Source organism: Levilactobacillus parabrevis ATCC 53295 (assembly GCF_001434055.1).
Taxonomy (GTDB): Bacteria; Bacillota; Bacilli; order Lactobacillales; family Lactobacillaceae; genus Levilactobacillus; species Levilactobacillus parabrevis.
Genome location: NZ_AZCZ01000006.1, coordinates 1 through 57,671, shown reverse-complemented (window position 1 = coordinate 57,671; position 57,671 = coordinate 1). Strand labels below are relative to the sequence as shown.

At 50.9% G+C, this 57,671-nt stretch carries 48 protein-coding genes and 1 riboswitch (1 of these 49 running past the window's edge); of the genes, 4 read left to right on the top strand and 44 right to left on the bottom strand.

What is annotated here, in order from left to right; all coding sequences use genetic code 11:
• On the bottom strand, window positions 1-240 hold the 5' end (the start) of the coding sequence (gene xerC, locus FD07_RS02765; RefSeq protein WP_033388602.1) for a tyrosine recombinase XerC. Its footprint begins 669 nt before the window's first position; only the first 240 of its 909 coding nucleotides appear in the window; it begins with the start codon at window positions 238-240; its stop codon lies off the left edge, out of view.
• Between the two features lie 330 nt (window positions 241-570).
• On the opposite strand from xerC, the gene FD07_RS02760 reads away from it, so the two are divergent.
• Window positions 571-1,665, top strand: coding sequence for a DUF2087 domain-containing protein (locus tag FD07_RS02760; protein ID WP_020088641.1), 1,095 nt, complete (start codon window positions 571-573; stop codon window positions 1,663-1,665).
• A 1-nt stretch (window position 1,666) separates the two neighbouring features.
• Entirely contained in the window at window positions 1,667-2,338 is a 672-nt protein-coding gene (locus FD07_RS02755; RefSeq protein WP_020088642.1) for a chloramphenicol acetyltransferase, read from the top strand.
• A gap of 273 nt (window positions 2,339-2,611) precedes the next feature.
• Here the strand turns inward: FD07_RS02755 and topA are convergent, their stop codons facing one another.
• From topA to FD07_RS02715, 8 genes are all read right to left on the bottom strand, one after another.
• Entirely contained in the window at window positions 2,612-4,723 is a 2,112-nt protein-coding gene (gene topA / locus FD07_RS02750) for a type I DNA topoisomerase (RefSeq protein WP_020088643.1), read from the bottom strand.
• A 132-nt stretch (window positions 4,724-4,855) separates the two neighbouring features.
• Window positions 4,856-5,749, bottom strand: a complete 894-nt coding sequence (gene dprA, locus FD07_RS02745; protein ID WP_020088644.1) for a DNA-processing protein DprA — start codon at window positions 5,747-5,749, stop codon at window positions 4,856-4,858.
• A 27-nt stretch (window positions 5,750-5,776) separates the two neighbouring features.
• Window positions 5,777-6,562 carry a ribonuclease HII gene (locus tag FD07_RS02740; RefSeq protein ID WP_020088645.1) on the bottom strand — a complete coding sequence of 262 codons (786 nt, stop codon included), beginning with the start codon at window positions 6,560-6,562 and terminating at the stop codon, window positions 5,777-5,779.
• Window positions 6,555-7,418: a ribosome biogenesis GTPase YlqF gene (ylqF, locus tag FD07_RS02735; RefSeq protein WP_020088646.1), complete on the bottom strand. Its 864-nt coding sequence runs from the start codon at window positions 7,416-7,418 to the stop codon at window positions 6,555-6,557. Before ylqF ends, FD07_RS02740 begins: the two co-directional genes overlap by 8 nt.
• A 155-nt stretch (window positions 7,419-7,573) precedes the next feature.
• The gene (locus FD07_RS02730) at window positions 7,574-7,795 is read right to left on the bottom strand and encodes a YozE family protein (RefSeq protein ID WP_020088647.1); all 222 of its coding nucleotides are present in this window, start codon (window positions 7,793-7,795) and stop codon (window positions 7,574-7,576) included.
• 15 nt (window positions 7,796-7,810) lie between these two features.
• Window positions 7,811-8,413: a YpmS family protein gene (locus tag FD07_RS02725; protein ID WP_020088648.1), complete on the bottom strand. Its 603-nt coding sequence runs from the start codon at window positions 8,411-8,413 to the stop codon at window positions 7,811-7,813.
• A gap of 34 nt (window positions 8,414-8,447) precedes the next feature.
• The gene (locus FD07_RS02720; RefSeq protein WP_020088649.1) at window positions 8,448-9,377 is read right to left on the bottom strand and encodes a GDSL-type esterase/lipase family protein; all 930 of its coding nucleotides are present in this window, start codon (window positions 9,375-9,377) and stop codon (window positions 8,448-8,450) included.
• A gap of 68 nt (window positions 9,378-9,445) precedes the next feature.
• Window positions 9,446-10,297 (bottom strand): DegV family protein, encoded by an 852-nt coding sequence (locus FD07_RS02715; RefSeq protein WP_020088650.1) that lies wholly within the window; start codon window positions 10,295-10,297, stop codon window positions 9,446-9,448.
• 166 nt (window positions 10,298-10,463) lie between these two features.
• Here FD07_RS02715 and trhA point away from each other — a divergent pair, with 166 nt between their 5' ends.
• On the top strand, window positions 10,464-11,105 hold the full coding sequence (trhA, locus tag FD07_RS02710) for a PAQR family membrane homeostasis protein TrhA (protein WP_020088651.1): 642 nt from the start codon (window positions 10,464-10,466) through the stop codon (window positions 11,103-11,105).
• A gap of 190 nt (window positions 11,106-11,295) precedes the next feature.
• Here trhA and FD07_RS02705 read toward each other — a convergent pair whose 3' ends face one another.
• From FD07_RS02705 to FD07_RS02690, 4 genes are read right to left on the bottom strand one after another with little or no spacing between them, the layout of a single operon-like run.
• Window positions 11,296-11,787: a dihydrofolate reductase gene (locus tag FD07_RS02705; protein WP_020088652.1), complete on the bottom strand. Its 492-nt coding sequence runs from the start codon at window positions 11,785-11,787 to the stop codon at window positions 11,296-11,298.
• A 19-nt stretch (window positions 11,788-11,806) separates the two neighbouring features.
• Window positions 11,807-12,757: a thymidylate synthase gene (locus tag FD07_RS02700; protein WP_020088653.1), complete on the bottom strand. Its 951-nt coding sequence runs from the start codon at window positions 12,755-12,757 to the stop codon at window positions 11,807-11,809.
• Window positions 12,758-12,769: 12 nt separating this feature from the next.
• Window positions 12,770-14,665 carry an ABC-F family ATP-binding cassette domain-containing protein gene (locus FD07_RS02695; RefSeq protein WP_020088654.1) on the bottom strand — a complete coding sequence of 632 codons (1,896 nt, stop codon included), beginning with the start codon at window positions 14,663-14,665 and terminating at the stop codon, window positions 12,770-12,772.
• Between the two features lie 28 nt (window positions 14,666-14,693).
• Window positions 14,694-15,887: a CCA tRNA nucleotidyltransferase gene (locus FD07_RS02690; RefSeq protein WP_020088655.1), complete on the bottom strand. Its 1,194-nt coding sequence runs from the start codon at window positions 15,885-15,887 to the stop codon at window positions 14,694-14,696.
• A gap of 244 nt (window positions 15,888-16,131) precedes the next feature.
• Between FD07_RS02690 and FD07_RS02685 the strand changes: the two genes are divergently transcribed.
• Window positions 16,132-17,025, top strand: a complete 894-nt coding sequence (locus tag FD07_RS02685) for a YitT family protein (RefSeq protein WP_020088656.1) — start codon at window positions 16,132-16,134, stop codon at window positions 17,023-17,025.
• 125 nt (window positions 17,026-17,150) lie between these two features.
• Here FD07_RS02685 and FD07_RS02680 read toward each other — a convergent pair whose 3' ends face one another.
• From FD07_RS02680 to FD07_RS12305, 31 genes are all read right to left on the bottom strand, one after another.
• Complete coding sequence (locus FD07_RS02680; RefSeq protein ID WP_020088657.1) at window positions 17,151-18,413, bottom strand: tetratricopeptide repeat protein; 1,263 nt, start codon at window positions 18,411-18,413, stop codon at window positions 17,151-17,153.
• 234 nt (window positions 18,414-18,647) lie between these two features.
• The gene (locus tag FD07_RS02675; protein WP_011667553.1) at window positions 18,648-18,923 is read right to left on the bottom strand and encodes an HU family DNA-binding protein; all 276 of its coding nucleotides are present in this window, start codon (window positions 18,921-18,923) and stop codon (window positions 18,648-18,650) included.
• A 241-nt stretch (window positions 18,924-19,164) separates the two neighbouring features.
• Window positions 19,165-20,472 carry a ribosome biogenesis GTPase Der gene (gene der / locus FD07_RS02670; protein ID WP_020088658.1) on the bottom strand — a complete coding sequence of 436 codons (1,308 nt, stop codon included), beginning with the start codon at window positions 20,470-20,472 and terminating at the stop codon, window positions 19,165-19,167.
• Window positions 20,473-20,810: 338 nt separating this feature from the next.
• Window positions 20,811-22,118 (bottom strand): 30S ribosomal protein S1, encoded by a 1,308-nt coding sequence (gene rpsA / locus FD07_RS02665; RefSeq protein ID WP_020088659.1) that lies wholly within the window; start codon window positions 22,116-22,118, stop codon window positions 20,811-20,813.
• Between the two features lie 78 nt (window positions 22,119-22,196).
• Complete coding sequence (gene cmk, locus FD07_RS02660; protein WP_020088660.1) at window positions 22,197-22,877, bottom strand: (d)CMP kinase; 681 nt, start codon at window positions 22,875-22,877, stop codon at window positions 22,197-22,199.
• A 33-nt stretch (window positions 22,878-22,910) separates the two neighbouring features.
• Window positions 22,911-23,540 (bottom strand): LysM peptidoglycan-binding domain-containing protein, encoded by a 630-nt coding sequence (locus tag FD07_RS02655; protein WP_020088661.1) that lies wholly within the window; start codon window positions 23,538-23,540, stop codon window positions 22,911-22,913.
• A gap of 176 nt (window positions 23,541-23,716) precedes the next feature.
• Window positions 23,717-25,138 carry a RecQ family ATP-dependent DNA helicase gene (locus FD07_RS02650; RefSeq protein ID WP_020088662.1) on the bottom strand — a complete coding sequence of 474 codons (1,422 nt, stop codon included), beginning with the start codon at window positions 25,136-25,138 and terminating at the stop codon, window positions 23,717-23,719.
• A complete protein-coding gene (locus tag FD07_RS02645; protein WP_020088663.1) occupies window positions 25,131-26,171 on the bottom strand; it encodes a helix-turn-helix domain-containing protein in 1,041 nt (346 codons plus the stop codon). The genes FD07_RS02650 and FD07_RS02645 overlap by 8 nt, the downstream gene beginning before the upstream one ends.
• Before the next feature lie 103 nt (window positions 26,172-26,274).
• On the bottom strand, window positions 26,275-26,856 hold the full coding sequence (locus tag FD07_RS02640; protein WP_020088664.1) for an ECF transporter S component: 582 nt from the start codon (window positions 26,854-26,856) through the stop codon (window positions 26,275-26,277).
• Window positions 26,857-26,971: 115 nt separating this feature from the next.
• A riboswitch (FMN riboswitch) is annotated at window positions 26,972-27,089 on the bottom strand.
• A gap of 61 nt (window positions 27,090-27,150) precedes the next feature.
• Entirely contained in the window at window positions 27,151-27,873 is a 723-nt protein-coding gene (locus FD07_RS02635; RefSeq protein WP_020088665.1) for a pseudouridine synthase, read from the bottom strand.
• Window positions 27,874-28,482: an SMC-Scp complex subunit ScpB gene (gene scpB / locus FD07_RS02630; protein ID WP_020088666.1), complete on the bottom strand. Its 609-nt coding sequence runs from the start codon at window positions 28,480-28,482 to the stop codon at window positions 27,874-27,876.
• Window positions 28,460-29,248 (bottom strand): segregation and condensation protein A, encoded by a 789-nt coding sequence (locus tag FD07_RS02625; RefSeq protein WP_020088667.1) that lies wholly within the window; start codon window positions 29,246-29,248, stop codon window positions 28,460-28,462. The genes scpB and FD07_RS02625 overlap by 23 nt, the downstream gene beginning before the upstream one ends.
• Window positions 29,202-29,597, bottom strand: a complete 396-nt coding sequence (locus FD07_RS02620; protein ID WP_020088668.1) for a hypothetical protein — start codon at window positions 29,595-29,597, stop codon at window positions 29,202-29,204. Before FD07_RS02620 ends, FD07_RS02625 begins: the two co-directional genes overlap by 47 nt.
• A 54-nt stretch (window positions 29,598-29,651) precedes the next feature.
• Window positions 29,652-30,548, bottom strand: coding sequence for a site-specific tyrosine recombinase XerD (gene xerD / locus FD07_RS02615; RefSeq protein WP_020088669.1), 897 nt, complete (start codon window positions 30,546-30,548; stop codon window positions 29,652-29,654).
• 11 nt (window positions 30,549-30,559) lie between these two features.
• The gene (locus FD07_RS02610) at window positions 30,560-31,456 is read right to left on the bottom strand and encodes a CvfB family protein (RefSeq protein ID WP_020088670.1); all 897 of its coding nucleotides are present in this window, start codon (window positions 31,454-31,456) and stop codon (window positions 30,560-30,562) included.
• Between the two features lie 255 nt (window positions 31,457-31,711).
• Window positions 31,712-33,469 carry a pyruvate kinase gene (pyk, locus tag FD07_RS02605; RefSeq protein WP_020088671.1) on the bottom strand — a complete coding sequence of 586 codons (1,758 nt, stop codon included), beginning with the start codon at window positions 33,467-33,469 and terminating at the stop codon, window positions 31,712-31,714.
• A gap of 440 nt (window positions 33,470-33,909) precedes the next feature.
• On the bottom strand, window positions 33,910-34,629 hold the full coding sequence (locus tag FD07_RS02600) for a transaldolase (protein ID WP_020088672.1): 720 nt from the start codon (window positions 34,627-34,629) through the stop codon (window positions 33,910-33,912).
• Between the two features lie 95 nt (window positions 34,630-34,724).
• Window positions 34,725-38,072: a DNA polymerase III subunit alpha gene (dnaE, locus tag FD07_RS02595; protein ID WP_020088673.1), complete on the bottom strand. Its 3,348-nt coding sequence runs from the start codon at window positions 38,070-38,072 to the stop codon at window positions 34,725-34,727.
• 250 nt (window positions 38,073-38,322) lie between these two features.
• Window positions 38,323-40,941 carry an ATP-dependent chaperone ClpB gene (gene clpB, locus FD07_RS02590; protein WP_020088674.1) on the bottom strand — a complete coding sequence of 873 codons (2,619 nt, stop codon included), beginning with the start codon at window positions 40,939-40,941 and terminating at the stop codon, window positions 38,323-38,325.
• A gap of 674 nt (window positions 40,942-41,615) precedes the next feature.
• Window positions 41,616-42,857 carry a peptidase T gene (pepT, locus tag FD07_RS02585; protein ID WP_020088675.1) on the bottom strand — a complete coding sequence of 414 codons (1,242 nt, stop codon included), beginning with the start codon at window positions 42,855-42,857 and terminating at the stop codon, window positions 41,616-41,618.
• Between the two features lie 55 nt (window positions 42,858-42,912).
• On the bottom strand, window positions 42,913-43,719 hold the full coding sequence (locus FD07_RS02580) for a Nif3-like dinuclear metal center hexameric protein (RefSeq protein WP_020088676.1): 807 nt from the start codon (window positions 43,717-43,719) through the stop codon (window positions 42,913-42,915).
• Window positions 43,706-44,413, bottom strand: a complete 708-nt coding sequence (locus tag FD07_RS02575; protein WP_020088677.1) for a tRNA (adenine(22)-N(1))-methyltransferase — start codon at window positions 44,411-44,413, stop codon at window positions 43,706-43,708. The genes FD07_RS02580 and FD07_RS02575 overlap by 14 nt, the downstream gene beginning before the upstream one ends.
• A 318-nt stretch (window positions 44,414-44,731) precedes the next feature.
• A complete protein-coding gene (locus FD07_RS02570) occupies window positions 44,732-45,202 on the bottom strand; it encodes a hypothetical protein (RefSeq protein WP_020088678.1) in 471 nt (156 codons plus the stop codon).
• 161 nt (window positions 45,203-45,363) lie between these two features.
• The gene (locus tag FD07_RS02565; protein WP_235804779.1) at window positions 45,364-48,642 is read right to left on the bottom strand and encodes an MMPL family transporter; all 3,279 of its coding nucleotides are present in this window, start codon (window positions 48,640-48,642) and stop codon (window positions 45,364-45,366) included.
• Between the two features lie 141 nt (window positions 48,643-48,783).
• Window positions 48,784-49,290 (bottom strand): RrF2 family transcriptional regulator, encoded by a 507-nt coding sequence (locus tag FD07_RS02560; protein WP_020088680.1) that lies wholly within the window; start codon window positions 49,288-49,290, stop codon window positions 48,784-48,786.
• Window positions 49,291-49,819: 529 nt separating this feature from the next.
• The gene (gene rpoD, locus FD07_RS02555) at window positions 49,820-50,950 is read right to left on the bottom strand and encodes an RNA polymerase sigma factor RpoD (RefSeq protein WP_373879000.1); all 1,131 of its coding nucleotides are present in this window, start codon (window positions 50,948-50,950) and stop codon (window positions 49,820-49,822) included.
• Window positions 50,951-50,960: 10 nt separating this feature from the next.
• Complete coding sequence (gene dnaG, locus FD07_RS02550) at window positions 50,961-52,808, bottom strand: DNA primase (RefSeq protein WP_020088682.1); 1,848 nt, start codon at window positions 52,806-52,808, stop codon at window positions 50,961-50,963.
• A 263-nt stretch (window positions 52,809-53,071) separates the two neighbouring features.
• Complete coding sequence (locus FD07_RS02545; protein ID WP_020088683.1) at window positions 53,072-53,578, bottom strand: hypothetical protein; 507 nt, start codon at window positions 53,576-53,578, stop codon at window positions 53,072-53,074.
• 162 nt (window positions 53,579-53,740) lie between these two features.
• Window positions 53,741-55,816, bottom strand: coding sequence for a glycine--tRNA ligase subunit beta (glyS, locus tag FD07_RS02540; RefSeq protein ID WP_020088684.1), 2,076 nt, complete (start codon window positions 55,814-55,816; stop codon window positions 53,741-53,743).
• The gene (glyQ, locus tag FD07_RS02535) at window positions 55,816-56,739 is read right to left on the bottom strand and encodes a glycine--tRNA ligase subunit alpha (protein ID WP_020088685.1); all 924 of its coding nucleotides are present in this window, start codon (window positions 56,737-56,739) and stop codon (window positions 55,816-55,818) included. The genes glyS and glyQ overlap by 1 nt, the downstream gene beginning before the upstream one ends.
• A 410-nt stretch (window positions 56,740-57,149) precedes the next feature.
• Window positions 57,150-57,308 carry a hypothetical protein gene (locus tag FD07_RS12305; RefSeq protein ID WP_020088686.1) on the bottom strand — a complete coding sequence of 53 codons (159 nt, stop codon included), beginning with the start codon at window positions 57,306-57,308 and terminating at the stop codon, window positions 57,150-57,152.
• Window positions 57,309-57,671 lie beyond the last annotated feature (363 nt).

Here is a 57,671-nt window from a genome sequence, read left to right as displayed (position 1 = left end):
ATTGCTCATCAGGAAGTTGTAGAACGACCGCAGCGTTGAGAGCTTGCGGGCAATCGTTGTCCGCGCGTAGTGATGATCATACAAGTCGCTGAGGTAGACCTCCACGTCAAGTTGGTCGATCTGCGTCCAGGGCTTCTCACCACCGTTGTCCTGTAGGAAGTGACTGAACTCAGCTAAGTCTTCCTGGTAGGCCTTCACGGTTTCGGGTGAATACTGACGCTCACCACTCAGGTAAGTCATGAATTGTGCGACTGCTGAAGCCACGGCTGACACCTCCTGTACGTGTTAATGCTAGCAAACGCGCCCTAAAAACTCAACTAACTCATCAGAAATGTTGTGAGCGGGCGGGATAAGCTCGCGTGTTAAGGCTGATGCTGAGCGGTAATTGGTGTGATTCTGGAAGTTCTAGCATTTTTGTTTATCATTTCTATAAACATAACATGATGAATTGAAAGCTGGAAAAAGCCGTAGATCGCGGTTGGATTTACTCAAGTCGAATAAATAGATTAAATTAGTTGTTGACATATTCTGTAAACATTTGTAAAGTAGATGCCATTGGAGGGATGAGGCATGAACCTAGTTGATCTGACACTGACTGAAATTGAACAGGGATGGCATGAAACGGCTGCAGCATACGTTTGCAATGCTTGTGGGGCAACGTTTGCCAAGGACCAAGTCTTCCCGGAAGACGACAAATTTTATCCGGCGGCAACCATGATTCGGCGGCATCTCGCGACCGAACACCCCCATGCCGTAGCTGACCTGATTCAAACCGACAACAAATACAATACGTTAACGACCAAGCAACGAGACCTATTGCTGGCGTTTGCTCAAGGCCAGAAAGATGCGGCCATTGCCGAACAGATGGGCATTGCGGCGGCAACCGTACGCCATCAGAAATTTACCTTCCGTGAAAAGGCTAAGCAGGCTAAGCTCTACCTCGCCATTTACGAACAGGTCTTCAATCAGCCAACGACTGCCGATCAACTGGTGACGTTACCCGACCAGAAAGTGCAAATGAATGACCGTTTTGCCATTACCACTGACGAATACGAGCAACTGGTGGCGAAGTACTTCACCTCGACCGTACCTTTGAAGTTAGCTCGGTGGCCCAAACATCAGAAAGCAATCTTGGCTATCCTGAAGCGCATTAGCCAGACGATTCCCGCGGCCCAGCATTTCACGGAACAGGAGCTGACGGCCAAACTCAAGCTAATTTATGCCGATTATCCCCTGTTACGCCGCTACCTGGTCGACTATGGTTTCCTTAACCGCACGGCAAGTGGCAGTGACTATTGGCGGCAACCTGACGATAAGGAGTTACACATGAATCGTAAAGAACTCATTCAAAATTACAAGGCGGCACCGACCTTCTACGGTGTGATTCAGATTAAAAACAACCAGAACGGTAAGGCCTTCATCGACGTCGCGCGCAACATTCACAATCGCTGGGGCTATTACCAAACCAACTTAAACGGAAACTTCTACCACGACACCGAGCTCCAAAAAGATTGGAATACTTTAGGAGTGGACGCTTTTACATACAGTGTCCTCTGGAAGGCAGATGTCGCCGAAGTCGATAACCTCCGACAGACGCTCAAGGACCTCAAAGCCGAGTGGCTGGAGAAATGCCAACCGGCTTACAACCAGTCAGAAAGGAATTAACATGCACCCCTTAAATACACACAGCACCCCCATCGACATGGCCACGTGGCCGCGTCGCGAATACTTTTATTACTTCACCAAGATGATGCCAACGGGATTCACCCTGACCGTGGACCTGGACGTCACGGCGACCAAGGAGTGGTTAGCGGCCCGCGATTTGAAATTTAATGCGGCCTACCTCTACTTGGTCTCAAAGGTTATCGCCCAGACACCGGAGTTCAGAGTGTACCGCGATAACACGGGGCAGTTGCAACGCTTCGACGTCATCCACCCAGCCTATTCCGTCATGCACGCGGATGATCACAGCATTTCCAGCCTGTGGACGGCCTACGATCCGGACTTCACGCAATTCTATCAGAACTATCTAGCCGACCTGGCTGAATATGGCGATCAACGAACACCAATGCCCAAGGCCCCGCAGAGCGAGAACACCTACATGATTGGCAGCATTCCTTGGACGCACTTTACCAGCTACACGCCACTGCCCTTCACGCCGCTGAATACCTTCTTTCCAGTTATTCAGGCCGGCAAGTTCGAGCAGGAAGCGAAGCGGTGGCAAATGCCTTTATCGCTGACGATTCATCATGCGGTAGCGGACGGCTACCACGTGAGCCAGTTTTTCGAACAGCTCCAACTAGCCTTTGATCATCCTGAGGCGTGGTTAGCCAGTTAAGATTTAATGACCATTTTACAAAACGACAGATCTACTCAGTTAGTGAGTGGATCTGTCGTTTTTTTCGTAGCGCAAAACGCTAAATGCCCGTCGACAATATTGCTACCGTTGGGGGGGCATGATTGTCTGGTTAAAACGATTGTTCAAAAAAAGTGAGACAAACTCGGCACTTTTTACATTAGTAATAAGTGTAAGATCAAAAAAGGCGCTGACCCCGAGAGGTCAACGCCAGTGAAACAGGTTTGAATTTTAGCAACGATTCCGCGCAGCCCCCTACTTCTGCGGGGCTTCTTCGTAGTCGCCGTTTGGACAAACAATCTGAATACCGCCACGAATCTTCTTGGCGACCAGATAGTGACCATCTTTCGGGCAATCACGGCCGACTGGCTTGTCCCATGAGACAAAGTCACAGTCGGGGTAACGGGAACAACCGTAGAAGATTCGGTTCTTCTTGGACTTGCGTTCGATGACTTGGCCCTTATGACAAACGGGACAAACGACACCGATTTCCTTAACGATTGGCTTGGTATTGCGGCAATCTGGGAACCGGGAGCAAGCGTAGAACTTCCCATAGCGGCCCATCTTGATGACCATTGGAGCACCACAGATATCACAGTCAAAGCCGGCTGGTTCGTCACGAATCTGGATCTTTTCGATGGCATCCTCGGCATGGGCAACTTCGGTCGAGAATGGTTTGTAGAAGTCATCAATAATCTTGACCCAGTCCTGCTTGCCTTCTTCAACGCTATCCAGTTCGCCTTCCAAGTCGGCCGTAAAGCCAACGTCGACGATATCTGGGAAGTAGTCGTTGATGATGTTATCCACGATTTCACCCAGTTCAGTGGGTTCAAATCGCCGACCGACCAACTTGACGTAGTACCGGCGTTGGATAGTATCCAGCGTTGGCGCATAGGTTGATGGCCGACCTACACCGTTTTCTTCCAGCGCCTTGATCAGGTTGGCTTCGGAATAACGTGCAGGTGGCTGCGTGAAATGTTGGGCCGGATCGGTCTTGGCCAGTTTAACCTGGTCACCGATTTCGAGGTCGGGCAGGAGATTGTCCTTTTCCTTACCATCCTTGTAGATCTTTAAGAACCCTTCAAACTTCATCTTGGATCCGTTGGCCCGGAACGTCACGCCGTTTTGGTTCAGCGTTACCGCCATGGTATCCATGATAGCGTTGGTCATTTGACTGGCCACAAAGCGATTCCAGATCAATTGGTATAACCGGAATTGATCCTTGTTCAGACGTTCCTTCAGGCTAGCTGGTGTCCGGAATACGGAGGTTGGCCGGATGGCTTCATGGGCATCCTGCGCCCCTTCTGGCAACTTACCCTTGATGGGCTTGGTTGCGGCGTATTCGGCACCGTATTTCTCATGAATGAAGGTTGAGGCCTCGTGCTTAGCGATACTGGAAATCCGCGTCGAGTCGGTCCGCATATAGGTGATGAGCCCCTGTGTACCTTCCTTACCCAAGTTGATTCCTTCGTAAAGCTGTTGGGCGGCCATCATGGTCTTCCGCGTTCGGAAGTTCAACTTCCGGTTAGCGTCCTGTTGCATGGAGCTGGTGGTAAATGGTGGTTGCGGCGAACGTTTCCGTTCCTTCCGAACCACGTTGGTGATGTCAAAGTCACCCTTTTTATCCAGTTTAGCCAGCACATCTTGAACGGCGGCGTTATCTTTCAAGCCGGCCCTTTTCCCATTGAGACCATAGAAACTGGCACCAAAGGTACTCCGGGACTTCTTGAAGTCGGCATCGATCGTCCAGTATTCTTCGGGTTGGAACGCTTTGATTTCCTTTTCCCGTTCGATGATTAGTGACAAGGCGATGGATTGCACCCGACCGGCACTCAGACCCTTCTTAACCTTTTTCCAGAGCAGTGGTGAGATTGAGTATCCCACTAACCGGTCCAGAATCCGGCGGGCCTGTTGCGCATTGACCAGGTTCATGTCGATTGTTCGGGGCGTCTTAAAGGCTTCCTTGACGGCGTCTTTGGTAATTTCGTTAAAAGTGACCCGGTTTTTGTCGTTGACGTCCAAGTTCAGGATGTGCGCCAAGTGCCAGGCAATTGATTCTCCTTCACGGTCAGGGTCAGATGCGAGGTAGACGGCTTTGGCCTTCTTGGCTTCAGCCCGCAACCCCTTGATCACATCGCCCTTACCCCGAATGGAAATGTAATGCGGGTCGTAGTTGTTATCGAAGTCGATTCCCATCGAACTCTTAGGTAAATCTCTGACGTGGCCGAGACTAGGAACGACCTTGTAGGTCCGCCCTAAATATTTTTCAATCGTCTTGGCTTTAGCCGGTGATTCCACGATAACTAATTTTTTTTGCGGTTTCCGCCGCTTCTTTGTACTAGCTTTCGCTTTTGACTTAGTCGGCAAATCACATTACTCCCTCGGTTGGTAGGTGATAAAGCCCCGCTGAACGCGCTTCCTTACCCCTACTTACTTGTTTTTACGACGAACGTGGTGTTCGTAATTTTTTCACTATAATCCCACTCATGGTATTTCAAGTCAGGGTACCTTGTCAACTAAAAGTTCTTCTATTATATGTTCAGAATTCAAGATTGGCTTTGCCCCAGCGAGAATTAATTCGTTGGTACCAACGGAATTTTTGCCATCAATCGTCCCCGGAACGGCCAGTACATTTCGATTTTCCTGCAGGGCAATATTGGCTGTGATCAGACTGCCAGAGTGATGGGCCGCCTCGACAACCAGTACACTCTGCGCCAGACCGGCAATGATTCGATTCCGTTCGGGAAAGTGGTGTCGGGCACCGTTCGTCCCCCACGGATATTCCGACAGAACTAACTGCTGATGAGCTAGTGTCGCCATGAGGTCGCGATTGGCGGCTGGATAACATTTATCCAAACCGGTACCGATCACTGCAATCGTCGTTCCTCTGTGTGCTAATGCCACCTGATGAGCCAGGGTGTCAACGCCCTGGGCTAGACCCGAGACCAGGCACACCCGTTGCTCCACCACGGCCGGCAAGAGCAACCGCATGGCCCGAACGGCGTAATCGGTCGGCTGGCGTGACCCCACCACCGCTAGCTGAGAGGCTTGCAGGCGCCGGAGGTCTCCTAGAAAGTACAGGGCGAGCGGTGGCGCATACGTTTCCCTTAACTGTATCGGATACGCGGCGTCGACAATCGTCAGACAACCGCTGTGCGTTAGGTTCTCCGTCACGGTGTCGTTCATGTCCCGACTGAATAATTCGAGATGCAGAGCATTTGTCACCGCGGTGGTCAGGGTCAATTCATCGGCAAATTGGGAAATAACGGTTGGGTCGACATGGTGAATTTCGGGGTGACGGTCTAGCCACCGCCAACAACGATTAGCGGTCCGCTGGCCGACCCCGGTCACCAAATTTAAGCGCATGAAAAAATCACGAAGTGTCAGTTGCAAGTTAACAACCTCCTAGTCTCTTTAAGACTAACTCCGTGATTGAGCGGCAATTATTTTTTGAACAGGCGAAAAAGTTTTCCGGTGAATTGGGGTCACACCCCGATCCGTTAGTCCCGCAAGGTGTTCATCCGTTCCGTAACCGGCATTTTTTTTGAAGCCATAGCCCGGATACAGCCGATCATACGTGTCCATCAGATGATCTCGGTAGACTTTGGCGACGATACTGGCCGCGGCCACGCTGGCGCTCTTGGCGTCCCCCTTGATCAGTCGCGTTTGCGGCAAATCAACCGGGATCTGCATGGCGTCAACAATCAAGTGCTGTGGCGCAACGCCGAGGCCCAGAACGGCACGCTGCATGGCGACCCGCGTAGCCTGATAAATATTGATCTGGTCAATTAGTTCACTACTGCCAATACCGATGCTAACGGCAGTGGCCTGCGCGAGAATCAACGGATACAAGCGTTCGCGCTCCTTAGGCGTCAACTGTTTGGAGTCGTTCACCAATGGAATGTCGAAGCTTTGCGGCAGAATAACCGCACTCGTGACGACGGGGCCCGCCAATGGCCCCCGGCCGACTTCATCGATACCGGCGACCAGCTTGCCCATCGCCCATAGATCACGCTCGTAGTGTAAGCGTTCTTGAAAGGCTGCCTCAGCCTCTGCCTGCTTGTTTAAGCGCCGTTTGATCTGTGTCAGGAGTAACTGGGCCCCTTTACGTGAATCGGTCGCCAGCACGTCGAGACGGGGGTCTGCGAGACTGGTAACATCCGCCAGTTCTTGCTTGAGACTGGCGAGACTGGGTTGCTTAGCCATTATGTGCGTCGCCTGCCTGTGGTGCGCGGTCTAACGTGAAGCCACCGAGCTTCTTGTGCCGCGCATCCAGAATCAATCGGTCGCTGGCTCGCAGGTAGTCGTCACGCATACCGACCTTTTCCGTGATCTTCAAGAGCAAGTCCACGTCACTCAGGTCGAGATCAGCTTCGACTAAATGGTAACGGTCAATCAAGGCTGCCCGGTGATAGGTGCGGAAGAAGTTGAGTGCAAAGAGAGCAACGTCGTCCTTGGCGTAGAGCTTTTCTTTAATCGCACCAGTCAACGCTAATTTCTGTGCTGTCTCTTGGTTCTTGAACTTGGGCCAGAGAATACCGGGAGTGTCGAGCAATTCCAGATGTTTACTGGAGCGCAACCACTGTTGGCCTTTGGTGACACCAGGAGTATCGCCAACTTGAGCGGCCTTCCGATTAACTAGGTGATTCAGTAACGTTGATTTCCCCACGTTGGGCACACCAACCGTCATGGCGCGCATTGGCCGTTCTTTGAGGCCCTTTTCCTGTTCGGCCACCAGCTTATCGGACAAGATGCCCATGGCAATCTTGGTGATTTGCTTAGGGGTCACGTTGGCCCGTGAGTCGATGGCAATGGCTGGTTGTCCCTGTGCCCGGTAGTAATTTAACCAAGCCGCCGTCTGTTGAGAATCGGCCAGGTCCTTTTTCGTTAAAATAATCAAATGTGGCTTGTTCTTCGCAATCCGAGTCACTTCGGGATTACGTGAAGAAGCAGGAATCCGGGCATCAACAAGCTCAAAGACGATGTCGACTAGGTGGACGTTTTCTTCCATCTGCCGAATCGCTTTCGCCATATGACCTGGAAACCATTGAATGACTGCCATAGTTTATAACTCCTTTGATACCAAGGGCTTGACGCCTCGGTGTTCTTGAATTTGTTAGAATTTGCCCAAAATTTGCCATATGTTGATTCCATATTGGGCAAAATTATACTGACCTCTTTAAAGAGTTTACTTGGAGTGTCACGTACATAATTAGCCTAAGCCAATGCTGCCAAATACATCTGCCAGGCGTCATCGAAGATCGTCATTGATGGTAGATAAGGCGCGTTCTCTTCAAGATACTTGGACAAAGAATCAAACTCCGTATCCTGCTTGGGAAACGAGCTGTCGAGAAAGGCATTGTTGGCAAAAGTTGCGATGGGATCGTAGCTTTCAGGATTACGTTGGGTCATTAAATATTGGTAAAACGTCTTGGGCATGAAGTGCCTCCTTAGTTAGTCTGGAATCCGAGCTTGGAAAACAAACTTACCGGCACCAGACATATCAATCTTTTTAGCGGCATACGAGAGCTTCTTCCCGTTGCCAATGGCCGTCAGGTGAAGCGTGGCGGTCTGCGCTCTACTGTTCATCGCGACCCATTTAGGCAGCGGGTAGTTCTTCGCAATGTAGCTCATCACGAAGCTCACAGGCACGGGAAGCGATCCAATGGAGAGCTTCTCAGCCTTCAATTGCACGTCTCCTGAGGATAACACGGTCGGCTTCAGGAGTAAAACAAAATTAACATTGGCGCCTAAAACCTTCGTTGATCCCGTCAAGATGGCGTGATCGGTCACTTGAAAGCTGTACTTCACGTCCTGACCCTTCAACGACTTATTGACATAGTAGTCGGCGAGCGCATTGACCTGCTTCTTATTCAGAGTGACATCGATGTTAGTGGTCTTCGTCGCTGGCGTAGCCGTTGAAGCGACTTTAGTCGTTCCCATGGCCTTGACGCCGACCGTGATCATCGCAATGACCAGCACGGCGACCAGAGCCAGGAAGCCCCACTTCCACCAGTTTCGTTGGGATTTAACTTTTGGAGCTGAATGACGCTGCATAACTAATTCCTCCTTGTTTCAACCTGAGCATAGCCTACTTCAACAGCCATTGCTCATGAGCCTGCATTTCCTTGAAGACGTAGCGCGTCATCAGGCGGTATCCTTTAGCATTCGGATGAAAATGGTCCGCTGGTGACAGGTAATTATTCAATTCATCACTCGCGTCACTCGCCAGAATGGTTTCCTGGAAAGTCTTCGTTGAGATCTTGCCATTATTGACATCCTGTGACGTGCGCTTCAGTTTGGCCTGTTGGGTGGCAGACTTGAATTGGCCCACTGATAATGCCCGACTGATGTCGACCATATAGAGGTTCTTGTAGGACTTGGCCGTTTTAGTCGTTGTCGCGTTCCAGTCGTCAACGGCATTCGTGACTTGATCAATATTGGCAAAATACACGTAGACTGGATTATAAATGGTATACAGGAAGATTGGCGCAGTCGGATTATACTTGCGGACGGTGTTCAGCAGACTCTTGAGCTTCTGCTGATACGTGGCCTGCGCGCCGTCTAGTTGTGTGTTGAGCTTTGATTGTTGATTGATCGTAACGTTCTTGGTCAGCGTCTGCAGAAGGTCGTTACCCCCAACTGTCATCACAATGGCCTGTGATTTTTCAACCTGTCGTTGCATCGTTTTACTATCGACCAAGCGTTTTTCAATCTGATCACTGCGATCGCCGGACTTGCCGTAGTTGTGCATGATGACCTTGACCTTATCGTGGTGGTGAATCTTGGTCTTGAGACGCTGCGTGTAACCGCCCTTGTCCTGTTGATCACCAACCCCTTGCGTTAGCGAGTCACCGAGTGCCACGACCCGGACAACCTTCCGGCGGTTAACGGCATTGGGATGTGTGCCATTGAGTGTGGTCCGTGCGCCCGGATGCCAGTAAGTTAAGACAGCCAGCGTGACAAGCACAATCAGTAGGGCAATTCCCACGATTTTACTGAGTCCTTTTGCATTTTTCACTAAGAATCCCCCCTCGGGATAAAGAAAAAGCGGTGGCCGTGCCACCCCTTTTCTCGATTAACACTTATTTATTTAGTAGGATCGGTGTAATACATCAATGCGAAGGCACCAGGGCCCCCATGGGTGGCAATGATGGGTACCGTTTCCCGCACAAGTACGTTCTTATCGGGTAAAATCTCGTGCAGATGGCCCTGAATCTTATCAATTGATTCGAAGGCTTCCACGTGCGAAATGCCGATAGACACGATGTCCGGCGTCTGCTTGATTTGTTCGTAAACTTTGTCAAAGTACCGGTCGATAGTCTTCATACCACGACCCTTAGCCCGAATCTTCAGCTCACCGCCAGTTACCTGTAAAACGATCTTGATGTTTAACAGTGACGTCAGCATGCCGGCAGCCCGACTGAGGCGACCACCCTTTAAAATGTTTTCCAGGGTAACCACGCCCATGAACAGCTTGGTATGGTCACGAACGGCAACGGCACGGTCTAAAATGGCCTGTTTGTCGGCACCTTCAGCGGCCAACTTGGCTGCCTCAATCACTTGAAAGGCCATTGCTTGGTCGGTATACTGCGTATCAACGACCGTGACATCGGTCTTAGACAGCTGCGCAGCCTGTTCGGCGGTATGCACCGTGCCACTGATAGCCGCCAACATATTGAAGCAGATGACGGAGCTACCGTCCTCGCCCAACTTATCGAAGGTCTCCACGAACTTACCTAATGGTGGTTGACTCGTCTTTGGCAACGTCTTGGACGTCTTCATCTTGTCAATAAATTCTTGATTGGTGATTGATTCCCGTTCAACGTAAATGGTGTCATCGATCATGACCGTCAACGGGATAATGGTAATATTGTAATCCTGGATTTGCTGGTCGGTTAGACCGGCAGAAGAATCCGCAACAATTTTAATTTTAGCCATGGGTATCCCACTCTTTCTGACCAGAGATTTTGGTTTATGCTACAATATGCGTAATGGAACATACGGTAATAGTATAGCAGAATTGTTGAATTTTTTCAGTAATTCTACTAACTCGCCGTCTGATTATCAGAATTTTCTGATAACAGTCAACGAAGGAGGAATTTGTTTGGAAAAGGAACGGAGTCGCACGTATCAGATTGTCAATGAAGTTCTTAATGCGGTAACTCACGGAATCGGTGCCGCGTTGAGCATTGCCGGTCTGGTCATTCTGATCCTACGAGCACACAGCGAAGGCGGCAGTCTCCGAATGACCACATTTCTGGTCTACGGCATCATTTTAGTCTTATTCTATCTGGCCTCAACGCTGTTTCATAGTTTGTACTTTACCCGTGCTAGCCACGTCTTTCAAATATTCGATCATTGTGCGATTTATCTGTTGATCGCGGGAACCTATACGCCCTTTAGTTTGTTAGTCGTTGGCGGTAAACTCGGCTGGTGGATGTTCGGCATTATCTGGGCCATGGCCGTCGCCGGCATCGTCTATAAGGCTATCTGGCTGGGAAAGTTTCAAGTCCTTTCCACCGTCATCTACGTGGTGATGGGCTGGATGTGTCTGATGGGCATCGGCCCGCTGTACCGCGGTCTGGGACCCGTCGGCTTCATGCTACTGCTCCTCGGTGGGGTTGCCTTCACTGCGGGCGCCGTGCTTTATAGCTTCAAGGGTGTCCCGTTCGGTCACGTTATCTGGCACCTCTTTGTCATGCTGGGCACAGGCCTGATGTATTTCTCGATTTTGTTCTACGCCTAGATCAACATAAAAAACGATTTAAAAAGACGTTGTCCACACCCTCAATCGTAACTGAGGCGCTGGCACAACGTCTTTTTGTTTGTAATTTTTAACTAAAGTCAGGGTCTGAATGTTAGTCACACCTATAGCACAAGCACCTTAGTAGCTGTTACAGTCAGATCTATGGCGTAGCTAATGACACTGTCTAGGACTAACGCCGTTGATACTGTTCAAAGTGATAGTCGTAAGGATTTTTATCGTTGCGAATGCCCGGTTGGGTCGCAATCAACTGGAATTTTTCATAGTTCATGACTGGCATCCAGGTGTCGCCGGTGAAGTTGGCATCAATCACGGTGCGGTACAGGAAGTCCACGTCGTCTTGCAAGCCCACAAACAGCTGAGCGCCACCGACGACGAATATTTTATCGTCTGAATGCGCCGCTGCGTAGGTCCGTACAGCATCCAGTGAATCTAGTACGATGACCGTATCAGGAAAATTACTAGCCGGTTGATGGGTCACCACAATATTCTGACGATTCGGTAACGATCGGCCAAATGATCTGTACGTCCGTGCCCCCGCCACGATGGTGTTTCCTGTCGTGACCGTTTTGAAAAAGTGCATGTCGGCTGGTAGGTGCCACGGTAATTGCCCGTTTTGGCCAATCACACCGTTGTGTCCTTCCGCCCAGAGAAAGATTAACATCACTGTGCCTCCAATCTAGCTAGACGGCGACCGGCGCCTTGATGGCCGGTGCCGGATCGTAGCCCGTGACCTTAATGTCCGCCATTTCATAATCAAAGATGCTCGATTTATCCGGATTTAACCATAACTGTGGCGCTGCCTTCGGTGTCCGAACCAGCTGCGTTGTGATCTGCTCAATATGGTTACGATAAATGTGCGCGTCACCCAGAGTATGCACGAAGTCGCCCACTTCCAGGCCAACTTCCTTAGCAATCAGGGAGGTCAACAAGGCATAGCTCGCAATGTTAAACGGCACGCCCAGGAAGATATCTCCACTCCGTTGGTAGAGCTGACAGCTCAGCTTGCCATCGTTCACGTAGAATTGGAATAACGTGTGGCACGGTGGCAATGCCATGGATGGCACGTCGGCCGGGTTCCACGCTGAGACGATCATTCGCCGAGAATCAGGGTGTGTCCGTAGCGTTTCGATAACGTTCGCAATTTGATCGATCGTTTCACCATTCTTACCCTGCCAGGCCCGCCACTGACTGCCGTAGACCAGACCTAGATCACCGTAGTGGTCACCAAAAGCCTGATCATTGAGAATCCGGTCGTCAAAGGCCTTCTTTTCCGCCTGGTATTGCTGATTAAAGTCCGCATCAACCAACGAACGACGACCAAAGTCGGTCATGTCTGGACCGTGATAGTCGGCGCTCTCAATGAAGCGTTGGAAGGCCCATTCGTCCCAGATGTGGTTGTGGTGTTGTAGAAGAAACCGAATGTTCGTATCGCCCTTCAGAAACCACAGTAATTCCGACTTAATCAAACCGAAGGGAACCTTCTTCGTGGTCAACAGTGGAAAGCCTTCCTGCAAATTGAAGCGCATTTGGTAACCAAATAGACTCAGTGTCCCGGTTCCCGTGCGGTCAGACTTGCGATGGCCCTCGTTTAAAACTTTCTTGGCCAAATCTAAATAAGCATCTTCTAGCATTTTGGTCGTCTCCTATTCCGCGTACTCGCTAAGATATTCCCAACGTTCCATCTTTTCATCAAGTTGCTTGTCGAGATCGTCGAGTTGGGCCTGTAAGTCAGCTAGCTTATCGTAGTTCGCCCCGTTAGCGTTCATCGCCGTTTGAACCTCGGATTTCTGACTTTCAAGACCATCGATCACGGCTTCAATACCTTCCCACTCCTTCTGTTCGGCGTAGGTCAACTTAACCTTCTTCTTTGGTTTAGCGGGTGCGTCATCAGCAGGCTGGTCTGCCTTTTCCTTGGCCGGCTTGCTCTTCGCCTTGCTGGCCTTCTGAGCGTCGTCCAAGTAGGCACTGAACTGCCCAGAGTACCGATCGATTTGACCGTTGCCGTCAAAAATCAATAACCGATCAGCCACCTTATCCAGGAAGTACCGGTCATGAGAAACCGTAATGACGGTCCCGGCAAACTGGGAAATATAATCTTCCAGGACGGTCAAGGTGCTGATATCCAGAGCGTTGGTCGGTTCGTCCAAGAGCAAGACGTTCGGTTGTTCCATCAGGAGCTTCAGCAGGTACAGCCGACGTTTTTCCCCACCAGAAAGCTTACGGATCAACGTTCCATGCATAAACCGTGGAAATAGGAATTGTTCCAAAAGTTCGGTTACACTGACGGAATTTCCCGCCTTGTCGGTCACGTTTTGACCCACTTCGGAGAGGTAATTGATCATCCGTTTGTCGTCCGGGATAGGTTCAATCTGCTGGGTGTAGTAGGCCATCTTGACCGTTTCCCCAATCGTAACGATTCCAGAATCTAACGGCAACCGCTGAGCAATCACGTTGAGCAGACTGGATTTACCAGCGCCATTCTCCCCACTGATCCCGATACGTTCGCCACCCTGAATCAGGTCGCTAAAGTCTTTGAGAATCGTGTGGCCGCCCAAGGATAGGTTAGCCTCCTTGAGTTCAATAACCTTCTTACCCAAGCGTTGTTGGCCTAACGAGATAGACACGTTACTCTGAACCTGCCGTGTGCCCACGTTGCTGGCAATATCATTGAACCGGTTGATGCGGGCCTGCTGTTTGGTTGAACGGGCCTTGGCGCCAGCTTTCATCCAAGCTAATTCTTTTTTGTATAGTTGTTGCTGTTTCTGGTCGGCTTCGGCTTCTTGGCTGACGCGTTCCGCCTTTTCCTGCACGTAAGCTTGGTAGTTGCCAGGATATTGGTAAAGTTTCCCGAAATCAAGTTCCCAAATCTGATTGGCAATCTGATCCAAGAAGTACCGGTCATGGGTGACGACCAGTAAGGCCCCTTTGTAGCTGGCCAAATATTGCTGTAACCAGGCAATGGAGTCGAAATCCAAGTGGTTGGTCGGTTCGTCTAATAAGAGGAGATCAGGCGACTGAATCAACACTTGGGCCAGGCCAACCCGCTTGATCTGGCCACCAGACATGGTCTTAATCGACTGGGACAGGTCGGTGATCTTCAGCTGAGTCAGGATCGTCTTCACGTCGCTCTCGGCGGTCCAGGCTTCCTCCTCGTTCATCTGGGCTTCAGCGTCCAGGTATCGTTGCTGGGCCTTGGCATCTTCAGGATGAGCCCCATAGGTCGCCAGCGCCGCCTCATAACGGCGAATCGTCGCAAAGACGGGCTGATCACCGGAGAATACGGCGTCCATGACCGTCAGATTTTCATCAAGATTGGGTTTCTGCGTCAGGTAGCCAATGGAATAGTCCTTGGGCGTTGACAGCTCGCCAGATTGTTCGTTGCTGATGCCAGCTAAGGTGTCCAGCAGTGAGGTTTTACCGCTCCCATTGACCCCAATGAGGCCGATGCGATCGTGTTCGTTAATAATGAAATTTAAATTATCAAATAAGATTTTTTCACCGTAAGTTCGGTGTAAATTTTCTGCGCGTAAGGTTTGCATAGTCTCTTCACTCTCTTAATTAAGATTCTTAAGCAGTTGCTTGGGCCACCAATGCATCGTGGGTATTTGCCACGGCACCAGTTACGACCCCGTACTCTAAGTCGCCCAGAATAGCTCCCAACTGCGGTCCCGGTTGAATGCCGGCCTGCATAAGGTCCTTTCCAGTGACGGCTAATTCCTTTTTATGTTGAATGGGTAGCGCCGCCAATTGCGTTGTCAGCGATGCTAAGCGGTCCGGCGCCCCTAAAATAACGGCGACCTCATTAGCGATTGGCATCAAGTCGGCACCACATTGATAGAGTTGCCAAGCGTTCAGGCCTCCCTGCAGGAGCAGTGTCGCCGTTTTGCTAGTCGTTTGCACCGCATTGATGGTTTGATTAGCCGTCTTCCAATGTTTCATGAAGGGCGTGATTGCCGCGGTCTCTAGGCCAAATTTGGTGACCAGCAGTGTCCAAGCGGCCGTTTCGGATGACACACCATGAACGAGTTGCGTTGTGAGTTCCTTTAAAGCCACCTCATGAGGCGCAAAGTGCGGGCAATATTGCCACAAGCCGGTCGCCATGAGATCGGTCAGACCGCGTTGCGGCGTCTTTCCCTGAAGTAGCTTCAGCAGTTCCACTTGCGTCCGCTCCACAGCAATCTTGGTCAAAAGCTGGGCGTGGGCCGTGATAGCATCTAAAGTATCCGGTACGATCGTGAAGTCCAGTTGACTAGCGAAACGGACCGCCCGCATCATCCGCAGCGCATCCTCATGAAAGCGTTCCTGGGCATCACCCACGGCACGAATCTGATTATTCTGCAAGTCGGTCAGACCGTCAAATAAGTCGATGACTTCCCCGTTCTCACGCATAGCCAGCGCATTAATTGTGAAGTCACGGCGCTTAAGGTCTTCTGCCAACGAACGGACGAAGGTGACTTGATCGGGCCGGCGAAAGTCGGTATAGGTCGACTCCGAGCGGAACGTCGTCGTTTCATAGCCGGTTCCATGGTCCAGAATCATAACGGTACCGTGTTCGATCCCGGTGTCGACCGTTCGTTTGAAGAGGTGCTTGATCTCATCGGGGTAGGCACTGGTGGCGATGTCGACATCGTGGATAGCCTTTCCCAGGATGGTGTCCCGCACGCTACCGCCGACAAAGTAAGCCTCATAGCCCGCCTGCTCAATCGTCTGTAAGACTGGCCGCGCGTGTTCAAATTCTTCTGGTAACTGTTCCAACTTCATGTCAAATTCACCTTTCGCCGGCTGAAATCGCCGATTGTTCTACGCGCTTAACCTGACCGACAGCTCGGCCGTTCGCAGCCAGTTACGACCGGTCAGATCAGTGTGCTCTATATGCCAGTCTAACAGATTCCAGGGGAGAATTGAATTCAAAGTCACCGCTTCTCCACGAGTTTGTCGCCTGTTAGCGCTTGCGCTGTGCTATGATGGAAAAGGAAAAATTTTATTTTGGTTAGGAGAGAACGTCATGACACAAGTTAAGGACGAATCTATCCGGCTGATTGACCTACTAATGATTGGGATTGGGTGTGCCACCATGGCCTTCAGCCTGGTGTTCTTCAACATCGCAAATAATTTAGCGGACGGTGGAATCTCCGGGATCACGCTGATTATCCGGGCGCTGTTCCACCTGGACCCAGCCTATTCAACGATTTTGATCAACGCTCCCTTACTGTTGATCGGGTATCGGTTCTTAGGCCGACAGTCCCTGATTTATACCATCTATGGAACGGCCATGTTGGCGCTATTCCTGTGGATCTGGCAACGGGTACCCTTCGCAATCGACCTGCACCACGACCTCCTACTCGCGTCTCTAGCAGCTGGGTTGACTGGTGGCCTAGGTTCCGGTCTTCTCTACCGGTATGGTGGCACCACGGGGGGAACCGACATCGTTGCCCGAATCATGGAGCGGTTCTACGGGGTCCCCATGGGTCAAACATTGCTGTGGCTGGACGTCGTGATCCTACTGATTTCATTGGTCTACATCGATATTCAACACATGGCCTACACGTTGATTTACTCCTACGTCTTTGCCCGACTCGTGAATTTCACGCAGGAAGGTGCCTATGCCGCGCGGGGAATCATCATCGTTTCCGACCAATATCAGGAAATTACGAATAGCATCATGGATGAGCTGCAGCGTGGCGTGAGCCTGGTCAGCGGTGAAGGTGGCTTTTCCCACAAGCCCCGTCAAATGATTTACGTGGTCGTTGCCCCTAGCGAGCTCCATCGGCTGCGTCAAATCATTGCTCGGCACGATTCGAAGGCTTTCGTCTCGGTCATCAATGTAAACGAGGCTCTGGGTGAAGGATTTTCATTTGCTCGGCCGAAAAAGAACTTTCTCAGTAAGTTTAAGCCTTAGTGCTGGTTGGCAACCGCGGGGTTTGCGGTTGCTTTTTTTGGTAGGTATAAGTTAAAGTAATTATTGTGTGCTCACTCCAGTAAAAAAGAATGATCCATCGGAACCATTCTTTTTCGTATTTTCGCTTAAATATCTTGATAGCCTTCCAGCATCAACGCCATTTCGCCATCATCCGGCACGACCTTCAGATAAGCCTGTAACAGCTTGATCACCTGATCGGTAGCCCCTTCTTCGCGGTAGAAGTAGATGGCTGGCTTCAAGAAGTCTGGCTGATCCATGAAGAATGGTGCTGCCGCATCGTAGTACTTGCGAGCACCGGCAAAGTCCTCTTGATGGTTGGCCGTAATCGCCAAATTCCAGTATAACTGGGGATCAGCATCTTCGGCCTTCACGTATGGCTTAGCTAAAGCTTCGTTTTCGTCCCAACGTTCCTGCTTGACGTAGAGGTTACTCAATTGAATTACCGCAGCAATGTCGTCGCTATCAAGCTCGTGGCCCTTCTTTAGATACTTCTCAGCCAAGGCCTCATCATCCAATTTGGTAGCCACATGCGCCGCCTGGAGCCAGAGCTTCTCGTTATACTGATCAACACCCAAGCCCTCTTGCAAGGCAGTCAGTGCCTCTGGTAAGCGGTTCTCCTGCTCCAGCGCCTGACCCAAGTAAGGGTAAAGTGAGGTGTAGTGCTCATCGCTGTCCTTCAGCTCGTTGAAAAGATTGATGGCCTCGGTCCGTTCCTTGAGCTGCAAGTAAGTAAAGGCCGTTTCAAACTTCACGTCCGGCGTCATATCCCCGGTATGAATCTGCTTAAGGTAGCCGATTGCCTGCTCGAAGCGCCCAGCGTTGGCATAGGCTACCCCGAGTCGTTCGACCAGGTTAACCTTAGAGAACTCGGTCGTACCGGCCGTAATTAGGTCCAAATATAGCGGTATAGCCTTTCTGAACTCACGCATGGTATTGTAGAGCTCGGCCAACGCAAACGTGATGACGGGCTCGTCAGGGGCCAATTTCTTGGCCGTCAACAATTTCTGTTCACTGACTTCGAAGAGTTCCTGCGTCTGATAAAGGTCGGCTGCCACCATCAGCGCCTCCACGTAGGCTGGAGAGTCTGGTCTGACCTGATTCAGGTAGTCTAAAGCTTCGTCGTTCTTGTCTTCATCAATGGCAATATCAGCCAGGTTCGTGCGCAATTCATCTTCATCGGGGTACTTCTTCAAAAGCTTCTCGTAGATCCGTCGCGACTGATTCAGAAATCCCAGAGAGTAGAGCTCCTCGCCTAGACTGAACAGGGTATCATCGTCATCGTGGCGCAGCGACAAGGCATACTGCTTCTTGAAGTCTTCGAGTTGTCCCTTTTCCAATTGATCAAGTGCCGTTTGTGCGTAACTCATAACCCGCCTCCATTTAATTCACTGTCAGGTACTACCCCAATTACACTTACGCTCCATGGGTGTAGCACAGTTTTATTTCGTTAAAATCACTAAAATTGACAACGCATTTAATTATACGCAATCCGATCAAACATGGAAACTATAAACACTCAAGCCGCCACAAATTTTGGGTAATAAAAAACCAGTCCGACAATTGCCGACCTGGCCCTTTACCTATTAAATAATTAATTGTAATTACTTAACAGCATCCTTTAAAGCTTTACCTGGCTTGAATGCAGGTACTTTGCTTGCTGGGATTTGGATTTCTTGTCCAGTTTGTGGGTTACGGCCCTTACGAGCTGCACGTTCACGTACTTCAAAGTTACCAAAGCCGATCAATTGAACCTTTTCGCCTTTTGCTAACGTTGCTTGGACAGAATCGAATACTGCATCAACTGCAGCAGTTGCGTCCTTTTTAGTTAAACCAGTTGCAGTTGCAACGTCGCTAACCAATTGTGCTTTGTTTGCCATGTTTGAATTCACCTCCTGCAATGAAGATTAGATGAATGCCATCTAGTAGTCATTTTTGAGTGGTCCAAAAATGATGAAACAAATACGGTCAACCGCATCATTTCTTAATCAAAGATAGCACAGGAAGCCTTATATGACAAGGGATAACGCCATTTTTTAGCAATTATCCCGTAAGATTTACGATTTTTATCGAAAAATGGGTCAAAATCGGCCTTAGAGTAAGACTAAAGCGCTTTTTTTCCTACTTCCGTGCCCGTTCGATCAGATGGATTGGTGTCCCATCAAAATCGAAATGTTCCCGGATTTGGTTTTCCAAGAAACGCTCATAGGAGAAATGCATCATCTTGGGATCGTTAACGAAGACCACAAAAGTTGGCGGTGCAACGGCTACTTGAGTTGCATAGTAAACCCGTAGCCGCTTCCCATTATCAGATGGCGTTGGATTCAGGGCGATTGCGTCCATGATCACGTCATTCAAGGTAGCGGATTGTACCCGCTTGTTGTGGTTCTCGGAGACCCGCTTAATCATTTCCGGCAGCTGTTCGAGCCGCTGTCCAGTCTTCGCCGAAACGAAGATAATTGGGGCATAGCTCAGGTATTGGAACTCGATGCGGATCAGGTTCTGGAAGTCCGTCAGCGTGTGGTTATCCTTCTTCAGGGTATCCCACTTGTTGACCAAGATAATGATCCCCCGACCAGCCTCATGGGCGTAACCGGCGACCCGTTTATCTTGCTCACGAATACCTTCTTCGGCGTTCATAACCATCAACACGACATCGGAATTGTCAATGGCGCGCATGGCCCGCATAACACTGTATTTTTCAGTGTTTTCGTAGACCTTACCACGCTTACGAATCCCGGCCGTATCGACCATGGTGAACTCGGTACCATCAGCGGTAAACTTGGTATCGATGGCATCACGGGTAGTCCCAGCCACGTCAGAGACGATGACCCGGTCTTCTCCCAAGATAGCGTTGACCAGAGAGGACTTCCCGACGTTGGGCCGCCCAATCAGGCTAAAGCGAATGGTATCGTCCTTAGGCGCACCGGTATCTTCAGGAAATTCCTTAACGACGGCATCCAGCAGGTCACCCAAGCCCAACCCATGGGCCCCGGAAACGGGGTATGGATCGCCCAACCCTAATGAGTAGAAGTCATAGATTGACTCCCGCACTTCAGGGTTATCGGCCTTGTTGACCGCTAACAGAACCGGCTTGTTGGCCCGGTACAAAATCTTGGCGACGTTTTCGTCAGCATCGGTGACCCCTTCAGGTGCACTCGTAATAAAGACGATGACGTCGGCTTCTTCGATAGCGATTTCCGCCTGCTGCGTAATTTGGGTGATGAATGGTTCGTCACTGAGGTCAATCCCCCCAGTGTCGATCATCCGAAATTCAGTTCCCAGCCATTCGGCACGCGTATAGATTCGGTCACGCGTAACCCCTGGGGTATCTTCAACGATTGAGATTCGTTCACCGGCGATCCGGTTGAACAGGGTCGATTTACCAACATTAGGACGACCCACGATTGCGACTACGGGATAAGCCACGACAAATCCCTCCTTCTTCAAATCAATTTAATTTTTAACACGGGTTATATTAGTGTTTCTGCCGCCTTCACGGCTAACGCCGATCTAACCCATTATTTTAATAACAATGCCAGCTCGTGTGCCAATGCGCTTCAAATTTTCACGGATAACATCTGCTCACAAGAGTCATAGTCTACACGATAATCGGTTAACTGTCAAAACTGGCGGTTACCGTGTCGCCGTTGCGGGCTTACTTTCGGGCTCGTTGGCGATACGGTTAAAATACCCCTGATGACATGAAAAGGGTTCGGAGCGAAACCAACAAAGTTCCGCGCCAAACCCTTCTTCAACCAAACGTATTAGTTGTTTTCGTTATCTTCCATGTCCTTCTTCAGGCTGTCCCCAATGAGGTCACCTAAAGAGAAACCAGTGCTTTCTTCTGGGGCGTTAGCCGTTGAAGTTTCAGCAGAGTTCCGGTTGTTACGACGACGGTTGTTGTTGCCACCGTTGTTCCGGCTCCGGTTGTTATTGTTGCTACTGTGGCTTTCGGAAGCTTCGTCACCAGATTGTGGCTTTTCTTCCAAGGCCTTGATAGACAATGCCAAACGGTGGTCATCTGGACGTACATCCAAGACCTTAACCTTGATTTCTTGACCAACCTTCAGAACGTCAGCAGGCGTCGCGATGTGTTGGTGAGAAATTTGGGAAATGTGAACTAAACCTTCAACGCCAGGGAACACTTCAACGAAGGCCCCAAAGCTAGTCAAACGCTTAACAGTACCATCTAAGACGCTGCCTTGTGGGGCTTTGTCTTCGATACCATCCCAAGGTTCTGGCAAGGTTTGCTTGATGGAAAGGGAGATCCGGTCACGGTCAGTATCAACAGATAAGACCTTAACCTTAACTTCTTGGCCCACCTTCAAGACATCGCTAGGCTTTTCAACCCGTTCAAAGGCGATTTCTGAAACGTGAACTAACCCATCAACGCCGCCAAGGTCAACGAAGGCACCAAAGTTGGTCAAACGTGCAACTTTACCTTCAACGATGTCGCCGGCAGTCAACTTAGCCATGATTTCAGCCTTTTGTGCTGCACGTTCCTTTTCAACCAATGCACGGTGAGAAAGGATCAGACGGTTTTCGCTAGGTTCGATTTCGACAATCTTGAATTCCAGGGTTTGGCCCTTGAATTGAGATAAGTCTTCAACGAAGTGGTCAGATACCATAGATGCAGGAACGAATCCACGCACACCAGCATCAACGACTAACCCACCCTTAACCACTTGGGTAACGGGTGCAGTCAACGTATGACCTGCTTCGAATTCCTTTTGGATGTCGTCCCAAACCTTACGGGCTTCCAAACGACGTTGTGACAGTAAGTAACTGCCGCCTTCCTTGTCAGTACCAATACGAGAAATTACGACGAGGTCCATAACGTCCCCGACTTTAATTACAGAATTAATATCATCAACTGGCTTCGTGGAAAGTTCCTTCTTTGGAACAACCCCTTCAATACCAGTATCAGCAATACCGACGATTGCTTGTTGGTCGTCATCGATCGTTAAGACTTCACCCTTAACGACGTCACCGACTTTAACGTTATCGATGCTGTTTAAAGCATCTAATAATTCGTTATTTTCATTGTTTTGACTCGTGCCATTTTCACTCATGCGAATTTTTCCTCCTTGCGACAACTCTAAATACCATTTTAGCTGATTGTGTTGTTAAAAGCTAGTAAAAAGCCCATTTTATAGGGATTCTTTTTCTTGGATGATTTCAGCGATGCGATCGGCCACTTCCTGGATGGACATGGACGTCGTATCGAGCCGAATTGCATCCGCTGCTTGAGTCAATGGTGAGATCTTTCGGGTCGAGTCTTTGCGGTCCCGTTCCTCAATCTCATACTTCAACGTTTCCAGCGGCGTATTAATCCCCTTAGCCGCGTTATCCTTTAACCGGCGCTGTGCCCGTTCTTCAACACTCGCAACTAAGAAGATCTTAACCTCGGCCTTGGGCAACACGGTTGACCCAACATCGCGGCCATCCATGACGATTCCGCCAGCATCGGCAATCTGTCGTTGGCGTTCCGTCAATTCAGCCCGAACAGCTGACTGAGCTGAAATCTGTGAGACAGCATTTGTCACGTCCGGTTGACGAATCGCTAAGGTTACCTCGGTATCGTCAACGAAGACCTTTTGAACGGGAGTCCCGGGCTCAAAACGAATCGTAATCTGATCCAAAAGGTCCTTCACGGCAGCCTCATCGTCTAACGCCACGCCAGCTTGCAAGACCTTCCAAGTAATGGCGCGGTACATGGCACCCGTATCACAGTATATGTAGTGAAAACGCTGTGCAACAATTTTCGCCACCGTACTCTTCCCAGCCGAAGCTGGACCATCAATGGCAACCTGTAATCCTTGTTTATCCATCAAACCAAACTCCCTATAAATTGAAATTAAATCCTACTTTACACGTAACTTTTGACCAGGGTGCAATGCAGCACCCGAAGACAGGCCATTTAATTCAAGCAACTTATCAACCGAAATTCCGGCATTCGTTGCGACCCGGTAGACCCCTTGGCCGGATTCAACGGTCGCATACTTTTGACCAGCGGTGCTGCTTGAACTCGCACTGCTGCTCGTTGTGCTGCTACTTGTGGCAGCTGAACTGCTGTGACTGGTGGTAGCCGAAGAACTGCTAGTCGTCTTAGCCGAACTAGCAGTCGTGGTAGATGTCGTTGATTTTTTGTGGCTCGTTGAAGCAGCTTGCTTCTTCGATGATGCCTGACTTGATGATTTATGGGAGCTCTTGGCCTTCTTGGAGGACGAGCTAGACGAACTAGCCGCGACCTTCTCGGTATTTTGAGGCCGGTTGACCGCACTTTGACGGGCTAGGCCGTAGACCAACGAGGCTGCCGCAATCACGATGATGATTGCCACCAGAATGATGGTAACCATGGTATTGCTATGATTTTGTCGCCGCATTTTCGTTCGTGACAGGTTCCCCTGATCGTCGCGATCATCGGCAAACGAGGAATCCCATGGATGGGACTCTTGTTCCTTCGACGTTTGATCGTCACGCTTTTGACTCATCATCTAACCTCCCTGAAAAACTTTCAACCGTAATTGTACCACGCTGACGTTTTTTTAGGTAGCTATAATTGTTCGAAGTATCGATATGACGGCATTCTTCAAAATCTCTTAATTATATTTACCTGTAGTTAATTATGAATTGTGGAATTTTTTGCACTTGGTTTGACAATTCGTCATTAAAATAACCGCCGCAGTCGCGCAACCCAGTCTCCATCCTGAGCTACCGGGTCAGATTTGTGTGACGCCAGCAACCCTAACTGTTCAAAATCCGGCGTCATCCCCGCCGGCGAGCAACACCGCTCGTGATGGGCCGGGCTCTGTTCGTCAAACGCCGCAAGCCAATTCTGCCGCAAGCAACGCGGTTCGCACACGTATTTCAGCATCTGTGCCAGCGCCCTGTTCCGTTCTCGCTCTCGACGGCTAAATAGGTTAACCACCGCCGCCTCACTAATGCCATGCCGTTTGTAGAACGCCAGCAGTGCGATGGCCGCATCATCCTCGCTAAACGCCTGTGGTCGTGCATAGTAGCGGTGAATGGTCTCCGGCTCGGGCCGGTTGGCTTGCCCCAACATTAAGGGAAGCTGTTCATCCCCACTGGCGTACAACAGAATGGCCACACTTGGCAAACCATCCCGCCCGGCTCGGCCAATCTCCTGCGCATAGCTCTCAAAGTCTGCCGGCAGGTGGTAGTGGATAACGTAGCGGACATCATTCTTATCGATGCCCATCCCAAACGCACTGGTCGCACAGATCACGTCGAGTTGCCCCGCCATGAACTGTTGCTGAATCTTGAAACGATCCTCACTACTCAGTCCCGCATGGTAGGCCGCCGCCTGCACGCCCGTCTGCTGCTGGAGTGTTAACGCCGTATCGCTGGCCTGCTGCTTACTGGAGAAATACACCACACCCGGTCCCTGCAGCTGACCGACCAGCGCTGTCAGGCGTTCCTGCTTCTCCGACTCGTCAGCGACTTGCTCCACATCGAGAAAGATATTGGGGCGATCGACGGACTCTGCCACTATTTCTGGCTGACTCCGTAACTGCTTGGCAATCTCCTGCCGCGTCGTCTGTCCCGCCGTTGCCGTTAGCATCAGTGTTAGTGGCTGTTGTAACTGCGTACGAATGGCACCCAACAACAGATACTCTGGTCGAAAATCCGGTCCCCACTGCACGATACAGTGGGCTTCATCAATCACCAATAGACTCAGCTGGAGCTGTTTGACCTGCGCCAACATCTGCGGCTGGGCTAACATTTCCGGTGACATAAAGAGAAATTGATACTCCCCGAGGTGGCGCATGATTACCTGCCGTTCCCGATAGCTCGTCAGCGAATTAATCGCGGCCACCCGCTTAAACCCCGCCATGCGCATCCGATCAACCTGATCGTTCATCAGCGACAACAGGGGGGAGATAATCAGCACACATCCCTGATGACGGTACCCGTACAACTGATAGATCAACGTCTTACCGGCACCGGTCGGCAAAACAGCTAGGGTGTCTTGACCCGCCTCTAATGACGTGAGGGCGGCCTGCTGCCCCTCTCTGAATTTCGTAAAGCCAAACACTTTTTCCAAACTTGTCGCTAAGGGCTCAAGCATCCCCCACACCTCGCTTATCACACCAAATGGCATAAAGTCGAAAATCAAAAAACGTGTAGCGGTCCTGAAGCGCCTGCGGTAACGCCGTGTACTGCCAGGTATCAATTGGCCCGGTCAGACTAGCCGCAAATGCTGCACGCATGGGCGGCGTCAATAACCAGTCATAGGGAAACTGGGCTAACGGTAATAGAATCGCCGCCTCCAGTAAATGTTCCCGTGCCGTTCCCGGCTTAATCTGGCGCACCGTAGCAATCTGTTCCACACGCCGCCCTTGCGACACCGCCGCTAGAGTCTGCTGCGCACTGCGTGTAACCGGTGACTGCCACAGTGGCCGAAATAGGGCGCTCAACGGATGGTCCGACTCACGGGCATCCTGAGCAATCTGCATGACCCCGTCAAACTGCATCAGCGTCACCGACCACGCGGTCCGCTCCTGACTTAACGCTAATTGATCTGCCGTCAGCCCCGGTTGGCCGTGCCCTGTAAACAGGTCCGTGACGACCCCCGCCGTGACTGGCGGTAGCTTTTCAAGACTACTTTTCAGTGAATCGAACAGTTGTTCTGGTAACTGAGCACTCTTACTCTGATGGAACCAATTTCGTACCGCCTGACGCGTCTCCAGGTCCGTCGCCAACGGGTAGTAGCGCTTGGCCGAATGGGCATACTGACTCACAACCTGCACCGCCAGTAAGAGCCGTTGCCGGGCCGCCAAGAGATCCAGCATCCCCCAATTGGCCCAAGTCTGCGGATGCTCGGCATGCGCCGCTTGTTCAGTGGCCCCCGCTGCAGTCAAACGAACCTGATCGGGCGTCTCACCCGTCTCGGCCCATCCCCGCTTAATCAGCACCTGTGCTGGGGCGTCTAAGGCTCCCCGGGCCATTTTCTTATCCAGGGCAATCAGATAGAGTAATCGGTAGCGTAGACCCCAATACAGCGTCGACACCGTCTTCTTCTCCCGTAGGAGGTTCTCGATCACCCGCAAACGGCGAAACTGTTGCTGATCCAGTAAGGCTAGTAAGTCCGCCGCTTCCATGGTTACGCATCCCTTCCGTAATAAGTCTGCACCTAGTTTACCATACGAAAAGGGCTGACAGTATGCCAGCCCTCCATTTCAAGACAATTCATGATTGATTCATTTATGATAGCGTGTGCTTCTGTAGCCAGGGCGCCATCCGTCGATTTAGCAGAATGAACAGGATCCCGAGGACGATCCCCTTGATCAGGTTAAACGGAATAACACCGAATAAGATGAGCTTGTTCACGGGTAAGCCCAACGACATCCCCCACACCTTAAGATACAGGGGCGTAATTACCCACCAGTTGGCAAGTGATAACACGATGGTGAGACTCAACGTCCCGACAATCACCGCGACCACTTGCCGCTTGACCGTCCACTCGTGACGCCGTAACACGGCACTGATCGGCAGAACCAGTGCGAGATCGGCAATGAACGCCGTCAAAACGCCAATAAAGTTGACGATATCTAACCCCGTCGTAACGAAGTACAATAACTCCTTAATTGCGGCAATGGTAATCGCCCCCGCGGGACCAAAGACCCCCAACCCAATCAGCACGACCAGGTCGCTTAAATCGAGTTTCATGTATGGCACGATGGGAATGATCGGAATCGACACGAACATCAAGATATAAGAGACTCCGGCGAATAACGCCATCTCGACCATCGCGCGAACGCTTAAACCCTTGTGACTACTTTCCATGAGACTAATTCCTCCTTGCGGTCATCTCAGTGACGTGACCCACGAAAAAAGGCCTCGCCACAGAAGAGCAAGACCTTGGAGTTTACGCCAAAATTAAGCAACGCAAAAAGCAACGTCTCATCTTCTGCATACCAGACTATACTGTCGGTTTCGGAGTTGCACCGAATCAACCGCTCACGCGGGTCGCGGACTTTACCGCCGGTCGGGAATTGCACCCTGCCCTGAAGATGAACCATAAATTTTTTAGTACACCCTTAATGTACTAAACGAACCAACGCCTGTCAACAATTTGTCTCAGGCTAAACCGGTTAAACGACGAAGTTCTTTGACTTCCTCCGGCTTCAGATTACGCGCATCGCCGGGTTGAAGGCCCTTGAGCGTTAAGAAGCCATATTCTTCACGCTTCAACTTTTCAACGGGACAGCCAATGGCGTTCAACATCTTTTTAACCTGATGATTCTTGCCTTCGTGAATCGTTAACGAGACAATTGCGATTTTTTTCTTTTCGTCGGTACTGATGATCTTAGCCTTGGCTGGGGCGTACTTGATCTCATCGACCGTAATTCCCTGACGCAATTCACGCAACGCATCGTTCGTTGGAATCCCCGTGACCCGCGCCACGTAAGTCTTCTCAACTTCATATTTGGGATGCGTCAACCGATTAGCGAGTTCCCCGTCGTTGGTCAACAGGAGCAATCCCGAGGTATCGTAGTCCAACCGACCGACTGGATAGACCCGTTGGCTGACGTTTTCGACTAAGTCGACCACCGTCTTACGCCCTTTTTCGTCGTTAGACGTAGAAATCACGCCCCGTGGCTTATACAACATCACGTAGGCCGGAGCTTCGGTAGTGATTGGGACGCCATCCACGAGGATCTTATCGTGGACGCCGACCTTGGTCCCCAACTCCGTCACAACGCTGCCATTGACCTTGACGCGGCCGCTCATGATTAACTTTTCTGATTGACGTCGTGAAGCCACGCCGTCGTGTGCTAAAACTTTTTGTAGTCGTTCCATTTACGTTTCATCTCCTGATTCTCCTGGTTGATTCAGTTGCTGGTTAAAGGCTTGCAAGAACAAGTCACCGCCATCCCCATCGTCCTGTTCGCTGGGATTAGCCGCAGCGGGTAACGGTGGTAAGTCAGTGAGTTGTTTTAAGCCAAAGTAGTCGAGAAAGTAGGCACTGGTCCGGTAGAGCTTCGGCCGGCCCGGTTCATCCAGACGTCCCGCGTCTTCGACCAACCGGCGTAAGACCAGTTTTTGAACGGTGGAGGCGCTCTGAACCCCACGAATCTCATCAACTTCGATTCGCGTGATTGGTTGGCGGTACGCAATGATCGCCAAGACTTCCAAAGACGCCGGCGAGAGGCTCGTACTCAAAGGATTCTCGAAGTACCGCTTGATCAAGTCGCCCGCAGCCTCCTTCGTGACCAGCCGATAGGTGGTATCGTTGACCATCAACTCTAGTGCAGAGTCCTGGTCAGCCGCATACTTCTGGGCCAACCGTTCCAATGAGGCAAGAATCGCCGGGCGCAACAATCCCGTGGCCGCCGCTAAATCAGCGACCGTAATGCCTTCGTCACCGCTGACGAACAATAAACTTTCAATCTGTGCTAGGGGTGACATCCGTGGGATACCTACCTTTCAACCGTAAAAAATTAATCTGCAGCGGCACCAAGCGACTGACCTGTTGCAAGGCAACCTGCCGTTGTCGGGCGAGCTCTAAGACGGCCAGAAAGGTCGTGACGATCTCGTCAAGCACCGGGGTCTGACCCAGCAACTTTTCAAAGTTAACTGGGCCCTTACTGTGCGCCAAGCGCATTAGTACCGTCTGCATCTGTTCTTTAATCGTATAGTGTTCCTGCTGAATGCTCTGAGTAACTGGCTTGGCCACCATGGCGCGATGAATCAGCTTGGCCAGTGCCGCCTGGAGATCCGCCGGCTCAATGCCCGGAGCTACCGACAAAGCCACTGAGTCTGGAACTGCCATGGCGGGACGGGTAAAGTGCTGTTGGCGTTCCTGCGCCCGCTCCTTGAGCACCTGTGCCGCTTGCTTATAGCGCTGGTACTCGAGCAGCTGATTGACCAAGTCTTCTCGCGGATCACCCATGTCGTCCTCATCACTGGGTTCCAGTGTCTGCGGCTTTGGTAATAACAGTTTGGCCTTAATAGCCATCAGGTTTGCCGCCATCACAAAATACTCCCCGGCAATGTCGAGCCGCAGCGTCTGCATCTGATGCAGGTAATCCAGATACTGACTGGTAATCGTTGCAATCCGGATATCGTAAATATCCATTTCGTTGGTTTTAATTAAATGTAACAGTAAATCCAGTGGGCCCTCAAAATCACTGACCTGAATCAGCGGTTGCCCGGTTGCTGTGGCTTTGTCCATGGTGATACTCCCATTTTGCAATAGTCTTGGCTGTGGAGAGGGTCCCCATCAGCCGCTTATCTGGTAACGTTGTGGCCAGTTGATCCAGCAACTGCCACGTGTTTTCAATAACATCCTTATCTGGCATCAATGTGATCAACCGCACAATCAGGTAATTCCCCTGAATCTGGGTCCCCACGGCACCGGCGAAGTCATCGTAAGTGTCCTTCCACAAGTAGAGTGTCCGATCATCCCCAGCTTGGTACCAAGCCAGCTCGTGCTGCAGCCGGTCCCAGTCCTTAAAGGTGGGCATTAAGCTCAGCAAGCCCATGGCGATCTTTTGATAATCACTCCGATATTTCAGTAACATGCTTTTCCTCCGTTCAATCGTCTCTGACCCTAGTCACTCTCATCCGGTACCGCGCTAGGCTCGGGGATGATACTGATCATAGACCGAGACCAATCGCTTCTTGGAAATATGGGTGTAAATCTGCGTCGTCGTAATGTCCGCGTGTCCCAGAAGCTCCTGAACCACCCGCAAGTCCGCGCCGTTCTCCAGAATATGTGTAGCAAATGAATGCCGCAGCGTATGGGGCGTCACGTCCTTTTGGATGTCAGCCAGTGCCACGCAATGCTTGATTTTTTGCCAAATAGCCTGTCGTGACAGCCCGCCACCGTGGGCATTGAGAAAGAGATAGGGACTCGTCCGCTGTTTCAGCAAGACCGGCCGACTGTGCGCCAGATACTGGTTGATCCAGTCGGTCGCCACATCCCCAATGGGAATGATCCGTTCCTTATCACCCTTACCCAACGTCTGAATCAGCCCCATCTCCAGGTGCAGGTCGGCCAGCTTCAAATGAACCAACTCACTGACCCGTAGCCCAGTCGCGTACATCACTTCGAGAATGGCGCGATCACGTAGCCCATATTTATTGGCGGTATCCGGCGCAGCCAGCAGTCGATCGACCTCAGCCACCGTTAGCACCGCCGGCAAATGTTCCGCGTGCTTGGGTGCAGCGATGTTTGCCATCGGGTTGTCAGTGATCTGATGGGTCTGCACCAGATAACGGTAAAACTTGCGTAGCGCTGACACGGCGTGAATCACAGAATTTCGTGATTTTCCACTGGCCGTCAGTGCACTCAGGTAGTTCATGACCGTCAGCCGGTCGACCTTTAAGAAACTCGTGAGGTGCTGATCGGTCAGATACGCCGCAAAGTTATGAAGTTCTTGGGTGTAACTCGTCACCGAATTTTTGGCTAGACCCTGCTCTACGGTAAGGTAGTGTGCAAAGTCCAGCGTCTGATCTGCTAATTCGGTCATGAGCGTGCCTCCTAGTCCTGGGTCTCCTCAGTCGTGTCAGTGGCTTCGGTCGTCACTAACCAGAGTTGACCATCGTGTTGCGTAATCTTCCGTGCCTTCAGGAGGTGACCAATGGCCCGTTTGAATTGACCTTTGCTAATCCCGAAGTAAGCTTTGATAGCGGCCGGGTCACTCTTATCGCTAAAGTCCAAACGACCGTCCTCACTGTGTTCCAGTGCGGCTAACAGCATCGCGGAGTCGTCGTCAATGGCCTCATACGTCCGTGGACGTAAGGACAGGTTCAACGTTCCATCGTCGTGGACCCCGATAACCCGTGCGTGGAGTTCTTCACCTAAACGGGGTTCGCGTTCCCGTTCGGATGGATGAATGAACCCTAACTCGTAGTGGTCGGTCATTACCCGCGTGCCGACCAGCTTCAATTGATAGGAGCGGGCAATCACGTTGGAGTTCTGCAGAATCTTCTTGGCGGGTTGGGCAATGGCGGCGTAAATGTCACCGTCAGCCAGCACACCCCAGAGCCGCTGTTTGGCATCCTCACGCAAAGCAATCAGCAGGCGGTCACCCTGTTGAGGCCACAATTCCATCATGTCTGGCAGATCATCCAAGGAAACGACAATATCCTTGTTAGGTAATCCAACATCAACAAAGACACCTAACGTCCGTTGCGTCCGGACCACCGTACCGAAACCGTAGTGATCGACTTGAACTTGCGGTGCATTCCGCGTAATTTGCATTTCGTGGTTTTCATTTTCGTAGGTAAACCCTTTGAAGTTTGAGCCTAGTTTTAAAGGTTTCTTGATTTCTGATTTGTCCAGCCGAAAAGTCGTTCCGGAAATCTGAACGTAGTAATCATTTTCATTTTCATCGGTAACTTTTCCCGCGATGACGCGGCCTAATAGTTCTTCCATAATCTCCTCAATTCTACTGGTTTTCCCAGTCAACCGTTCAAAAGTGTCTAACCTTTATTTTACACGGAAACCGTCCAACTAGCGAGCGTTATTCTTTACAAATTTATTTATGCTGATTGTCCGCTGATTGCCCACTACAATGCTGTCTGAATCGGTCAGAACCGATCCCTAATTTCAAACAGTCGGCTGCCCCTTAAGCCACAAAAAACGGACCCCCGACAGAGGGTCCGTTTTTAATAACAGGTTTATCTCAAATTAAAGTGCGTTGGAAGCACCGTGGTAAACGATACCGCGACGTGAGTCAACGGTGATCAATTCGCCATCGGAGATCTTTTCGCTGGCACCAGTAGCACCAACGATAACAGGAATCCCCATGGAAATTCCAACAACAGCTGCGTGAGAAGTCAACCCACCGTTTTCAACGATAACGGCGCTAGACTTTTCGATAGCTGGCAAGTAGTCCTTGTCGGTGTTCTTGGCAATCAAGATACCACCTTCAACAACCTTTGCGTTTGCGTCAGCAGCGGAGTTTGCGATAACGGCCTTGCCGATTACCGTGTCATCACCGACACCTTGGCCTTGAACTAACTTTGAGCCGATCAATTGGATCTTCATCAAGTTAGTCGTGCCACGTTCGCCAACGGGAACACCGGCAGTGATTAAGATCAAGTCGCCTTCCTTGGCCAAACCAGTTTCAACGGCCTTGGCAGCAGCTAAATCAAACATCGCATCCGTGTTAGCAGGCTTTTCGGTAACGATTGGGTAAACACCCCAGTTAACCATCAAGCCACGACGAGTACGGTCGTCAAAGGTAACAGCTAAGATATCAGCATTTGGCCGGTACTTAGAAATCATCTTTGCAGTGTAGCCGGATTCCGTAGCAGCAACGATGGTCTTAACACCTAATTCGTTAGCAACACGGGCAACGGAAGCACCGATGGATTCAGTAACATCACCGTTATCGAAGTCCAAGTTGTCACGGCCAAATTCTGCCAAAGCATTTTCAGCCTTGATGTCGATCCGGTTCATAGTTGCAACGGATTCTACAGGGTATTCACCGTTAGCACTTTCACCAGAAAGCATGGTTGCATCAGTACCATCAAAGACGGCGTTGGCAACGTCAGAAGCTTCGGCACGCGTAGGACGTGGGTTTTCTTGCATGGAGTCTAACATTTGGGTAGCAGTAATAACTGGCTTGCCTAAGATGTTACACTTCTTGATCAAAGCTTTTTGTACCAAAGGCACGTTTTCCGTAGGAATTTCGACACCCATGTCACCACGAGCGACCATCAAACCATCGGAAACCTTGATGATGTCATCAAAGTTGTTGATACCTTCTTGGGATTCGATCTTAGGGAAGATTTGAACGTGTTCCATGTGCTTTTCTTCGAGGAGTTCACGGATGTCCATGACATCTTGTGGCTTACGAACGAATGAAGCAGCGATGAAGTTGATTTCGTGGTCCAAACCAAAACGAATATCGTCGGAGTCCTTTTCAGTGATCCCTGGTAAGTTGATGGAAACGCCAGGAGCGTTAACACCCTTACGGGAACCTAAGACACCATCGTTTTGAACTTTAACAACTAATTCCTTAGTTGCGTCATCCTTCTTTTCAACGACAGTATCTAATAAACCATCATCGAATAAGACGTGGCCGCCTTCGTGGACATCGTCGAACAAGCCAGGGTAAGTAACAGCAATCTTTTCCTTGGTACCTTCGAGTGAGTCATCCATGGAGATCCGGAATTCGTCATCGGTATGGAAGTCAAGCTTGCCACCCTTTTCAACAGTCGTCCGAATTTCGGCACCCTTAGTATCTAACATGATACCAACGGTCTTACCAGTAATCTTTTCAGCCTTGTGGACCTTTTCCAAACGGTCTAAATGTTCTTCATGGTCACCGTGTGAAAAGTTGAACCGGAAGATGTTGGCGCCAGATTCGATTAATTTAACAATCGTATCAACGTCAGTACTTGCAGGACCAAGGGTACTTACGATCTTGGTTTTCTTCATTAGAAAAATCTCTCCTTTAGAATTGGCCGAACTGGTTCACCAATCTCGTTAAAAATTGGCATGCCAAAAGTTTCGGCTCAAATTTGATTCCAAAATTATTCTATCACTTTTGAAAATTAATGTCTGCTATGTTTATCGATTTTTCGACACTTTGTACACAATTTCTCAAAGTAAGCGTTTTCCCTTACCCGTTGGCGCTGAAAACCCACAGAAATAGCATCGCTTTATAACCAATTTGTTATCAAAGAAATAATTTTCGATTTATTGGAAAACATTCAAAAACGGTAGACATGCCGACCAGTTTTGCGGTAAAAACACTCTGTTCAACCAAAAAAGTTGGCAGTGTGCTCACATTAAAACACAGTACCAACTTCTCTTAACAAATTTCCAAACTACTCAGTCACTTTAATCATCTAAAAGTGACTGACGAAAACCGGTACCTACCCGACTTCTACCGGAATCGTGAAGCCTAATTCGGCGATGTCTTGGTCGAAGGTCTTGACCGTATCAACGGAGACCTGGAAGGCATCCTTCCCGAACTTGTCTAACTTATTCAAAATCTTGGGTGGCACGGTGATGATATCACAGCCGGTTTCGTCAGCTTGAACCACGTTGATTGATTCACGCGTACTGGCCCACAGAAGCTCCACGTTAGCCTTCGCGTGGCAGAGCTCCGCTGACTGCTTCATCATTGGCATTGGGTCGACGCCAGTGTCGGCAATCCGGCCTGCAAATACAGACACGATGCCGCCAGTCTTAGGGTTCAATGCATCGACCGCTAATTTGACCTCTTGTAACGTGGTGATGGCGGTCACGTTGACCTGTACCCCAGCGTCGGAGAGCGCCGTAATCACGGCCGTGTTATCATCCCCGCTGGCCCGGATAATGGGCACCTTGACAGCCACGTGCTTACCCAACGCTGCCAGCACCTTAGCTTCTGCTAGCATCCGTTCCGGCGTGTTACCGAAAACTTCGAAACTGATTGATTGGTCGGGGAAAGTCGCAACAGCTTCCTTGGCGAAGGCCAGGTAATCCGTGATTCCAGCAGCCTTCATCAGGCTGGGGTTCGTGGTGAACCCTTCAACGAGTCCCTTCGCAGCGACAGCCTTCATGTCGGCCAATTTGGCCCCATCGGAATAAACTTTAACGTTTAATTTCATTAAAAAATACCTCCAAATTAGGATATCTTATTCATTGGTATATATAATACAGAACTTGATATAAATAGTCTAGAGGTATTTTTCATTAAATTGGTCTATCCATTTTCATAGACGACATTGCCAGCTCCCATCAGGCGTTCCAATGCCGCCTTTAAGGCGCTATCTGCCCGTAACCACTGGGTCTTGGGCAACAAGCGTTTTTGATCAGTTTGGGGTTGATAGACGATCACCGGTACCGGTCCCACATTCGCCGTCAAGAATTGGGCCAGCTGCTGAGCGACGGGGCGCTGATCATGATCCGCATCGACTCGAATGAACCAACGGGCCCCCTGCTTAACCTGCTGAGCATCGGCCGGCTGTAAGTTTTCGGCCAGGTCCAGTCGATCAGCCACGATTTGTAAGCCCCGCTGCTGTTCGACCTTCCCCCGAACGACAATGACCTGGTCCGTCTTCAACCACTCACTCGCCGTACGATACTGGTTGGGGAAAATGGTAATGCTGACGTCAGCGGTCTCATCGCTCCCGGTAACAAAGGCCATCGGCTCACCGCGCTTCGTCCGAATCGTCCGAATTCGCGTAACGTAAACAACGACGGTGACCCGGTTATTCTCCGCCAAATCACTGATGGTCACGGCATGCAATCGCTGGGCTAGTGGCCGGTACTGCTCCACCGGATGACCCGACAGGTAGGCCCCGAGTACGGCTTCCTCCTGGGTCAGCTTGGTCATCAGATCCAAATCAGGCCGGTGATCGACCTTAGGTGCTAACGCCGCAAAGAGTTCAACGTTACCACCAGACAGTTCGACACTGCTGAGAAACTCCGGTAACGCCGCAATCAGTTCCGCGCGATTATAACCGAAGTTGTCAAAGGCCCCGGCATAGACCAACGCATTGAGGAGATCAGCCTTCCGGTATTTATCCGCAATTCGCTGAAGGAACTGGTGCAGGTCATGATACGGTCCATTCTCACGACGGTCAGCCAGCAATTCTCGCAGAAAGTCTCTGCGCACACCCTTGATTGAACTCAGCCCAAAGATAATGGCCGAACCACGCAGATTAAAGTACGCCAACGACTGATTAATATCCGGCGGCAAAATCGTGACCCCGTGGCGCTTGGCCTCGGTCAGGTAGAGCTTGGTCTTCTCTGGCACGTTAATCACCGAATTCAGCAAGGCCGCGTAGAATGGTCCCGGATAATGGGCCTTCAGGTAAGCCAACTGAAAAGCCAACTTACTGTAAGCGACCGCATGAGAGCGGTTGAACCCGTAGTTGGCGAACCGGTCCATGTAAGTAAAGACTTGTTGGGCCGTCTCGGCGGCGTACCCCAGTTGTTGGGCCCCGCTAACGAATTTCTTCTGCATGGCATCCATGGTCTGCTTCTTCTTTTTACTCATGGCCCGCCGCAACAGATCGGCTTCACCCAGCGTAAAGCCCCCCATGGTGCTGGCCACTTGCATGACCTGTTCTTGGTAGACCAGAACCCCATAAGTCGGCCCCAGAATTGGTTTGAGGGCATCGGCCGCATAGGTCACCTGCTCCTGCCCATCCTTACGCTTGATGAAGGTATCGATGTTTTCCATGGGCCCCGGCCGGTACAGGGCATTGACCGCCGCAACCAGTTCAAAACTATCGGGTTTTAATTGCCGCAGAACTCGCTTGATCCCGGAGGATTCGAATTGGAAGACCCCGTTGGTTTCCCCCTGCGCAAAGAGCTTGAGGGTCGCCGCGTCGTTGAGGTCAATCGCGTTGATATCCAGGACTTGGCCCGTCTGCTTTCTGACCAACGCCAAAGCATTGGCGAGAATACTCAGGTTACGGAGGCCCAGAAAGTCCATCTTCAACAGTCCGACCGCTTCAACCGTATCCTTGGGGTACTGCGTCATCAGTAGGCTACCAGCCCCCGGCTGCAGGGGGACGAGATCCGTCAACGGCCCCTGGCTCAACACGATTCCGGCCGCGTGGGTCGAATAGTTACGAGGTAACCCTTCCAACTTGCAGGCGGTCTCATAAAGCAATTTATTCTTCGGACTATCAGCGACCAGATTGCGGAGCTTTTGGGACTGTTTGTAAGACGCCGTCAACGTAATATGCAACTGGTTAGGAATTGCCGCACTCCAATCACTCATCTGATACGGCGCCATCCCCAAGGCCCGACCAACATCCCGGAGAGCGGCCTTAGTCGCCAGCGTCCCGAAAGTAATAATCTGACCGACTCGAGAATGCCCGTACTTGTCGTGCACATACTGCAGAACCTGTTCTCGTTTATCATCCGGAATATCCAGGTCAATATCGGGCATCTGGGCCCGCTCTTCATTCAAGAAACGTTCAAACAACAGGTTATAGGCCAACGGATCGACCTCAGTAATCGCCAAGACGTAGGCGACCAGCGATCCGGCCGCTGACCCCCGCCCCGGTCCCGTTTGGATGTGGGCGCGATGGGCGAAGTTCATGACATCCCAGACAATCAGAAAGTAGTCGTCAAAGCCCATCCGATGAATGGTCCCTAGTTCACGCTCTAAGCGCTGCTGATAGGGCTGACTATCCACGATACCATTGGCCGTTAAGCGACGCTGAAGACCCTCCTGACACAGCTGACGCAGGTAACTTTGGGAGTCCTGTTGGTCAGGCGTTGGAAATTGCGGGAGTTGCGGCTGCTGAAATTTCAGCGTTACCTCACACGCTACGGCCACCTTTTCTGTCGCCGCGATGGCATCCGTCAACCCAGCGTGGGCAAATCGTTCCGTTTCCTCGGCGGCTGGTCGTAACCAGTGGGTCCCCATGGTCTCCTGGGCAGCCGGCAAGTCTTCAATGACCTCACCCGCCCCGATTGCGCGCAGAACCGTCACGGCAAAGTGGTCCTCGCGATTCAGGTATTCTACCGGTGCAAGACCAACGAGTGGCACCTGCGTAGCCGTCTGTACCTCTCGTAGCCGTTGCTGGGTGGTTGCATCCAGGTCCGGGCTGATCCCCACGGTAACGTTAGCCGGGGCCCACGTCTGTAACTGCTGAACGATCTTGGTTGCCGCCGTGACATCCCCAATTTCCAGTAGCTGGCCCACCTCGCTATGCAATGGCACAATCACACTGAGATGGGTCAGATTAGCCGTCTGCCGGCTAAGATCGACCGGTGCTCCGGCTACCTGATAAGCCGTGGATAGCTGCATGAGCTGCTGGTAGCCGGTAAAGTCCTTGGCCAAGAAGACCAGCTCACTCGGCTGAGTCGGCTCCCCAACCGCTTGGGTGGTTAACGTCAGTCCCAAGATTGGCTTGATCTCCGCCGCACGACAGGCGTTGTAGAAGGCCACGACCCCATACATGACATTCTTATCGGTCAGAGCTAACGCGGTATAACCGCGATCCTTGGCCACCTGCACTAGGTCGGGGATGCGGTTGGTACTCTGTAACAAGCTGTAGGTACTCATGACCTGTAACGGGACAAACATCCTGTCCACTCCTCTCCACATTATCTTTATCGCTATTATACCAGAAAAAATGCCAAACATTCGCAAGACGAACAAATGTTCTCTAGTCATTTTAGCCACTTACCGGCATACTCGAGAACACCCAGCAATTAAACGTAACTGGTCGTTAGGATGCTGCTGTAAAATCACTAAAAAACTGCACTGCTACGGCGCTCAAAGCACCGTGACAGTACAGTCATCGACTCATCTTTAATTAAGTCATAATTAGCAGTTAGTCCGTTGCTGGGATCGTCTTCGCTTGCAACTCGTGCGTAAAGGCTAATTGGTCATCCACCACATCGATGGTAATCAGGCTGTTGACCGGGATGTCACCGGCAATCAACTGCCGTGCCAGCGGCGTCTCCACGTGGGTCGTGATGAAGCGCTGCAGTGGCCGAGCACCGTACGCCGGCAAGTAACCCTTCTGGGCGATCCAGGCCTGCGCAGCGGGCGTAATCGTGAGATCCAGCTGTTGTTCGTGCAAGCGATCGGCGAGATGTCCCACCAATTTAACCACGATCTGTTGAACGTCAGCCAACGTCAGCGGCGTAAACATGATGGTATCGTCGATCCGGTTCAGGAACTCTGGGCGGAAGTGGGCTTGAAGCAACTTAGCCACCTGCTCCTGGGCCGTGGTCGTGATGTGTCCCTGATCATCGGTTCCCTGCAACAACAGGTCGGAGCCCAGGTTAGACGTCATGATCAAGATCGTATTCTTGAAATCAACGGTCCGGCCCTGGCTATCGGTCAACCGGCCATCGTCTAAGACCTGCAGTAACAGGTTAAAGACATCGGGATGGGCCTTCTCCACTTCATCGAAGAGCACGATGGTATATGGATTACGCCGTACGGCTTCGGTCAGCTGACCACCTTCCTCGTAACCAACGTACCCCGGGGCCGCCCCGACCAACCGAGACACGGATTCTTTCTCCATGTACTCACTCATGTCGATGCGGACCATGTGATCTTCACTATCAAATAAGTTCTCGGCAAGGGCCTTGGCCAATTCGGTCTTCCCAACCCCAGTTGGCCCTAGAAACAGGAAGGACCCGAGTGGCTTGGTAGGATCTTGCAGGCCGGCTCGTGACCGCAAAACGGCATCGGCTACGGCCGAAACCGCCTGGTCTTGACCCACGACCCGGTCGTGCAGACGATCGGCGATCTTCAACAGCTTCTCCCGTTCACCCTGAACCAGTTTTGTCACGGGAATCCCCGTCATGCGACTGACCACGCTAGCAATCTCGTTTTCCGTAACGGATTCGGAGACCAACCAGTCTTGCTGCTGATTCTGCTTTTCCAAGTCGGCCAATTCCTGTTCCAGCTTGGGAATCGTGCCGTGTTGAAGTTCGGCGGCTTTGTTCAGATCGTACTGCGCCTCGGCGTTTTCCAAATCACGTTTGGCCTTGTCCAGCTCCGTCTTCTTGGTGCCGACACTCTTGATAGCCGTCTTCTCTTGATTCCAACGGGCACTCAGCTTGTCGACTTTTTCCTTGATATCGGCCAGTTCCTTCGTCAGTTCCTTGAGCCGCGCCTGAGAGGCCGCATCCGTTTCCTGCTTCAGCGCCGTCTGTTCGACCTGCATCCGCATCATTTGCCGGCGTTCCTGATCCAACTCGGTTGGCGCGGAGTTCATTTCCACCCGGATGGAAGCCGACGCGTCGTCAACCAGGTCAATCGCCTTATCGGGTAAGAATCGGTCGGTCAGGTAGCGGTCGGAAAGTTTGGCGGCCGCAATCAGGGCGTTGTCGTGAATCTTGACACCGTGGTGAATCTCGAAGCGCTCGCGTAACCCCCGTAAGATGGTGATGGTATCGTCAATGCTTGGCTCGTTGACCACGACGCGTTGGAACCGCCGAGCCAGGGCTTTATCCTGTTCCAAATACTTGCGGTACTCATCGAGCGTGGTCGCACCAATCAAGTGAAGTTCACCACGGGCCAGCATAGGTTTCAGCAGGTTACCAGCGTCCATACTACCTTCAGCCTTGCCGGCACCCACGATGTTGTGAATTTCATCGATAAACATGATGATCTGACCGTCACTCTTGGTGACCTCTTTCAAGACCGCCTTGAGTCTTTCCTCAAACTCGCCCCGGTACTTGGCCCCGGCAATCAGAGACCCCATGTCCAGGGAGAAGATCGTCTTGTCCTTCAAATTATCGGGCACATCCCCACGAACGATCCGTTGGGCCAAGCCTTCAACGATGGCGGTCTTCCCGACACCGGCTTCCCCAATCAACACGGGATTATTCTTGGTCTTGCGTGACAGAATCCGAATGACTGACAGGATTTCATCGTCCCGGCCAATGATCGGATCGATCTTGCCACTACGCATGGCCTTAACCAGGTCGATTCCGTATTTTTCGAGGGCCTTGTACTGGTCCTCCTGATTCTTAGAAGTCACGCGTTCGCCACTGCGCAGCTTATCAACGGCGTTACGAACCATCTGTTCCGTGATACCCTGACTCTTAAGGTAATCCGTCAGGTTCTCACCGCCCAGTTGCATCAGGGCAATCAACACCGTATCAATAGCCAGGAAGTCATCGCCGTACTTATCCTTGATAGCGTCAGCCTTCTGTAACAAATCGGTCAGGTTACGCGAAAATTCCTGCCCGTACTGAATGCCACTACCGGAGACGGTACTGATGCCGTCCAGCTCCCGGTCAAGTTCACTGTCCATGGCGGCAATGTCCACACCGGCATTGGCAAAAATCTCGCGACCCAGTTCTCCGGGTTGAATCAAATACTTAAAGAGGTGGGCCACCGTGACCGCCTGGTGCTTACGGGTCATGGCAATGTGTTGGGCCTCACTTAGTGCGCTGGTCAGTGCTTCAGTCATTTTTTCTGGATTCATAGTTTGCATCCTCCTTGGTTAAAATTATCTTTGAATTTTTATAATATGAATTTGCAGGTAATGACGCCTTACCGGGCGGGGCAAATAGGCCGGTCCGCGGTGGGCGGACGCTCGGAGCCAAGATGCGGTCTCCGAGCTTGCTTTGAACCTCTGAGAAACGAGTTTCAAAGTCACCAATTATCTAAGCGGTAAACCGCTAAGATAATTCCCACGGCTAAGCCTATTTGCCCCACCCTCACGGCTAGCATAGATTTAAAGTAGTTGTCAGAAACAAATTTTCACGATGCCGCTTTCTCCTACGCAACATAGCTCAGGCAGAAACGACAAACACCTCGCAGAAGGTTGAAGACAATCTCAGCCGGAGGAAGCCAAGGGTGGCGCCAGCTATGACGGCGCTGTTAGACCGGGCGTTCGTTTCAACCCGGCCTTATAGCGCGGGATGTGTTTGGAAACTCGCAAGCTTCTCGCGAGGTTTCAAACCAAGCCGGAAGCCCGTACTTCGGCTGCAGGCGGTCCCCATAGCAGGCAGAATCCTTGGCAGCCGCAGGCGACTGTATTCAACCTTTTGTTGTTCAAAAAAGAGGCAACCCTTAGGTTAACCTCCATTTTTCATTCATATTCTAACTGATTTTGACCAAAATTCAAAATAATTTGACCAATTTTGACTAATTAATTTAAGCCTGTTGTTCGGCGAGTTCGGCAATCTTGATAACGACGTCGGTTGCCTGTTCCATGGTTTGTTCGGAGACGTATTCGAACCGACCATGCATGTTTTCCCCACCGGCGAATAAGTTAGGCGTTGGTAAGCCCAAGTAAGAGATCTTGGAACCATCAGTCCCCCCACGTACTGGGAAGATCAGTGGCTTGATGTTTAATTCTTCCAAGGCTTCCTTGGCCAAGTCAACGACCGTCATATCCTTCTCGATGACCTCACGCATGTTGTAGTACTGGTCCTTGATGGTGACTTGGACGCGGTCACTACCGTATTCCTTGTTCAATTGATCGGCGACCCCTTGGAAGAGCTTCTTACGGTCTTCGAAGATCTGCCGGTCGTGGTCCCGGATGATGTAGCTCAGGTGAGCACTGTCAACGGTCCCGTTCATGCTGTAGAGGTGGAAGAAGCCTTCCCGACCTTCAGTATGTTCTGGCCGGTCGTGTTCTGGCAGAGCTGCGTGGAAGTCCATCGCAACCTGCGAAGCATTGACCATGACGCCCTTGGCTTCGGCCGGGTGCACGTTGGTCCCCGTGATTTCAACCTGGGCATCGGCAGCGTTAAAGGTTTCGTATTCCAATTGACCTAATGGGCCACCATCGACCGTGTAGGCAATGTCGGCACCAAAGTCTTTAACGTCAAAGTGGTCGGCACCGGAACCAATTTCTTCATCGGGTCCCAAACCAATTTCGATTTCACCGTGCTTGATTTCAGGGTGGGCCAACAGGTATTCTGCGGCGGCCATGATTTCAGCAACCCCGGACTTATCATCGGCACCCAGTAAGGTACTGCCGTCCGTGGTGATCAAGGTGTGGCCCTGATAGTTCTTCAAGTTCGGAAATACAGCTGGATCCAGCGTGTACTTACCGGAATCGTCCAACTTGATGACAGACTTGCCATCATAGTTTTCCACGAATTGGGGGTTAATGTTTTCACTGTTAAAGTCGGCAGTGTCAAAGTGAGAAATAAAGCCGATCTTCTTCACTTGCTTGTCCGTATTGGCTGGTAAGGTGGCATATACATAAGCACATTGCTTGTTGATATGCACATTGTCCAGACCGATCTCCTTCAGGTCCTTCACCAAGCCCTCAGCGAATTCAGTCAGCTGCGGCGTTGATGGGATCGTGCCAGAGTTGGGATTGGAACGCGTGTTGATCTTGACGTACTTCAGGAACCGGGGAATCAGGTTTTCATACTTTGCCAAAATAAATCACTCCTCAAATGAATTAACTACGCTTTTAGTGTACCCGTTTTCACGCTTAAATAAAAGTGAAGGGGTCGGTATTTAATTGCGATGCCACCACGGTGATTGGCCACTGATTTTCGGCCGCCCACTGCGTAAACAACGCCTGTAAGTGGGGCTTGCAAATACTCTCGATATGGTGGCCGGGATCAACGACGTTCAGCCCCGCCGCAATCATGTCGTGGCCGGGATGATACGAGATGTCACCAGTCACATAGACATCGGCCCCCTTGGCCAGCGCCGTCTGATAGAACGGACCGCCACTGCCACCGAGAACGGCAACCCGTTTGACGGGTGCATCCGGGGTGTGACTGACCAACCGCAAGCCCTTCACGTTGAAGATGCGTTTGCAATCCACCGCAAACTGGCGAACGGTCGTGGGCGTCGGTAAATTACCAATGCGACCCATGGTAATGGCGGACGTCGCGGTTACCCCATTGCTGGGAACCAGGCCCTCGACATCCTGAAGATTCAAGGCGGCCGCCAACCAGTCGTTCATCCCACCAGGGGCACTGTCGAGATTGGTGTGGGCGCCATAGACCGTGATGTGATGTTGCAGTAACGTTGCATACATCTGATTCTGGGGCACCGCTAAATCCAAGTTCTTGGCTGGGTGAAACATCATGGGGTGATGGGCAAAAATAAAGTCGGCACCGACCGCAATCGCCTCGTCGACGACCTCGGGCCGCACGTCTAAGGTCACCATGACCTTGTGCACTTCGGCATCCAGACTCCCCAGTTGCAATCCAACCGGGTCACCGGGTTCCGCCCACGTCTTCGGGGCGAACTGTTCGAACCGTTCAACTAACTCACGCACCAACACGTTGCAAGACCTCCTCAATCTCCTTGATCTCAGCCGTCAGCTCCGCTACCTTTGCCGCGGGAACTTCCTTGGCCGACTGTACCTGCGCTAAGACCTGCTTGGTCCGGGCCAACTCACGCCGCCACTTAGCCATGAAGATGGCGTTGTGTTCTGCCAGCAGATACGGTCCAAAGCGTAATTCTTCCGCATTGTACTGCTGAGGGTCATCCGCTCTGTCGGCCACCAGAATCTCATAATCATGGCCGTCTTCGGTCACAATTTTTTCCGTAATCAGTTGGAACCCGTGGGTCATTAAAAATTGGCGGACGTTCTTTTCACCCACATTGGGCTGTAAGACCAGGCGGTTAACCCCGGCAAGGCGATCAAAGTCCTGCGTGAGAATCTGAGCGATGAGCGTGCCCCCCATCCCCGCAATCGCCACGGTATCAATGTGGTCATCGGCCTCAATCGCCTGAAGACCGTTGGCGAGTCGCGCCGTAATCCGGTCGGACAAACCCTCTTTGTTAATTTCATGTTGGGCATTTTCAAACGGGCCCTTAACGACCTCACCAGCCACACCGCCGGCAATCTTGCCGCGCTTAGCTAAATTGACTGGCAGGTACGCGTGGTCGGTCCCAATATCAGCCAACCGGCTCCCCATGGGAACGTAGTCGGCAACGGTGGCAAGGCGCACCGATAAATGGTCTGCATCCATTCGTCAAATCTTCCTTTCTAACTTCCTGATTACTCTAAGTATAAGCTAGTCCGCCCGTCTTGGATAGCGTGAAAATGCGTACGGTGCAAATGCTCGGAAGTAGCGTTGACAAATCCCCGTTGCTAGATTAGTTTCGACTGCCAAGACGCTACTTGTTACTAGTCAGAACAAATTCAGTATTAAAACGAATTTTTGTCTTATTTCCCAAAGAGATGAGACAAATTTCTCAGGTTTTACATTAGTACTAGTATAGGGCTAATTTTAAATATGCCATATGCTACACAAAAAGGCGCCGGACCAGCCGACGCCTACAGTTATTTAGGATTTGGATTTTAATGCTTCACGGTTCAACTTCGCATTATGGGTCAAGTGCGCGACCTGTCCGGATACATGCTTGAAGGGCTTGCCAACGTGACGCCGACCATATTCCCGTAACGTCATCTTCTGGCCGTTTCGTTTAATCTTGGTGTAGTTCCAGACCTTCTCGCTGCTGTCATAATCCCGCAGACGATAGACACCATGATTCAAGCGATACCCAACACGCTTTCCCCCATAGGCTTGACTGCCGAATTCAGTCTCGATCAGCACCGTTTTCTTCGTCGCCACCAGCTCGTTCCAGTAGACAATCGTGTCGTGGCCCTTGTGTTGGACACGATACTGCGTCCAAGTTCCCCTGAGTGACTGGGGCGTCCCCGCCGTCCACTTCGTCTGCGCGTGCGCCGTGGTTCCCCAACCAAAGCCGCCCGCGATGCCTAAAGCGATTGCCGTACCGATAACAAATTTATTCATAAAATCCCCTCCGATGTTTCTCAGTATATCCTTACATGTAATCGATAACCAGCTTTCCCGTATATCATTCGTGCTGGTAACCATTCTAAATGCCAACGCACAGCACAAAAAACACGGCCCACCACATTGGCGAGCCGTGCTCTGGATCATTTTAAAACAGCTTATTTTCTTTGACGCCGGAAGGGATGCTTCTTCTCTTGCGCCTCATCTTCCTCGTTTTGTACCTGTGCCATCTTAGAATATGGGTACGGGTAGGTAATCTTCATGACGGCTGGCATCACAATTGGTAACAGGATGACCAGCAGGATAATCCCGATGATCACGGCTAACGCAATCTGAATCAGCGTCATGACACCGGATGGAATCAAGGCGGCGAACGTCCCACTCAGGATGACTCCAGCGGAGAGAACGACTGTCCCAATAACCGTAGCGGCCCGGAGCATCTTGGTGCTGGTAGCCCCCGGTTCGTGCAGGAACTCCCGGTACTTCCGCATCAGGAAGATCGAGTAATCGACCCCTAAGGAAATCAACATGACAAACGTGAAGAACGGTGTGTTCCACGTCAGCATATCGGTTCCCAGTAGTGGGTCCACCAACCAGTGAACGATGGTCAAGGCGCCGGAGTATGCGACGACCAGGATTCCTTCGATCACGATCGGTTGTACCAGTGAACGGGTAACAATCATCAAGGCGATGAAGAGCCCGGCTAACATGATAATGACCGTTCGCGTAAAGTCACTGGAAGCCATGTTATTGATGTCATTGGTCTGCGACGTATTTCCACCAAATGCCACTTCGGCATTCTTCAGACTCGTCCCAGCCAAGGCCCCGTTAACGACCTTTTCCAGCTTCGGCAGCCGCGCCATGGCAGCCGCAGAACTTGGATCATCGTTCAGAACGACCGTGATCTTGGTGATCTTCCGGTCGGGCGACATGTAAGTCTTCAGTGCTGGCTTAAACGAACTACCGTGTAATTGCTTAGTTGGAATGTAGAAGGTCGATGAAGCGGCGGACTTCTGCAGACCCTTCAGGTAGGTGTTGGCCGAACCAACCCCGGTGGAGACTTGTGTCAACCCAGTGGAGGCGGAGGTCAAGCCCTTCCGCAAGGCCGTCAATTGTTTGCTCATCGCGGCTAATTTCTCAGCCATCGTCTGGTTCCCGGCAGCGACTTGGTTCGCCCCGGAAACCAGTGCTGGCATCTTACCATTAATGGTAAACATTGCACCAGACAGCTGACTCGTTGCGTTGGCTAACTGGCTGGACTGTGCGCTGGCCGATTGCAAGGCGGTTGCTGCCCCAGGCAAAACGACGTTAGATTTCTGGGCTAACTCGGCAACGGCGCCCTGTAATTGACTCGTGGAGCTCTGCAACGATTGCAGTTGACTAGCAACGGTCTGATCGGCAGCCCCAATTGACTTGGCGTCGCTTCCGATTTGCGTCAAGGACGTGCTCAATGTGCTCTTTAATTCACTCTGCGCGGCACTTTGTTTCTGTAAAATGCCGGCCAAGACCGTCTTCTGAGCGGCAGACAACGGAACACCCTGAGCACTGAAGGCCGCGGCGACCGTGCTAGCACTCATGCTTGGCAAATTAGAGGTGGCACTCTGCAATTTAGCCAATTGTGAGGCAATGTCTTGCGTGCTAGTCTTGATTGTCGTCAGTGATGTTGTGACACCGCTGGTACTGGTTGAACTAGCGGAGACTTGTGAATTCAACTGCTGGATCGCAGCGTTTAACTGTGGCAAAGCTGCTTCCAGCTGCGCCAACTGGGCGGCCTGTTTGCCCCCGGAAGTGGAGGAGACTTGACTGTTCAATGAGTTGACCCCAGTAGAGACTTGGGAAATGGCGCTCTGTAATTGCGTCGTCCCGGTGCTGACTTGCTTAGCCCCAGTGGCCAATTTGTCAGCATCCTTCACCGCACCATTCACGTTTTGCTTACTCAGTGAGCTGTTGGCGGACTTCAATCCCTTGTTGACCGTATTGACACCCTTTTGGGCCTTGGCCAACCCGGTCGTGACTGAGCTCATTTGATTACGGACGTATAACTTCTTGATGGCCTTCCCACCCGGTTGGGTGACGGAAGCGACCGTCTTAACGCCGTCGGTCTGTTGCAACTGCTTGGTCAAGCGGTCAACGATCAGCAACGTCTTTTCATTATCCATCTTGTTCTTGCTCTGAATATAAATCGTGGTTGGTTCCGCGGTTCCCTCGGAGAAGTGTTTCTGAACGACCTTGAAACCTTGCTTGGCCGGCACGTTATCACCAATTTCTACCAAGTTATCGTAGTTCAGCGCCCCATGTGAGGTCAGCGCCAGTGGAATAAACACGATTCCGGTCAAAATCAAGGTGATTACTGGGCGGATCATGGCGTGTTTAGCCATCCCGTGCCAGAGGCGACTATCACCCTCACCCTGGAACTTCTTGATAGGCCAAAACATGTGGGGACCACAGATGGCCATGAAGAATGGGTTCAGCGTCAGGAGAACGGCCAGTAAGACCACGACCCCCACGGCAATGCCGACCGCTGAACGGTACAGTGAGAAGTTGGCAAAGCCCAACACGCTCATCCCAATTAAGACGGACAGGCCGGAATACAGAACCGTTCGCCCGCCGACCCGAGTGGCTTCCTTCGTGGCGGTGTACCTATCCTTACCGCTGGCCAGCCGCTCTCGAAACTCGTTATACAGGAGGATGTTGTAGTCGGTCCCAATCCCGAATAACACGATGACGATAAAGACTTCCGTAAAATTGGAGAATGGGAAGTTGAAACGGTCAACCAGATTAGCCACCACAGAGATGGAAGTAATCACGGAGACCGCCACCGTTAACAGTGAGAATAACGGTGTGATGGGTGACCGGAAGACTAGCCACAGAACCAAGAAGATAAAGATGGCGGCAATGATTTCCGTCTTCTGCACCCCAGCCTGCGTGGCATCGGAGAAGTCTTGGTTCAAGACATCCGCCCCGGTCACATAAGTCTTCACGCCACTGGTCTTCGACAGTTTGGTGATCTGATCACGAATATGCGTGACCGAATGGCTGGAAGATTTATGCACGTTTAGTTGTAAGAGTTGCGTACTCTTATCTTTTGAGATCAGTTGGGAAGCGGCGGTCGAACTGTCGCTAGCCGCGGTGATCGACCGAATCTCGTACTTATTCTGATTGTTTTTGATTCGGTTGATGGTCTTGTCGATCTGGTCATTCTGCGAGCTGGTCAGCTTTGCATTGCCATTGTTAAAAACAACGACGACCGCCGTGGTACCGCGTTGTGAGCGGCCCCACTGATCTTGCATTTTGGTTGCTCGCGTACTTTGATAACTGCTAGGAACCGTGATCTGTCCCTTATCCGCCACCAATTTACTCATGTTTGGAATCGTCACAATGGCTAAGATCACGATGACCAGCCACCCGATGACGTTCCAGATGTAGTGCTTATTCATCCAGCGCACGGTGAAACCTCCTTGACGATTGAAATATTTTTAAGTGTTGTGGCCCGCGGTCCAACACGATTACTCAACTTTTAATGCCACTTCAAGCCGATACAGATTGCTTGAAGTGGATGACACCTTCTATTCTGCTACTTAACGCGTGAGCCACTTGGTCCAATCCAGTTGGAGGGGTTGGTCCCCAGTGGTCGGTAAGACATCACCAATGGATAGTGTTGCGAGTTGTTGCCGGAATTTCTCCTCAGCTTGAGCAAACACAGCCAGGACGTTGGCGACCGGCCGTGTATCTTTGAAATCTTCAAGCTGATATGTTTCCATGAAAGCTGCCTTCTGATCCAAACCAAATACCTTGGAAACTAACCCGGTTCCTTGAACAAGCGGCTCAGTTCCCTCAATCGCATTGAAAACATCCAACAGGGTAATTTTCAATGGGTCTTTCATCAAAACAATGCCGCCATCACGCCCCGAAACTGTCTTAACAATCTTGGCAGCAGCTAATTTCTGCACGATTTTCTTCAAATAACTGGTCGAAATTTCTAACCGTTCCGCCACAAGTCGACTATGTAGAGGTATCTTCCGGTCCTGAATTCCCAGTAAAGCAACGATGCACAAGGCCTGCTCTAAACTTGGCTTTGCCTTCACAAATGTGCCTCCTTTCCCTTATCTCCCTTAGTTTTTAAACGAGATACATCATATCCCCTTTAAATGATTTTTTCAAGGCTTTTGCCCCAATAAATTAACCTCATAATAATAAGTCTTCACTGTAAACGGTTTCAATCGTCTGATGACACTATACTATAAACGACTGCCAATAGAAACTACTTTTATTCGCTAATTGATGAGTGGTGATGCAACTACCGCGTAATGAGAATTAACTTATTCAAATGATTATTAATTTAGATAATTTCTCATGTTTTCCGGCTATGTTTCAGACTATTTTCAAAATATCGCCTGAAAATGTAGTCAAATATTTCAGAACGAGCATTCGACTACTTTTTTACAAAAAGCTAGAATTTAGCAGAACCTTTTCATTATGTCTATCATGACAAAATATCTTCAACTAGCTTTCGAACACACTCCGACCAATGCCCCTTTTTCAACAAAAAAGCCCCCCAGAGCTTCAGACAATCTGTCTAAAGCCCTGAGGGACCTTCGTTGTAGTAACGCTAAATTATTCCAAGAAGTCCTTCAGTTGCTTGCTCCGTGATGGGTGGCGCAACTTCCGTAATGCCTTGGCTTCGATCTGACGAATCCGTTCACGGGTAACCCCGAAGACCTTGCCGACTTCTTCCAAAGTCCGCGTCCGGCCATCGTCTAACCCGAACCGTAACCGCAGCACGTTTTCTTCCCGGTCAGTCAGTGTGTCCAAGACACTTTCCAACTGTTCCTTCAGAAGTTCGTAAGCGGCGTGATCGGCAGGACTCGTGGCGTCTTGGTCTTCGATGAAGTCACCTAAGTGAGAGTCATCTTCTTCACCAATAGGCGTTTCCAAGGAAACGGGTTCTTGCGCGATCTTTAAGATCTCACGAACCTTTTCCGTTGGCATGTCCATTTCAGCCCCAATTTCTTCTGGCGTTGGTTCCCGCCCTAAGTCTTGGAGGAGTTGCCGTTGAATCCGGATCAACTTGTTGATCGTTTCAACCATGTGCACAGGAATCCGAATGGTCCGTGCTTGGTCAGCGATTGCCCGTGTGATGGCCTGACGAATCCACCAAGTGGCGTACGTAGAGAACTTGAACCCTTTACGGTAGTCGAACTTCTCGACGGCCTTCATCAGACCCATGTTCCCTTCTTGAATTAAGTCCAGGAATTGCATCCCCCGACCCACGTAACGCTTAGCGATGGAAACCACCAACCGCAAGTTGGCTTCAGCCAGCTCTTGCTTGGCTTCTTCTTCACCCTTTTCGATCCGTAAGGCTAAGGCAACTTCTTGGTCAGCCGTTAATAGGTTGACCCGACCGATTTCCTTCAGGTACATCCGAACAGGGTCGTTGATCTTAACCCCGGTCGTTGTGCCGGCATCCTTTAATTCCTTCTTAGAAACGGCCTTTTGGGCTTTGACGGCCCGTGGGTCTGGCTCACCCTTAGCATCAACCACACTGATCCCAGAATCGGAGATCGTTTCAAGTAACTTGTCCATCTGCTTAGCATCCAACGTGTAAGGTGTTGCGACCTTGTCAGCCAGGTCATCGTACGTGATGTGCCCAACCTTCTTGTTGTTTTTAATCAAAGCGCGCACCGTTTTGTTGTATGCTTTTTGATCAAACATTGGTTGATCCGTGGTCTTTTTTGCCATTAAAATACCCCCTAGATTAAACTTGTTTGTTCGCCTGACGCTGTCGTTCCAACTGCACAATCTCAACGACGAGTTGGCGTTGTTGGTCGGCATCGCCTAGTCGCGAAGCTTCCGCCAATTGATTTTTCTTTTGCCGGAGCTTCGCCTCGACCGGCGCCTCATCCATAATCACCGCTAAATAATCATCGATCTCCCGCGGGGTTACCGCCGCGGCCATATTAGGTGTTGTCTCGAGATCGATCACAAGCTGTTGCAGGCGGTCTTCTTGAATGAAGTCCGTGAACTGCGCGGTTTGATACACTTGATGCGTTTGAAAATAACCCTGGGCCAAGGTATAAATAATTTGATAGTCGTCATGCACGAAACTGAAATCGGCAACGCTGGTCACTTTCGCCCAGACGTTCCGGTCGTGTAAACAACGATAGAGCAGATTGCGTTCCGCCCGTTCCAAGCGATTCAGCGGTCGCTGCTGCTGATGCACAGTGACCGGTGGCGCAGTGGTTGGCGCAGGCGCCGGTGTGCTTGGCCGCTGACGCTCTTGCTGAGCCGCAGTATCCCGCTGCACCTGCTTGAGCTGCGCGGCCAATGCCGCCTTATCGATGTGAAACTCACTGGCCAGCTGACTCAGGTACATGTCCAGCTCGACCGGCTCGTTGACCTGCGCCAAGAGAGGCATGACCTGATTCACATATTCCAGCCGTTCACTGTCCGTCTCCAACGCCCGGTTGCGCCGCAGAAAGCGCATTTGAAAGCGCAGCGGCGGTTCCTTAGCGGAGACCAACATTTGGCGAAATGCCTCGTCGCCGTGAGCCTTACGGTATTCATCGGGATCTTGGCCCTCGGGAAGTTGAATCACGCTGAGTTGCAGGTGACTGTGCTCGCCCAATAGCCGCAATGCCCGGTCGATGGCCCGTTGCCCGGGTTCATCTCCATCGTAACACACGTTGAGCTTGTCCGTGGTCCGCTCAATGGCGTAGATCTGCTCGGTCGTTAGACTCGTTCCCATGGAAGCAATCCCATTGTTGACGCCCGCTTGGGTCGCCGAGATGACATCCATGTAACCTTCAAATAAAGTGACTTCTCCGGCTTGCCGAATCGCTGGTCGAGCCAAATCGAAGTTAAACAACAGCTTACTTTTATTAAATAATGTGGTTTCAGGGCTGTTTAAATACTTCGGTTGGTCGTCAGCCTTCTTGAGGAGCCGGCCGGAAAAGGCTGCCACGTGCCCACTCGCATTTCGCAGAGGGAACATGACCCGCTCGGTGAAGCGGTCACGCAACTCACCTTGCGCATTTTCAATGAACAGCCCGGACTGCCGAAGTAACTGGTAGTCGCTCTGTCGCTGGTCAAAGAATGGCTTGAGTAGGCGTTGACTCGGCGCGAAACCTAACTGGTAAGTCTCAATCGTCTCATCAGTTAGCCCGCGATCGTGCAAATAATCCAATGCCGGTTGTCCCATCTCGGTGTTAACCAAGATGTGGTGATACAACTTAGCGGCCTGTTCATGCAAGGCGAGCAGTTGGCCCGTCTTGGAATCTACAGCGGGACCAGCGGCATCTTGCCGATACTCACTGTCGAGGTCAACGTGACTAAAATCGGCCACCTTGACCACGGCTTCGGGAAAAGTCACGTGTTCCAGCTCCATCATAAACTTAAAGACGTTGCCCCCCCGACCACAGCTAAAGCAGTGAAAAATCTGCTTATCTTCCGAAACGGAAAACGAGGGTGTCCGTTCCTCGTGGAAGGGACATAAACCAAATAAATTCTTACCGGATTTTTTCAGTTGCACGTACTGGCCGACAACGTCCGCAATATTTGTGGCCGTCCGAACCGTCTCAATCACGTCTTCGGGTATCTTCGCCAACCAATCACTCCCTTACGCGTTTCCGTTTGCTCACCATAGCCTTGAAAAGTCGCACCCCGGAAACCCGAAAAGTGCGACTCTTTAATTAGAATTCGTGCGCAAAAATACACTATATATGATACCACCTATGGGGGCATTGTCAACTTTTATAGCTCACTCGGACTTTTGAAAAACCTTACTTCCAATCTACACCTTCCCCGCGCAGGATAAAAGTTAAACGACTTACTAATTGAAAGGGTAAAGATTCTGAATTCTTCGGTGAGTCACCCCATTCGGGCACCGAGTAGTTGCGCGACAATTCCTAAACCCAATAGAATCCGTCCCTGATTGATCAACAACCGTTGAATGAGCGGGGGATTCCCCTTAACCCAGCTCATGTGAAAAGCATGAACGTCTTTCGGTGGGAAATACGCCAACATTAAACCCGCCACGGTGCAAATCAGACCAGCCCGCCCCGATGGACTGGCTAATGCCGCAGCATCTAATGCTCGCGGTAACAGGAGCAAAAGGCCCGCATAGATGGTAAACACAAAGTTCAGATCTAACAGCAAGCTATCCCTTCTGTCCCAAGACGTCTGCTTGAGAACTAGTGACAGTAATACTAGGCTCAGCGCCAACAGCGTAAAGACGATCAACAAGCGTAACGACCGATTCGGCTGAACTGACTGCCAGCTAACATTTAGTACTTGCAGAATCCAGGCTAGACAAACCAATAACCGACCCAGATTGGCATAAAAAGTTAGTTTGCGTGACGAATAATTGGGTAACATTGACCCTCCCCCCCTTTCTCAACGACCGTACCCCCTGTATATTGGCACATTTCTCAAGTTCTAGCGACCAGAATCCCCCCCGTTTGTTCACGAATGATCGTACAGAAAAAACCAGCTCCAAATAATCGGAGCTGGCTTCAAAATTACTTCATTTAAAAACAGTTATTTAACGATCAACTGGTCCAAGTCACCCAAGCCCATGGCTAAGTTCGCCAACTTGCTGAGTTCTGTCAGACGGTTGTTCTTAACGGCTTCATTCTTGTCCATCACCATCGTGGCTTCGAAGTAAGCGGCAATCGTTGGTTGGATGTCGGCCAAAGCAGCGTACAGGTCATTCAGGCCCTTGTCAGCTGCGGCAGCAACTTCAGCAACGCCTCGATCCAAGGCACCTTCGCTGTCATTTTCAAACAGCTTGGCGTCGACCGTGGCATCGGCCAATTCGGCTGGGGCCTTTTGGGCCAAACGGATAACCCGCGTCAAGGACTCGATAACGTCCTTGAAGTTGTCATCGTTGGCGTGACTAGCCAAGATATCGGCGGCCGTGAAGAGCCGTAAGACATCGCTACTGCTTCCGTTGGTCACGGCATCGATGATATCGTGACGTTGCTTAGCGGAACGCAAGATCTTCCGAATCCGGTCCTTGATGAAATCAACGACGGCTTGGATTTGGCTAGCTTGGTCCAGATCTGGGGCAACCTTAGCATCCGTTTCGGCAGCAATAAAATCACTAGCCAATTCGGCAACAGGTAAGGCCCAGTTCTGGTCCTTAGCAATCCGCACGATCCCGGTAGCCTGACGCCGCAAAGCGTAAGGGTCATTGGAACCACTAGGAATCATTCCGGCAGCGAAGAACGTCAGGATACTATCGAACTTGTCGGCCAGGGCCAAAACGGCACCGGGAACAGATTCTGGCAACGCGCCATCGGCTGAGATTGGTTCGTAGTGTTCGCGAATAGCTTGGGCAACGGCAGGATCTTCGCCGCCAAGTAAGGCGTACTTTTCACCCATGACCCCTTGCAGTTCGGCGAATTCACCGACCATGCCAGTCACCAGGTCAAACTTGTAGATTTCGCTGGCACGCAGAGCAGCCTTAGTCTGAGCATCGTTTAAGTTCAGGTGCTTAGCCAAGACGGCAACGATGGCCTTTACCCGGTCCATCTTCTCTGCCATGGTACTGATCTTATCGTGGAAGCTAACCGTCTTCAGACGATCAACGAAGTCGGCAATCGTCTTCTTCTGATCTTCCGTGTAGAAGAACATGGCGTCTTCCAAACGTGCGGTCAGAACTTTTTCGTTTCCGGCAACCACGTTTTGTAGGTCATGATCGGTACCATTTCGAACGGAGATGAAGACAGGCAAGAGCTTGCCATTAGCATCGCGGGCGTAGAAGAACCGTTGGTGATCCCGCATGGACGTGATCAAGACTTCATCAGGAATCGTCAGGTACTTGTCGTCGAAGCTCCCAGCAAAGGCAGTTGGCCATTCAACCAGGTTATTAACTTCTTCCAGCAAGCCGGCGTCAACGTCGACCGTCCAGTTGTTGTCAGCGGCCAGCTTGTCGATCTGTTGTTTGATCAATTGCTTACGCTTGTCGGCATCGGCGATCACGAATTGACTGGTTAAGTTTTCTTCGTAATCGGCAGCCGTGGCCAGGTCGATTTCCTTACCCAAGAAGCGGTGACCGCGCGTGCTACGCCCAGTCGTCACGTCCAAGATACTAAATGGAATCACTTGGTCATCGAGTAAAGCAACCATCCAGCGAATTGGCCGGATGTATTGGAAATGGTGGGTGCTCCACTTCATCATGGTTGGGAAGGTCATAGCCATGATGATGTCGCGCAGGCCAGCCAGTACGGTAGCAACGGGTTCGCCGGCAATAAACTTGTCGACGTAGACGTATTCCGTCCCCTTGATTTCCTTAAAGGTAATGTCGTCAGGTGTCAGACCTTGGCCACGGGTAAACCCAATAGCGGCCTTACTCCAGTTACCATCGGCATCTTGCGCGATCTTCTTAGCGGGACCCTTAACGGATTCGCTAATGTCTTCTTGCTTGTCAGCTAAGCCGCTGATCAGGACGGCCAACCGGCGGGGCGTGGAGAATGGCTTGATGTCATCGTAATCCACGCGTTGTTCTTTTAGGTAGTCTGCCGTGCGCTTAACCAGTTGCTTGATAGCTGGTGTGACCACGTGGGCGGGCATTTCTTCCAAACCAATTTCAAGTAAAAATGTGTGTGCCATTATTTAGCCTCCTCATCAGCTAATAGTTTTTCCCGTAACTTGTCATCCTTGACCAACGGGAATCCACGCTTCTTCCGTTCAGCAACGAAAGCCCGCGCCACGGCACGTGCCATGTTCCGAATTCGAGAAAGGTAGCCGGCCCGTTCCGTAACGGAAACGGCGCCACGTGCGTCTAACAGGTTGAAGGTGTGGCTACACTTTAAGATGTAGTCGTAAGCTGGGTGGACCAGGCCATTAGCAATCTGCTTTTTGGCTTCGGCTTCAAATTCATCGAAGTGCCGGAGCAACATGTCTTGGTCACTTTCTTCAAAGCTATACTTGGAGTGTTCATATTCAGGTTCCTTAAAGATATCGCCGTACTTAACGCCATCGGCCCATTCCAGGTCGAAGACGGAGTTGACGTCTTGGACGTAGGAAGCCAAACGTTCCAGACCGTAAGTGACTTCAGAGGTCACGGGATCAACTTCCATTCCCCCAACAACTTGGAAGTAGGTGAACTGGGTGATTTCCATCCCGTCCAACCAGACTTCCCAACCAACACCGGCACAACCCATGGATGGGTTTTCCCAGTTATCTTCAACGAACCGAATATCATGTTCCAAAGGATCGATACCCAATTCACGCAAACTATTCAAGTAAAGTTCTTGGATGTTGTCAGGTGAAGGCTTCATGACCACTTGGAATTGATGATGTTGGTATAACCGGTTGGGGTTTTCCCCGTAACGACCATCGGCTGGTCGACGAGAAGGTTCAACGTAAGCGGCGTTCCAAGGTTCTGGGCCGATTGCGCGTAAGAACGTGTAGGGGCTCATGGTACCGGCCCCTTTTTCAGTATCGTAAGCTTGCATCAGCATGCAACCTTGTGCAGACCAATACTGTTGTAACTTTAAAATGATTGCTTGCATGGACAGTTTTTCTGTCATGGGTGCAGTTCCTCCTTGTGTGGTTGCCAGCTAGCTTTAGCCCAGTGACGCCTGAGCCAGCGACTAACTGATCAACCGATTAAACAAATAAGCGCGCAAAAAAGTCCCTACGAGAATTCACTAAGGCAAATTCACGTAGGGACGAATTTTAATTTCGCGGTTCCACCCTACTTCTAGTCAATGACTAGCAGCTTACTTGGAAACGACTCCGAATGTGCCAACTCACGCTGGATTGGATTCGGCTTCCACTGCCCCGAACTCGCTAAACCAATGACACCGTGACTCTCATTCATCATAATCGACTTATTTAACTGTGTTTCATGATAGCCGTCTGGGGCGGGGATGTCAATGCGTTTAACGTAAATCTGGATTGAAATTTCCGTGATGATAATCGGCTATCGACTGTGACTCTAGTTTTCCAGGTCAGCTCGCATAATCGCCACAACCTCGGTCGTCAAGCGCAACGTATTCTCACCTTCACCAAGTGGTGCCAACAAGAGCCGACCACCGTAACCAACTTTAACTTGAATGAGCTCTAAAATTTTAATAGCTTGGCCATCTTTTCGCAATGCTGACTCTTCACTGGCCGGTCGGCGCACAAGGCTCATTTTCAGGTTATTGATAACGATTTTGTAATGTGATCCCGATTGGGTCTGAACGCTGTCAATTACCCCTGAATGAATTCAGAGGCTTGTCGCTCACGTGCCTGATGACACAGTAGTCCAACGTGCCTGTTAGGCACTCCTACTCATAGTGGCAACATCTTCGGGTAATTGACGGCTACCCGCTTAACTACCAGGTTTACCCAGCAGTTGTTAGCTTCTCAATCTTTGGGTGTTTGACACCGTTCAACCATTCTTGACCAAGCATCTCAATATTCATGGCCCCCAATCGATCGTCATTACACCGATACTGACACTGTTTACACCAAT

Bases quoted from the DNA above. Each gene is read 5' to 3' on its own strand.
- FD07_RS02760 (WP_020088641.1), top strand. From the start codon at position 571: ATGAACCTAGTTGATCTGACACTGACTGAAATTGAACAGGGATGGCAT.
- FD07_RS02755 (WP_020088642.1), top strand. From the start codon at position 1,667: ATGCACCCCTTAAATACACACAGCACCCCCATCGACATGGCCACGTGG.
- FD07_RS02740 (WP_020088645.1), bottom strand. From the start codon at position 6,562: ATGGCTAAGCAACCCAGTCTCGCCAGTCTCAAGCAAGAACTGGCGGAT.
- ylqF (WP_020088646.1), bottom strand. From the start codon at position 7,418: ATGGCAGTCATTCAATGGTTTCCAGGTCATATGGCGAAAGCGATTCGG.
- FD07_RS02730 (WP_020088647.1), bottom strand. From the start codon at position 7,795: ATGCCCAAGACGTTTTACCAATATTTAATGACCCAACGTAATCCTGAA.
- FD07_RS02725 (WP_020088648.1), bottom strand. From the start codon at position 8,413: ATGCAGCGTCATTCAGCTCCAAAAGTTAAATCCCAACGAAACTGGTGG.
- FD07_RS02715 (WP_020088650.1), bottom strand. From the start codon at position 10,297: ATGGCTAAAATTAAAATTGTTGCGGATTCTTCTGCCGGTCTAACCGAC.
- FD07_RS02705 (WP_020088652.1), bottom strand. From the start codon at position 11,787: ATGTTAATCTTTCTCTGGGCGGAAGGACACAACGGTGTGATTGGCCAA.
- FD07_RS02700 (WP_020088653.1), bottom strand. From the start codon at position 12,757: ATGCTAGAAGATGCTTATTTAGATTTGGCCAAGAAAGTTTTAAACGAG.
- FD07_RS02695 (WP_020088654.1), bottom strand. From the start codon at position 14,665: ATGCAAACCTTACGCGCAGAAAATTTACACCGAACTTACGGTGAAAAA.
- FD07_RS02690 (WP_020088655.1), bottom strand. From the start codon at position 15,887: ATGAAGTTGGAACAGTTACCAGAAGAATTTGAACACGCGCGGCCAGTC.
- FD07_RS02685 (WP_020088656.1), top strand. From the start codon at position 16,132: ATGACACAAGTTAAGGACGAATCTATCCGGCTGATTGACCTACTAATG.
- FD07_RS02680 (WP_020088657.1), bottom strand. From the start codon at position 18,413: ATGAGTTACGCACAAACGGCACTTGATCAATTGGAAAAGGGACAACTC.
- FD07_RS02675 (WP_011667553.1), bottom strand. From the start codon at position 18,923: ATGGCAAACAAAGCACAATTGGTTAGCGACGTTGCAACTGCAACTGGT.
- rpsA (WP_020088659.1), bottom strand. From the start codon at position 22,118: ATGAGTGAAAATGGCACGAGTCAAAACAATGAAAATAACGAATTATTA.
- cmk (WP_020088660.1), bottom strand. From the start codon at position 22,877: ATGGATAAACAAGGATTACAGGTTGCCATTGATGGTCCAGCTTCGGCT.
- FD07_RS02655 (WP_020088661.1), bottom strand. From the start codon at position 23,540: ATGAGTCAAAAGCGTGACGATCAAACGTCGAAGGAACAAGAGTCCCAT.
- FD07_RS02650 (WP_020088662.1), bottom strand. From the start codon at position 25,138: ATGCTTGAGCCCTTAGCGACAAGTTTGGAAAAAGTGTTTGGCTTTACG.
- FD07_RS02645 (WP_020088663.1), bottom strand. From the start codon at position 26,171: ATGGAAGCGGCGGACTTACTAGCCTTACTGGATCAGCAACAGTTTCGC.
- FD07_RS02640 (WP_020088664.1), bottom strand. From the start codon at position 26,856: ATGGAAAGTAGTCACAAGGGTTTAAGCGTTCGCGCGATGGTCGAGATG.
- FD07_RS02635 (WP_020088665.1), bottom strand. From the start codon at position 27,873: ATGGAACGACTACAAAAAGTTTTAGCACACGACGGCGTGGCTTCACGA.
- scpB (WP_020088666.1), bottom strand. From the start codon at position 28,482: ATGTCACCCCTAGCACAGATTGAAAGTTTATTGTTCGTCAGCGGTGAC.
- FD07_RS02625 (WP_020088667.1), bottom strand. From the start codon at position 29,248: ATGGACAAAGCCACAGCAACCGGGCAACCGCTGATTCAGGTCAGTGAT.
- FD07_RS02620 (WP_020088668.1), bottom strand. From the start codon at position 29,597: ATGTTACTGAAATATCGGAGTGATTATCAAAAGATCGCCATGGGCTTG.
- xerD (WP_020088669.1), bottom strand. From the start codon at position 30,548: ATGACCGAATTAGCAGATCAGACGCTGGACTTTGCACACTACCTTACC.
- FD07_RS02610 (WP_020088670.1), bottom strand. From the start codon at position 31,456: ATGGAAGAACTATTAGGCCGCGTCATCGCGGGAAAAGTTACCGATGAA.
- pyk (WP_020088671.1), bottom strand. From the start codon at position 33,469: ATGAAGAAAACCAAGATCGTAAGTACCCTTGGTCCTGCAAGTACTGAC.
- FD07_RS02600 (WP_020088672.1), bottom strand. From the start codon at position 34,629: ATGAAATTAAACGTTAAAGTTTATTCCGATGGGGCCAAATTGGCCGAC.
- dnaE (WP_020088673.1), bottom strand. From the start codon at position 38,072: ATGTTTGTCCCGTTACAGGTCATGAGTACCTACAGCTTGTTACAGAGT.
- clpB (WP_020088674.1), bottom strand. From the start codon at position 40,941: ATGAATCCAGAAAAAATGACTGAAGCACTGACCAGCGCACTAAGTGAG.
- FD07_RS02575 (WP_020088677.1), bottom strand. From the start codon at position 44,413: ATGGATGCAGACCATTTATCGGTGCGCCTTGCCACCGTTGCCGACTAC.
- FD07_RS02570 (WP_020088678.1), bottom strand. From the start codon at position 45,202: ATGAATAAATTTGTTATCGGTACGGCAATCGCTTTAGGCATCGCGGGC.
- FD07_RS02565 (WP_235804779.1), bottom strand. From the start codon at position 48,642: ATGAATAAGCACTACATCTGGAACGTCATCGGGTGGCTGGTCATCGTG.
- FD07_RS02545 (WP_020088683.1), bottom strand. From the start codon at position 53,578: ATGTTACCCAATTATTCGTCACGCAAACTAACTTTTTATGCCAATCTG.
- glyS (WP_020088684.1), bottom strand. From the start codon at position 55,816: ATGGCACACACATTTTTACTTGAAATTGGTTTGGAAGAAATGCCCGCC.
- glyQ (WP_020088685.1), bottom strand. From the start codon at position 56,739: ATGACAGAAAAACTGTCCATGCAAGCAATCATTTTAAAGTTACAACAG.